The sequence below is a fragment of the Streptomyces sp. BL1 genome, from assembly GCF_057628045.1.
This window is the reverse complement of sequence record NZ_JBXYWZ010000002.1, coordinates 3,870,105-3,926,798: the sequence shown is the minus strand read 5'-3', so window position 1 is coordinate 3,926,798 and position 56,694 is coordinate 3,870,105. Positions and strand designations below refer to the sequence as shown.

47 protein-coding genes, 3 tRNA genes and 1 pseudogene (2 of these 51 running past the window's edge) are annotated in these 56,694 nt (G+C 72.6%); 29 read left to right on the top strand and 22 right to left on the bottom strand.

Translation table 11 applies throughout. The annotated features are described in order from the left end of the window. A protein-coding gene (cydD, locus tag AC3AGO_RS17335) for a thiol reductant ABC exporter subunit CydD (RefSeq protein WP_487821116.1) crosses the window boundary here: on the top strand, positions 1-1,724 show its final stretch. It extends 1,957 nt beyond the left edge of the window; 1,724 of the gene's 3,681 nt are visible here — the last part of the coding sequence; its start codon lies off the left edge, out of view; the stop codon is at positions 1,722-1,724. A 50-nt stretch (positions 1,725-1,774) separates the two neighbouring features. Beyond that, positions 1,775-3,559 (top strand): GAF domain-containing sensor histidine kinase, encoded by a 1,785-nt coding sequence (locus AC3AGO_RS17330; RefSeq protein ID WP_487821115.1) that lies wholly within the window; start codon positions 1,775-1,777, stop codon positions 3,557-3,559. Between the two features lie 46 nt (positions 3,560-3,605). Here the strand turns inward: AC3AGO_RS17330 and AC3AGO_RS17325 are convergent, their stop codons facing one another. Further along, entirely contained in the window at positions 3,606-4,484 is an 879-nt protein-coding gene (locus tag AC3AGO_RS17325; protein WP_487821114.1) for an HAD family hydrolase, read from the bottom strand. Positions 4,485-4,606: 122 nt separating this feature from the next. Between AC3AGO_RS17325 and AC3AGO_RS17320 the strand changes: the two genes are divergently transcribed. From AC3AGO_RS17320 to pspAB, 3 genes are all read left to right on the top strand, one after another. Continuing rightward, positions 4,607-5,506 (top strand): LLM class flavin-dependent oxidoreductase, encoded by a 900-nt coding sequence (locus AC3AGO_RS17320; RefSeq protein WP_487821113.1) that lies wholly within the window; start codon positions 4,607-4,609, stop codon positions 5,504-5,506. A gap of 121 nt (positions 5,507-5,627) precedes the next feature. Continuing rightward, positions 5,628-6,527 carry a zinc metalloprotease HtpX gene (htpX, locus tag AC3AGO_RS17315; protein WP_487821112.1) on the top strand — a complete coding sequence of 300 codons (900 nt, stop codon included), beginning with the start codon at positions 5,628-5,630 and terminating at the stop codon, positions 6,525-6,527. A gap of 4 nt (positions 6,528-6,531) precedes the next feature. Further along, the gene (pspAB, locus tag AC3AGO_RS17310; protein ID WP_487821111.1) at positions 6,532-7,131 is read left to right on the top strand and encodes a PspA-associated protein PspAB; all 600 of its coding nucleotides are present in this window, start codon (positions 6,532-6,534) and stop codon (positions 7,129-7,131) included. 34 nt (positions 7,132-7,165) lie between these two features. Here the strand turns inward: pspAB and AC3AGO_RS17305 are convergent, their stop codons facing one another. From AC3AGO_RS17305 to AC3AGO_RS17290, 4 genes are all read right to left on the bottom strand, one after another. Beyond that, entirely contained in the window at positions 7,166-8,200 is a 1,035-nt protein-coding gene (locus AC3AGO_RS17305; RefSeq protein ID WP_487821110.1) for a MerR family transcriptional regulator, read from the bottom strand. A 58-nt stretch (positions 8,201-8,258) separates the two neighbouring features. Beyond that, positions 8,259-9,185, bottom strand: coding sequence for a metal-dependent hydrolase (locus tag AC3AGO_RS17300; RefSeq protein ID WP_487821109.1), 927 nt, complete (start codon positions 9,183-9,185; stop codon positions 8,259-8,261). A gap of 107 nt (positions 9,186-9,292) precedes the next feature. Beyond that, a complete protein-coding gene (locus tag AC3AGO_RS17295) occupies positions 9,293-11,104 on the bottom strand; it encodes an SDR family oxidoreductase (RefSeq protein WP_487821108.1) in 1,812 nt (603 codons plus the stop codon). Next, positions 11,101-11,955 carry a M24 family metallopeptidase gene (locus AC3AGO_RS17290; RefSeq protein WP_487821107.1) on the bottom strand — a complete coding sequence of 285 codons (855 nt, stop codon included), beginning with the start codon at positions 11,953-11,955 and terminating at the stop codon, positions 11,101-11,103. The genes AC3AGO_RS17295 and AC3AGO_RS17290 overlap by 4 nt, the downstream gene beginning before the upstream one ends. A 261-nt stretch (positions 11,956-12,216) precedes the next feature. Between AC3AGO_RS17290 and AC3AGO_RS17285 the strand changes: the two genes are divergently transcribed. The 8 genes from AC3AGO_RS17285 (at position 12,217) to AC3AGO_RS17250 (ending at position 20,161) form a co-directional block, all read left to right on the top strand. Beyond that, complete coding sequence (locus AC3AGO_RS17285) at positions 12,217-13,224, top strand: ABC transporter ATP-binding protein (protein ID WP_487821106.1); 1,008 nt, start codon at positions 12,217-12,219, stop codon at positions 13,222-13,224. Further along, positions 13,214-14,140: an ABC transporter permease gene (locus AC3AGO_RS17280; RefSeq protein WP_487821105.1), complete on the top strand. Its 927-nt coding sequence runs from the start codon at positions 13,214-13,216 to the stop codon at positions 14,138-14,140. Before AC3AGO_RS17285 ends, AC3AGO_RS17280 begins: the two co-directional genes overlap by 11 nt. 5 nt (positions 14,141-14,145) lie before the next feature. After that, complete coding sequence (locus AC3AGO_RS17275) at positions 14,146-15,063, top strand: ABC transporter ATP-binding protein (protein ID WP_487821104.1); 918 nt, start codon at positions 14,146-14,148, stop codon at positions 15,061-15,063. A 12-nt stretch (positions 15,064-15,075) separates the two neighbouring features. Then, positions 15,076-15,798 carry an ABC transporter permease subunit gene (locus AC3AGO_RS17270; RefSeq protein WP_487821103.1) on the top strand — a complete coding sequence of 241 codons (723 nt, stop codon included), beginning with the start codon at positions 15,076-15,078 and terminating at the stop codon, positions 15,796-15,798. Between the two features lie 104 nt (positions 15,799-15,902). Next, on the top strand, positions 15,903-16,832 hold the full coding sequence (gene pheA, locus AC3AGO_RS17265; RefSeq protein WP_487821102.1) for a prephenate dehydratase: 930 nt from the start codon (positions 15,903-15,905) through the stop codon (positions 16,830-16,832). A gap of 650 nt (positions 16,833-17,482) precedes the next feature. Beyond that, complete coding sequence (serS, locus tag AC3AGO_RS17260) at positions 17,483-18,760, top strand: serine--tRNA ligase (protein WP_487821101.1); 1,278 nt, start codon at positions 17,483-17,485, stop codon at positions 18,758-18,760. Then, the gene (locus AC3AGO_RS17255; RefSeq protein WP_487821100.1) at positions 18,757-19,584 is read left to right on the top strand and encodes an HAD family hydrolase; all 828 of its coding nucleotides are present in this window, start codon (positions 18,757-18,759) and stop codon (positions 19,582-19,584) included. Before serS ends, AC3AGO_RS17255 begins: the two co-directional genes overlap by 4 nt. A 76-nt stretch (positions 19,585-19,660) precedes the next feature. Beyond that, positions 19,661-20,161 carry a MarR family winged helix-turn-helix transcriptional regulator gene (locus AC3AGO_RS17250; protein ID WP_487821099.1) on the top strand — a complete coding sequence of 167 codons (501 nt, stop codon included), beginning with the start codon at positions 19,661-19,663 and terminating at the stop codon, positions 20,159-20,161. A 76-nt stretch (positions 20,162-20,237) separates the two neighbouring features. Here the strand turns inward: AC3AGO_RS17250 and AC3AGO_RS17245 are convergent, their stop codons facing one another. Continuing rightward, positions 20,238-21,197 (bottom strand): helix-turn-helix transcriptional regulator, encoded by a 960-nt coding sequence (locus AC3AGO_RS17245; RefSeq protein ID WP_487821098.1) that lies wholly within the window; start codon positions 21,195-21,197, stop codon positions 20,238-20,240. A 134-nt stretch (positions 21,198-21,331) separates the two neighbouring features. On the opposite strand from AC3AGO_RS17245, the gene AC3AGO_RS17240 reads away from it, so the two are divergent. Next, the gene (locus tag AC3AGO_RS17240) at positions 21,332-21,934 is read left to right on the top strand and encodes a TIGR03086 family metal-binding protein (RefSeq protein ID WP_487821097.1); all 603 of its coding nucleotides are present in this window, start codon (positions 21,332-21,334) and stop codon (positions 21,932-21,934) included. Positions 21,935-21,973: 39 nt separating this feature from the next. Here the strand turns inward: AC3AGO_RS17240 and AC3AGO_RS17235 are convergent, their stop codons facing one another. From AC3AGO_RS17235 to AC3AGO_RS17205, 7 genes are all read right to left on the bottom strand, one after another. Beyond that, positions 21,974-22,249, bottom strand: a complete 276-nt coding sequence (locus AC3AGO_RS17235) for a YciI-like protein (RefSeq protein WP_487821096.1) — start codon at positions 22,247-22,249, stop codon at positions 21,974-21,976. Between the two features lie 42 nt (positions 22,250-22,291). Further along, a complete protein-coding gene (efeB, locus tag AC3AGO_RS17230) occupies positions 22,292-23,539 on the bottom strand; it encodes an iron uptake transporter deferrochelatase/peroxidase subunit (protein ID WP_487821095.1) in 1,248 nt (415 codons plus the stop codon). 141 nt (positions 23,540-23,680) lie between these two features. Then, complete coding sequence (locus AC3AGO_RS17225; protein ID WP_487821094.1) at positions 23,681-25,861, bottom strand: copper resistance protein CopC; 2,181 nt, start codon at positions 25,859-25,861, stop codon at positions 23,681-23,683. A gap of 10 nt (positions 25,862-25,871) precedes the next feature. Then, positions 25,872-26,357, bottom strand: a complete 486-nt coding sequence (locus AC3AGO_RS17220; RefSeq protein ID WP_487821093.1) for a copper chaperone PCu(A)C — start codon at positions 26,355-26,357, stop codon at positions 25,872-25,874. Next, positions 26,354-27,037 carry an SCO family protein gene (locus AC3AGO_RS17215; RefSeq protein ID WP_487821092.1) on the bottom strand — a complete coding sequence of 228 codons (684 nt, stop codon included), beginning with the start codon at positions 27,035-27,037 and terminating at the stop codon, positions 26,354-26,356. The genes AC3AGO_RS17220 and AC3AGO_RS17215 overlap by 4 nt, the downstream gene beginning before the upstream one ends. Positions 27,038-27,149: 112 nt before the next feature. Next, positions 27,150-27,887 (bottom strand): YcnI family copper-binding membrane protein, encoded by a 738-nt coding sequence (locus AC3AGO_RS17210; RefSeq protein WP_487821091.1) that lies wholly within the window; start codon positions 27,885-27,887, stop codon positions 27,150-27,152. Between the two features lie 146 nt (positions 27,888-28,033). Then, on the bottom strand, positions 28,034-28,933 hold the full coding sequence (locus AC3AGO_RS17205; protein WP_487821090.1) for a hypothetical protein: 900 nt from the start codon (positions 28,931-28,933) through the stop codon (positions 28,034-28,036). Between the two features lie 257 nt (positions 28,934-29,190). Between AC3AGO_RS17205 and AC3AGO_RS17200 the strand changes: the two genes are divergently transcribed. Next, positions 29,191-29,673, top strand: coding sequence for an ATP-binding protein (locus AC3AGO_RS17200; protein ID WP_487821089.1), 483 nt, complete (start codon positions 29,191-29,193; stop codon positions 29,671-29,673). An 84-nt stretch (positions 29,674-29,757) separates the two neighbouring features. Here AC3AGO_RS17200 and AC3AGO_RS17195 read toward each other — a convergent pair whose 3' ends face one another. The 3 genes from AC3AGO_RS17195 to AC3AGO_RS17185 form a co-directional block, all read right to left on the bottom strand. Beyond that, on the bottom strand, positions 29,758-30,762 hold the full coding sequence (locus AC3AGO_RS17195; RefSeq protein WP_487824689.1) for a PP2C family protein-serine/threonine phosphatase: 1,005 nt from the start codon (positions 30,760-30,762) through the stop codon (positions 29,758-29,760). Positions 30,763-30,878: 116 nt separating this feature from the next. Continuing rightward, entirely contained in the window at positions 30,879-32,366 is a 1,488-nt protein-coding gene (locus AC3AGO_RS17190) for an aminopeptidase P family protein (RefSeq protein ID WP_487821088.1), read from the bottom strand. 153 nt (positions 32,367-32,519) lie between these two features. Further along, positions 32,520-33,965 carry a PP2C family protein-serine/threonine phosphatase gene (locus AC3AGO_RS17185; protein WP_487821087.1) on the bottom strand — a complete coding sequence of 482 codons (1,446 nt, stop codon included), beginning with the start codon at positions 33,963-33,965 and terminating at the stop codon, positions 32,520-32,522. Positions 33,966-34,659: 694 nt separating this feature from the next. Between AC3AGO_RS17185 and AC3AGO_RS17180 the strand changes: the two genes are divergently transcribed. Continuing rightward, positions 34,660-35,433: a bifunctional DNA primase/polymerase gene (locus AC3AGO_RS17180; RefSeq protein WP_487821086.1), complete on the top strand. Its 774-nt coding sequence runs from the start codon at positions 34,660-34,662 to the stop codon at positions 35,431-35,433. A gap of 147 nt (positions 35,434-35,580) precedes the next feature. After that, positions 35,581-36,258: a hypothetical protein gene (locus AC3AGO_RS17175; RefSeq protein WP_487821085.1), complete on the top strand. Its 678-nt coding sequence runs from the start codon at positions 35,581-35,583 to the stop codon at positions 36,256-36,258. A 247-nt stretch (positions 36,259-36,505) separates the two neighbouring features. Here AC3AGO_RS17175 and AC3AGO_RS17170 read toward each other — a convergent pair whose 3' ends face one another. From AC3AGO_RS17170 to AC3AGO_RS17160, 3 genes are all read right to left on the bottom strand, one after another. Then, positions 36,506-37,474 carry a DUF5926 family protein gene (locus AC3AGO_RS17170; protein ID WP_487821084.1) on the bottom strand — a complete coding sequence of 323 codons (969 nt, stop codon included), beginning with the start codon at positions 37,472-37,474 and terminating at the stop codon, positions 36,506-36,508. 152 nt (positions 37,475-37,626) lie between these two features. Further along, on the bottom strand, positions 37,627-38,337 hold the full coding sequence (locus AC3AGO_RS17165; RefSeq protein ID WP_487821083.1) for an ATP-binding protein: 711 nt from the start codon (positions 38,335-38,337) through the stop codon (positions 37,627-37,629). Between the two features lie 172 nt (positions 38,338-38,509). Continuing rightward, positions 38,510-39,352 carry a glycerophosphodiester phosphodiesterase family protein gene (locus tag AC3AGO_RS17160; RefSeq protein ID WP_487821082.1) on the bottom strand — a complete coding sequence of 281 codons (843 nt, stop codon included), beginning with the start codon at positions 39,350-39,352 and terminating at the stop codon, positions 38,510-38,512. Positions 39,353-39,551: 199 nt separating this feature from the next. On the opposite strand from AC3AGO_RS17160, the gene AC3AGO_RS17155 reads away from it, so the two are divergent. Continuing rightward, positions 39,552-40,997 carry a S1C family serine protease gene (locus AC3AGO_RS17155; RefSeq protein ID WP_487821081.1) on the top strand — a complete coding sequence of 482 codons (1,446 nt, stop codon included), beginning with the start codon at positions 39,552-39,554 and terminating at the stop codon, positions 40,995-40,997. Positions 40,998-41,065: 68 nt separating this feature from the next. Beyond that, positions 41,066-41,152 (top strand) — tRNA-Ser (locus AC3AGO_RS17150). A gap of 241 nt (positions 41,153-41,393) precedes the next feature. Here AC3AGO_RS17150 and AC3AGO_RS17145 read toward each other — a convergent pair. Further along, positions 41,394-41,708, bottom strand: a complete 315-nt coding sequence (locus tag AC3AGO_RS17145) for a DUF6344 domain-containing protein (RefSeq protein ID WP_487821080.1) — start codon at positions 41,706-41,708, stop codon at positions 41,394-41,396. A gap of 187 nt (positions 41,709-41,895) precedes the next feature. Here AC3AGO_RS17145 and AC3AGO_RS17140 point away from each other — a divergent pair, with 187 nt between their 5' ends. Beyond that, positions 41,896-43,308, top strand: a complete 1,413-nt coding sequence (locus AC3AGO_RS17140) for a hypothetical protein (RefSeq protein ID WP_487821079.1) — start codon at positions 41,896-41,898, stop codon at positions 43,306-43,308. A gap of 157 nt (positions 43,309-43,465) precedes the next feature. Here AC3AGO_RS17140 and AC3AGO_RS17135 read toward each other — a convergent pair. Beyond that, positions 43,466-44,293: pseudogene (locus AC3AGO_RS17135) on the bottom strand (bifunctional DNA primase/polymerase); the annotation flags it as partial. A gap of 356 nt (positions 44,294-44,649) precedes the next feature. Between AC3AGO_RS17135 and AC3AGO_RS17130 the strand changes: the two are divergent. From AC3AGO_RS17130 to AC3AGO_RS17100, 7 genes are all read left to right on the top strand, one after another. Beyond that, positions 44,650-44,913: a hypothetical protein gene (locus AC3AGO_RS17130; protein ID WP_487821078.1), complete on the top strand. Its 264-nt coding sequence runs from the start codon at positions 44,650-44,652 to the stop codon at positions 44,911-44,913. 248 nt (positions 44,914-45,161) lie between these two features. Then, positions 45,162-46,193: a bifunctional MaoC family dehydratase N-terminal/OB-fold nucleic acid binding domain-containing protein gene (locus tag AC3AGO_RS17125; RefSeq protein ID WP_487821077.1), complete on the top strand. Its 1,032-nt coding sequence runs from the start codon at positions 45,162-45,164 to the stop codon at positions 46,191-46,193. Next, the gene (locus tag AC3AGO_RS17120) at positions 46,190-46,690 is read left to right on the top strand and encodes a MaoC/PaaZ C-terminal domain-containing protein (RefSeq protein WP_487821076.1); all 501 of its coding nucleotides are present in this window, start codon (positions 46,190-46,192) and stop codon (positions 46,688-46,690) included. The genes AC3AGO_RS17125 and AC3AGO_RS17120 overlap by 4 nt, the downstream gene beginning before the upstream one ends. After that, positions 46,687-47,850 (top strand): lipid-transfer protein, encoded by a 1,164-nt coding sequence (locus AC3AGO_RS17115; protein WP_487821075.1) that lies wholly within the window; start codon positions 46,687-46,689, stop codon positions 47,848-47,850. The genes AC3AGO_RS17120 and AC3AGO_RS17115 overlap by 4 nt, the downstream gene beginning before the upstream one ends. A 166-nt stretch (positions 47,851-48,016) precedes the next feature. After that, positions 48,017-48,895, top strand: coding sequence for a DUF1906 domain-containing protein (locus tag AC3AGO_RS17110; protein WP_487821074.1), 879 nt, complete (start codon positions 48,017-48,019; stop codon positions 48,893-48,895). A gap of 205 nt (positions 48,896-49,100) precedes the next feature. Continuing rightward, positions 49,101-49,682 (top strand): SigE family RNA polymerase sigma factor, encoded by a 582-nt coding sequence (locus tag AC3AGO_RS17105; protein ID WP_487821073.1) that lies wholly within the window; start codon positions 49,101-49,103, stop codon positions 49,680-49,682. Between the two features lie 117 nt (positions 49,683-49,799). Continuing rightward, a complete protein-coding gene (locus AC3AGO_RS17100; RefSeq protein ID WP_487821072.1) occupies positions 49,800-51,473 on the top strand; it encodes a long-chain fatty acid--CoA ligase in 1,674 nt (557 codons plus the stop codon). Positions 51,474-51,603: 130 nt separating this feature from the next. Here the strand turns inward: AC3AGO_RS17100 and AC3AGO_RS17095 are convergent, their stop codons facing one another. After that, the gene (locus AC3AGO_RS17095; RefSeq protein WP_487821071.1) at positions 51,604-55,719 is read right to left on the bottom strand and encodes a response regulator; all 4,116 of its coding nucleotides are present in this window, start codon (positions 55,717-55,719) and stop codon (positions 51,604-51,606) included. A gap of 646 nt (positions 55,720-56,365) precedes the next feature. On the opposite strand from AC3AGO_RS17095, the gene AC3AGO_RS17090 reads away from it, so the two are divergent. Continuing rightward, positions 56,366-56,455: transfer RNA gene (locus AC3AGO_RS17090), tRNA-Ser, on the top strand. 172 nt (positions 56,456-56,627) lie between these two features. Continuing rightward, positions 56,628-56,694, top strand: a tRNA-Arg gene (locus AC3AGO_RS17085); it runs 6 nt beyond the window's last position.

Below are 56,694 nucleotides of genomic sequence, written 5' to 3'. Positions count from 1 at the left end.
GGCGGCCCCTGTACGGGCGGTTCGCGCTCGCGCTGCTGCTGGGCGCGCTCGCGCTGGGCAGCGCGGTGGGGCTCATGGCGACGTCCGGCTGGCTCATCTCCCGCGCTTCCCAACAGCCGCCCGTGCTCTATCTGATGGTCGCCGTGACGGCGACCCGCGCCTTCGGCATCGGCCGTGCCGTCTTCCGCTACGCCGAGCGTCTCGTCTCGCACGACGCCGTGCTCCGCGTCCTCGCGGACCTCCGCGTGAGCGTGTACCGGCGGCTGGAGCGCCTCGCGCCCGCGGGGCTGCGCCGTACGCGCCGGGGCGATCTCCTCACCCGGCTCGTGACCGATGTGGACACCTTGCAGGACTACTTCCTGCGCTGGCTGCTGCCCGCCGCCGTCGCGGCCGTCGTGAGCCTCGGCGCGGTCGGTTTCACCGCGTGGCTGCTGCCCGCGGCGGGCGCGGTGCTGGCCGCGGGACTGCTCGTGGCCGGGGTCGGCGTGCCGCTGCTGACGGGCGCGCTGGCCCGGCGTACGGAACGTCAACTCGCGCCCTCGCGGGGCGTGCTGACCACCCGTGCCCTCGATCTGCTCACCGGTACGGGCGAGTTGACCGTCGCGGGCGCGCTGCCGGCCCGGCTGCGTGCGGTGCGTACGGCGGACGCCTCGCTGACCCGGATCGCCACCCGCTCCGCCGCGGCCACGGCGCTCGCGGCCGGGCTGACGGCGCTCGCCGCGGGTCTCACCGTTGCCGCCGCGGCCTGGGCCGGGGTGCGCGGAGTCTCGGACGGGCGGCTCGACGGGGTGGCGCTGGCCGTCGTCGTCCTGACGCCGCTGGCCGCCTTCGAGGCCGTGAACGGGCTGCCGCTGGCCGTACAGCACCGGCAGCGCGTACGCCGTTCCGCGGAGCGGGTGCACGAAGTGCTGGACGCCGAGGAGCCGGTGACGGAGCCTCAGGAGCCGCTGGCCGTACCGGAGTCGCCGTTCCCGCTGGCCGTACGGGACCTCACCGTGCGCCACCCCGGACAGCAGGGCCCGCCCGCGCTGGACGGGTTCGGTCTGGAGCTGACGCCGGGGCACAGGGTCGCCGTCGTGGGGGTGTCGGGGGCCGGGAAGTCGACGCTCGCGCAGGCGCTGCTGCGCTTCCTGGACCCGGAGTCGGGCACGTACACGCTGGGCGATCCGGCGGTGCCGGCCGCCTCGCTGCCCTCCGACGCGGTGCGCCGCGAGGTCGGCCTGTGCGCCCAGGACGCGCACATCTTCGACAGCTCGCTCCGCGAGAACCTGCGCCTCGCCCGTCCGGAGGCCGCCGACGAGGAGCTGTACGAGGCGCTCGGCCGGGCCCGGCTGGACGGCTGGGCCGCGTCCCTGCCGGAGGGTCTGGACACCCATGTCGGGGAGCTCGGGGCGCGGATGTCGGGCGGCCAGCGGCAGCGGCTGGCGCTGGCCCGCGCGCTGCTGGCCGGCTTCCCCGTACTCGTGCTGGACGAGCCGGCCGAGCATCTGGACCTGCCCACGGCGGACGCGCTCACCGCGGATCTGCTCGCGGCGACCGAGGGCCGCACCACCGTACTGATCACGCACCGGCTGAAGGGGCTGGAAGCGGTGGACGAGGTGATCGTGCTGGACGGCGGCCGGACGGTGGAGCGCGGCCCGTACGGGCGGCTGGCCGCGGCGGGCGGGCCGTTCAGCAGGATGCTGGAGCGGGAGGCGGCGGTCGGGGAGCCCGTACCCGCCTGACGCGGGATTCCCCGCTTTCTCCCGCAAAGCGGACTTATTACGCTCGCTGCATGTCTCCCAGCTCAGGGCGTACCGGGCAGCCGACCGCCGCCGACTCCGCGCGTGCCGCGAACCGGGCGGCGCTGACCGCGACCGCCGGCCTCCAGGCGCTGACCGAGGACTCCGCGCTCCGCCTCCCCCGGCTGCTGGAGGCCATGGTCAGCATCGGCACCGGGCCCGAACTGCACAGCACGCTCGGCCGGATCGTGGAGACGGCGGCGCGGGTCGCCGACTGCCGGTACGCCGCGCTCGGCGTGCTGGCCGACGACCCCGACGACGGGCTGACGGACTTCGTCACCTGCGGCATGACGGACGACGAGCGGACCCGGATCGGCCACTATCCGGACGGCAAGCACGGGCTGCTCGCGGTCGTCATCGAGAAGGAACAGCCGCTGCGGCTGCGGGATCTGACCACCGACCCGCGCTCCTGCGGCTTCCCCGAGGGGCATCCGCCGATGCACAGCTTCCTCGGGCTGCCCATCAAGGTCGGCGGGGAGGTCTTCGGCAACCTCTATCTGACCGAGAAGCGCGGCGGGGACTTCACCCGCAACGACGTCCTGCTGATCAGGATCCTGGCGACCCAGGCGGGCATCGCCATCGGCAACGCGCGCCAGCACGAGGCGGCCCGGCAGCGCGAGAGCTGGATCGACGGCAGCGCGGCGATCACCACCTCGCTGCTCGCGGGCGAGGGCGACAACGCGCTCGCCGTCGTCGCCGAGGAGGCCCGCCGGCTGGCGGACTCGGCCGCCGCGATCGTGCTGCTGCCCCCCGGCGGGGCCGACGGCGGGGAGCCGGCGGACGAGGGCGCGGGGCAGGACCGCGGCCTGGAGATCGTCGCCGTGTCCGCCGACGACTCGCAGGGGCTGATCGGCACTGTCGTCCCGCCGGGCAGCGCGGTGCTGGAGCAACTGCTCGCGGGAGAACCGGTGTACATCGACGACGCGGCCACCGACCCGCGCATGGTGACGCACGTGGCGCGGCGGTACGGGCCGAGCATGATGCTGCCGCTGCGGAGCGGCGGCCGGGTCATCGGGACGCTCGCGCTCACCAGGGAGCGCGGCGGAAAGGCGTTCACCGAGACGGAGAAGACGCTGGCCGCGCAGTTCGCCGCGCAGGCCGCGCTCGCCCTGCTGCTGCTCGACGCGCAGCGGGACCGCGAGCGGCTCGCGGTGTACGAGGACCGCGACCGGATCGCGCGGGATCTGCACGACCTGGTGATCCAGCGGCTGTTCGCGACGGGAATGAGGCTGGAGAGCGCGCAGCGGCAGACGAAGGTGCCGAAGGTCGCGGAGGACGTCGGCAGGGCGGTCGACGAACTGGACGCCACCATCGCGGAGATCCGTACCGCGATCTTCGCGCTGCGGCAGCACCCCGAGGAGGCCCCGTCCGGGGTGCGGACGCGGGTGCTGCGGGAAGTGGGGCTGGCCGCCGAGCCGCTCGGCTTCCGTCCGTCGACGGCGTTCACGGGCCCGGTGGACACGCTGGTCGGTGCGGCCGTCGCGGGTGATCTCCTGGCCGCGCTGCGGGAGGCACTGTCGAACGCGCACCGGCACGCGGACGCGTCCCGTATCGAGGTCGGCGTCGACGCGGACGCGCAACTGCCGGACGGGCGGCCCGCAGTACGGCTCACCGTCGCCGACGACGGCCGGGGCATCCCCGCGGAGGGGCGGCGCAGCGGGCTGCGCAACATCCGCCGGCGCGCCGAGAGCCTGGGCGGGTCGGCGTCCTGGGGGCCGGGCCTGGGGCCCGACGGGCGCGGTACGACCGTGACATGGACCGCGCCCCTGGACGGCTGACCCTCTTCCCGGCGGAGCCCGGCCGTCAGCGGGTGAGCTCCGGGCGTCAGCCGTTCAGCAGCAGCGTCTCGATGACGGCCGCGACACCGTCCTCCTCGTTGGAGGCCGTACGGTGCGTCGTCGCCGTCAGCACCTCGGGGTGCGCGTTGGCCATGGCGTACGAGGTGCCGGCCCAGTTGAGCATCTCCAGGTCGTTCGGCATGTCCCCGAAGGCTGCGACCTCGGACGGGGCGATGCCGCGCTCCTCGCAGCAGCGGGCCAGGGTGCTGGCCTTGCTGACGCCGCTGCCGCTGATCTCCAGCAGCGCGGAGGGGCTGGAGCGGGTGAACTCGGCGTGGGTGCCCGCCACTTCGCGGCCGAGCCGGAGGAAGTCGTCCGGGTCGAGCTCCGGGTGGTGCGCCAGCAGTTTCAGCACCGGCTGCTCGGCGAACACGGCGGTGGAGGCGGAGACGGAGGTGGAGAGCAGCTTCTCCGCGGGCGCGACGACGGCGCCCGGGTCGAGGTGGAACGGCGGATAGCCGGGCTCGTAGTGGATGCCGCCGGAGCGTTCCACGGCGAAGGTCACCCCGGGGGCCGCGGCGCGCAGCGCGCGGACGACGGTCAGCGCGTCCCGGCGGGCCAGTGGCCGTACGTCGACGACCTGGCGTCCGCGGTGCAGGTCGACGACGGCGGCGCCGTTGGCGCATATGGCGAGGCCGTGCCCGTGCACGTGGTCGCTGACCACCCCCATCCAGCGGGCGGGACGGCCGGTGACGAAGAAGACCTCGAGGCCGGCCACTTCGGCGGCGGCGAGCGCGGCGACGGTGCGGTCGGAGACCGTCTTGTCGCCCCGGAGGAGGGTTCCGTCGAGGTCCGTCGCGATCAGTCGCGGTCTGCGGGGGGCCGGGGGCTCTGGCGGCTGCGTCGTCACGGTCACGGGCACCATCTTCCCGCATATGCCGGAACAGGCGTGCGAAAGGGTGCGCGAATGAGCAGGCGGTAAGGGCCGAACCAGCCAGAGTGGGCAGTCCCGGGCAGTGGCCCGCCGGGCCGCATAGGCTCGGTGCCATGCGTCTGAGTACCGTCATCCTGCCGATCCACCGCTGGTCCGAGGGCGGCCGTGACCTGTGGCAGCGCGCCGAGGAGCTCGGTTTCCACACCGCGTACACCTACGACCACCTGTCCTGGCGGAATTTCCGCGACGGGCCGTGGTTCGGTGCGCTGCCGACGCTGACCGCGGCCGCGGCGGCGACCCGGCGGCTGCGTCTCGGCACGCTGGTGACGTCGCCGAACTTCCGGCATCCGGTCACCCTCGCCAAGGAGCTGATCTCCCTCGACGACATCTCGGAGGGGCGGGTCACGCTCGGCATCGGCGCGGGCGGCTCCGGCTTCGACGCCACGGCGCTGCTCGGCAGCGGGCAGCAGCCGTGGACCGTACGCGAACGGGCCGACCACTTTGGCGAATTCGTACCGCTGCTCGACCGTCTGCTGACCGAGGATGTCGTTTCTTCCGAGGGCGAGTTCTACGCCGCGCACGAGGTGCGCAACATCCCCGGCTGTGTGCAGCGCCCGCGGCTGCCGTTCGCGGTGGCCGCGACGGGACCGCGCGGACTGCGGCTCGCGGCACGGCACGGGCAGGCCTGGGTGACCACGGGAGACGCCGCCGCGAACGACGGCGGCACGCCGGAGCAGTCCCGGGCCGCGCTCTCCCGGCAGGCCGGGAAGCTGGCGGACGCCTGCGAGCGGGAGGGACGCGACCCGGCCGGCGTGGACAAGGTGCTGCTCACCGGCTTCACCCCGGACCGGCCGCTGGAGTCTGTGGACGCGTTCGTCGACTTCGCGGGGGCCCACGCCGAGCTCGGCTTCGACGAGCTGGTGCTGCACTGGCCCATTCCGGACTCGCAGTTCGCCGCGGACCTGTCCGTCTTCGAGAAGGCCGCCACGGAGGGCCTCGCCCAGCTGCGCTGACCGTCCTTACGCCGTACCTCTTTACGCCGTACACAGGGCGGAAGGGGCACAATCGGGAGGCGGAGGCGACGGTTCCGCCGCGACGCGAGGGGCGACGGCTGCGACACGAGGAGCAGAGCAGATGGCACGCACCAGATACGCTCCCGACCGCGGGCTGACCAGCCGCATGGTCGTCACGATGTTCCTGATCGGGCTGCTCTACGTGGTGCTCGTCGGCGTGCTGATCGTGGCGCTCGGCAAGGCCTGGCCGCTGATCGTGCTGATCGCGGGCGGGATGTTCGTCGCCCAGTTCTGGTTCAGCGACCGCATCGCGGCCTTCAGCATGGGCGCCCGCGAGGTCACCCCCGAGCAGGCGCCCGAACTGCACGGCGCCGTGGACCGGCTGTGCGCGCTCGCGGACATGCCGAAGCCCAAGGTCGCCATCGCGGAGACCGACGTGCCCAACGCCTTCGCCACCGGACGCAACCGGAAGAACTCGCTGGTCTGCGCGACCACCGGGCTGCTGCGCCGGCTGGAGCCCGAGGAGCTGGAGGGCGTCCTCGCGCACGAGCTGTCGCACGTCGCGCACCGCGACGTGGCCGTGATGACCATCGCCTCGTTCCTCGGAGTGCTGGCCGGCATGCTGACCCGCGTCGCCCTGTGGGGCGGCCTCGGGCGGGCCGGACGGCAGAACAACAACACCCAGCTGCTGCTGATCCTCGTGCCGTTGGTGAGCGCGCTGGTGTACGTCGTCAGCTTCCTCCTCACCCGGCTGCTGTCCCGCTACCGCGAGCTGTCCGCCGACCGCGCGGGCGCGCTGCTGACCGGCCGCCCCTCCGCGCTCGCCTCGGCACTCACCAAGATCAGCGGCGAGATGTCCCGGATCCCCACCCGCGACCTGCGCGACAAGCAGGCCTTCAACGCCTTCTACTTCGCGCCCGCGCTGAACGGCCAGAGCCTCTCCTCGCTGCTGTCCTCGCACCCGCCGCTGGAGCGGCGCCTCGAACAACTCGACCGGATCTCGCACCAGTTGGGAAGGTGAGCCCGTGGGCTTCCTCGACACGATCCTCGGGCGCAGCAAGCCCGTACGGCCCGACCTCGACCAGCTCTTCGCGCTGCCCTCGGCCGCGGTGACGCTGCAGGCCGGGGAGGGTTTCGTGCCGACGGGCACCGGCTCCGTGTGCTTCTCCTCCGTCGAGGGCGGCGCCTTCGCGCGGCTCCAGCGGGACGTACGGGAGCTGCTCGACGCGGACACCGGACGCGGGGGCGTGCCCGTCGAGTTCAGCCAGGACGAGTACGGCTACACCTGGCTGCTCGCACGGCAGCCCGCGGACGATCTGGCCGCGCTGGTCAACGACCTGCACGCGGTCAACACCCTGCTCCAGGACGGCGGGTTCGGGCCGCAGCTGCTGTGCTCCCTCGTCGGCTTCCGGGCCGGCGAGGACACGGCGGACGGTACGGGCGGGGGGCCGCTGGCGCTGGTGTACCTCTACAAGCGCGGCACCTTCTACCCCTTCGCGCCCGCCGGGGACGGCAAGCGGGACAACGCGCTGGAGCTGCGGGTACGGGGGCTGCTCTCCGGCGATCTGCCGGTCGAGCAGGACCTGTCGCGCTGGTTCCCGGTGTGGGGCGCGCCCGGGCTCTGAGCCACGCTGCGGCCCAACCAGGGGGCGGCGGCGGTCAGTTCGTACCGGCCCCGCCGTCCGCGGCCTCCCGGGCCAGCCGGTCCATGGTGCGGGCCCGTACCTCGCGTTCGGCCGCCGCGGCGATGAACTCCTCGGCCCGCTCCTCGCCGACCAGCCCCCGTACGGCGTCGAGCGTGCCGGACGGCAGCCGTACCGGCGTACCGGCGGCCCCGGTGAGCCCGGCGGGCGCGTCCGCCGACGAGCCGGGGGCGGCCGGGTGCGTGGCGTTGTCGCCGTGCAGCCGCAGATGGTCGCGGAGGTTGCGGGCGGCCAGCCGCCGCATGGCGCGGGCGAGTTCGGCATCGACGGTCTGCTGGGCGAGCGGCCGCAGCCGCCGTACGAGGTCCGCGGCCTCGGTGGCGTCGTCGTCGGAGGGGCGCTGGCCGAGATAGCGCACGAAGACGTGCTCGTTGGTGAACTCCATGAAGCGGGCCGCGATGTGCTCGACCTGCCCGCGCAGTTCCCGCAGATGCCCGGTGACGGCGAGCAACGGGACGCCCGCGCGGTGCAGTTCGGCGGCGACCTGGAGCTCCTGCGGGCTGGGGACGAGGTATTCGTCCTCCCGCCCCGGCAGCGGCACCAGCACCTCCAGCGCCAGCGCCTCGGCGACGGCCTCCGCGCTTCCGGCGGCATCCGCGTCCGCCCCGGCGCCCGCGTCCGACCCGGCCTCCGTGTCCCCCGTCGCGTCCGCTCCGGAGAAGAGCGCGGCGAGCTCCCCGCCCGTGATCCGGCCCGGTTCCTCGTCCGTCCACGGCCCGTCCACCTCGGCGACCAGGCCCAGCACCCCGCCCAGCCCGCGTCCCTCGTCCCACGCCCGCAGCAGCTCCTTGATGGAGACCAGGGTGAAGCCGCGGTCGAGGAGGTCGGCGATCTGGCGCAGCCGGGCCAGGTGGCTGTCGTCGTAGACGTTGGACCGGCCGCGCCGTTCGGGCTTGGGCAGCAGGCCCCGGTCCTGGTAGGCGCGGATCGTACGGACCGATGAGCCGCTGTGGTGGGCCAGGTCCTCGATCCGGTACTCGGACAGGGGCATGGACGGTTCTCCTTCGTACGGTGCCGCCGGCGGGCCGCGGCCTGCCGGCGGCCGCGGCTCAGAGCGCCTTGCGGGCGACCGCGCCCGCCGCGGCGCGTGCCGCGGGGGATGTCGCCAGATACTCCACGGCCTTCCGCAGCGAGCCCTCCTGCGAAGGATGGTACGAGCGCTTCAGGTAGCGGGGTATCGCGGTACCCAGCTCCTTCCAGGTGGGCAACAGGCCCTTGGCGACAGCCCTGTTGTGCTCCTTCAGCGAGTACCGCAGCCGCCCGGCGAGCTGCGGGTCGTGCCGGATCAGATAGGAGGCGCCCCACACCCACAGCCAGGTCAGCACCGGAGCGGTGACGGCCATCCCGGCGACGCGGCGGGCGTACCGGGGCAGGCCCTCGCCGCCGCAGTGCTGGTACATGTCGAAGGCCACGGCGCGGTGTTCGACCTCCTCGGCGCCGTGCCAGCGCAGCAGGTCGAGCATCACCTCGTCGGGGCCGGCCCGGTCCAGGCCCTCGGCGTGCAGCACCCAGTTGCCCAGCACCGCGGTGAACTGCTCGATCGCGGCGATCAACGACAGCCGGAAGCGCAGCCATTCGTCCTGCGGGATTGGGAGGTTCCACGGCGGGTGCTCGCCGAGCAGCTTCTCGAAGAGGAAGTCGACGTGCCGGGTGTACGGCTCGGTGTCCAGCCGCTGCGCCGCCAGGTGGTCGAGGACGTGGGCGTGCTGCACGCTGTGCGTGGCCTCCTGGCCCATGAACCCCTTGACCTGGCCGAGCAGTTCGCCCTCCCGTACGAGGGGCAGCGCCTCGCGGAAGACCTTCACGAACCACCGCTCACCCGCGGGCAGCAGCAGGTGCAGCACGTTGATGACGTGGGTGGCGGTGGGCTCGTCCGGTATCCAGTGCAGCGGGGTGTTCTCCCAGTCGAAGGAGACCCGGCGCGGCGTGATCGGGTACGGGTCGGGGAGGTGCTCCTGCTCCTGGTCCGTGCTCATTGCGGCTCCCGGAAGGGTCTGTCGGACAGTGCGGCATACGGGCGGAGGCGTACGGACGGAGCCGTACGGGCAGTGCGGCGTACGGGCGGGCGGGCGTACGGGGCGGGTCACATGGGCGGCTTGACGCGTGCCAGCGCGCGCAGGGCGTGCGGGGCGAAGCGGGACAGCAGACGGGCGCCGCGGGCCTCCGGCGTCACCGGCACCACCGCCTTGTTGCGCACGACGGCGCGCAGGACGGCGTCGGCGACCTTCTCCGGCGGGTAGTTGCGCATGCCGTACATCCGGGAGGTGCGCTCCTGGCGGCGGCTCTGCTCCCCCGCGTCGACGCCCGTGAACCGCGTCGTACGGGTGATGTTGGTGTTGACCAGACCCGGGCAGACGGCGGAGACGCCGATGCCGCTGCCGGCCAGCTCGGCACGGAGGCACTCGCTGAGCATCAGCACGCCGGCCTTCGAGGTGGCGTACGCGGGCAGCACCCGGGAGGGCTGATAGGCGGCGGCGGACGCGGTGTTGACGATGTGTCCGCCCTGGCCGCGCTCGGCCATCCGCTTGCCGAACTGCCGGCAGCCGTGGATGACGCCCCACAGATTGACGTCCAGCGTGCGCTTCCAGTCGTCGGTCCCGGTCTCCATGAACGACCCGGAGACGCCGATCCCGGCGTTGTTGACCAGCACGTCGACCGTGCCGTACTGCGTGGACACCTTGTCGGCGAGCTTCTCCATGGCCTGCTCGTCGCTCACGTCGACGGTCTCCGCCCAGGCCTCCGGAGCGCCGATGAGCCGCGCCATGTCGGCCGTGCGCGCGGCGGATTCGCCGTCCACGTCGACCGCGACGACGCGCGCCCCGGCCTCCGCGAAGGAGAACACGACGGCCCGGCCGATGCCGCTGCCCGCGCCGGTGACCAGCACCAGCTGTCCGGCGAACCGGTCGGCGTACGGGCCGGCGGGCGCCGAGTCGTCGTGCACCGGGACCCCTCCCTCGTGCGAGGACACGAACTCGGCTATCCAGGACGTCAGTTGGTCGGGGCGGGTGCGGGGCACCCAGTGCTTGGCGGGCACGGTGCGCCGGGTCAGCTGCGGGGCCCACAGCTCCAGTTCGTCGTACAGCCGCTCGCTGAGGAAGATGTCGCCGGTGGGCGTGATCAGCTGGACCGGGACGTGCGCGTAGCAGTCGGCGCGCGGCCGCCGCAGCCGGGAGCGGACGTTGTCGCGGTACAGCCAGGCGCCGTGCGCGGCGTCCGAACGCAGCGAGGACGTCGGGTACGCGGCGGACCCCGGGACCCCCTCGACCCGCTCCAGGATCTTCGGCCAGCGCTTGCCGAGCGGCCCCTTCCAGGCGAGCTCCGGCAGCACGGGGGTGTGCAGCGCGTAGACGTACCAGGAGCGGGCGCCCTGGCCCACGGCCTGCGCGATCCTGCGCGGAGTCGGCCGGGACACCCGCTTCTTGATCCAGTGCCCGAAGTGGTCGAGGGAGGGCCCGGACATCGAGGTGAACGAGGCGATGCGGCCCTCGGTCTCGCGGACCGTCGCGAACTCCCAGCCCTGTACGGAGCCCCAGTCGTGGCCGACCAGATGCACCGGCTCGTCGGGGGAGACGGCGTCGGCGACGGCGAGGAAGTCGCCGGTCAGCTTCTCCAGCGTGAACCCGCCGCGCAGCGGCTTCGGCGCGCTGGAGCGGCCGTGTCCGCGCACGTCGTACAGCACCACGTGGAAGCGGTCGGCCAGCCCTTCGGCGACCTTCGACCACACCTCCTTGCTGTCCGGGTAGCCGTGCAGCAGCACGACCGTGGGCCGGTCGGTCTCGCCCAGTTCGGCGACGCACAGTTCGACACCCTCGCGGGTGCGGACCCAGCGCTCGCGCGCGCCGGCGAGCTCCGTACGCGCGGTCTCCGTACGTACCGTGTGGTCCTTGTCGGTCATGCTGCTGTCGCCTCCTCGGCCCAGCGCCGCACGTGCGGCAGATCGTCGTCCAGCCAGAAGGCGCTCTCCTCGGGGTCCCCGGAGTCGGTGACGACGAGGATCTCCTCGAACTTCGCGCCCGTGCCGCGGAATCCCAGATGCGGCTCGACCGCCCACAGCCCCGGCTGCGGCGGATGGTCGGAGAACTTGTACGGGGACCAGAGCGGCGACCAGCCGTCCCGGTGGCCGTGCAGCGCGTCCTTCGCGAGCCCCTTCAGGGAGTTGGTGCCGAACCCGAACAGGGTGGGCGACCAGCGCCGTTCGGACACCCGGTCCACCTTGTGCGCGATGACGCCGAACGGATAGGCACGGTGCCGGTTCACGTACCCCTGCCGGATCATGAGCCGTTCGACGTCCTTGTAGATCTCGCGCAGCGGGCGCCGCTCGCGCACCTCGCGCAGCAGCAGCTCGCGGTGGGCCCGCAGATCGGCGAGCAGCCTGTCGTGCAGCCGGTGCGGGCCGAGGCAGCCGGAGTAGCCGATGTCCGCGGTGTAGCCCTTGTGGATGGGGGCCATGTCGAGGATGAACGGCATGCCCGGCTCCAGCTTCCGGTTCGTCGGGAAGAACTGCAGCGGCACCTTGAAGCCGGCGAAGGCCGTACGGTCCCCGAACCAGGCGAAGGGCAGATGGAACCAGTCGCGTACGCCGCGCTCCCGCAGCCACTCGCGCTGCATCCGGGCCGCGTCCCGCTCCGTCACCCCCGGCCGCAGCTGTGCGGCCACCGCCTCGGCGCACGCGTAACTGAGCTGCTGCACCTCTCTGAAGCCCCGCAGCTCCGCGGAGAGCCGCCGTCCGTCCAGTGCTGAGGTCATCGTCGACCTTCCCGTCCCCGAGCGTGCACACGTGCGGCGGCACACGAGCCGCGCACGCGGCGGCGCACGGTGAACGCGTGCCGCCTGGCGTTAAGTTGACACTGATGAATGTGACAACGCCGCATGGCTGCGTCAAGGGGTGTGCACGCATGGGGATACCAGCGGTAACCGACCCCTAGGGGTCCGTAGAACCTCCGGGGGAGAGGAATTCCCGCCCCCGGGTTGAGGTGATGCGCCCCACACGGCACTAGCGTCGAACCCGTGACAGTCATCGCCACCGAGAGCCTGACCAAGCGGTACCCCCGGGTGACCGCACTGGACCGGTTGTCCGTCGGCATCACACCGGGCGTGACCGGCCTGGTGGGCGCCAACGGGGCCGGGAAATCGACCCTGATCAAGATCCTGCTGGGGCTGGCCCCGGCGAGCGAGGGCGGCGCCACCGTCCTCGGCATGGACGTGTCCCGCGACGGCCTCGCCATCCGCGAACGCGTCGGCTACATGCCGGAACACGACTGCCTGCCGCCCGACGTGTCGGCCACCGAGTTCGTCGTCCACATGGCGCGGATGTCCGGGCTGCCGCCCACCGCGGCGCGCGAGCGCACCGCGGACACCCTGCGCCACGTCGGCCTGTACGAGGAGCGGTACCGCCCCATGGGCGGCTACTCGACCGGCATGAAGCAGCGGGTCAAGCTCGCCCAGGCCCTCGTGCACGACCCGCAGCTGGTGCTGCTCGACGAGCCGACCAACGGCCTCGACCCGGTCGGCCGCGACGAGATGCTCGGCCTGATCCGCCGTGTGCACACGGACTTCGGCATCTCCGTGCTCGTCACCTCCCATCTGCTGGGCGAGCTGGAGCGCACCTGCGACCACGTCGTCGTCATCGACGGCGGCAAACTGCTGCGCTCCTCCGCCACCGCCGACTACACCCAGAGCACCGCGCTGCTGGCCGTCGAGGTCACCGACACCGACGCGCACCCGGACGGCACCGCGGCCCTGCGCGAGGCGCTGGCCGGCACGGGCCTCGGCGTACAGCCCCCCGGCGCCGCGGGCGAGATCGCCCCCGGCGCGGGCCATGTGGTGCTGGTCGACGCGTCGGACGAGAAGGCCCTGGACACCGTCCGGGACACGGTGGCCCGCCTCGGCCTCGGCCTGGTCCGGATGGAACAGCGCCGGCACCGCATCGCCGAGGTCTTCCACGACCGGGAGCCCGCCGGCGCCGCCGCCGGGGAGCACGAGACCGCGAAGGAGGGGAGCAGCGATGCCGCCTGAGTCCCGTACGCCCGCCGCGCCGCAGCGGTCCGGCGCGGCCCCGGCCGAGAACGTCATCCACAACATCGGCTACCGCGGCTACGACGGCCCCCGCCTGGGCCGGAGTTACGCCCGCAGGTCGCTGTTCACGCAGTCCCTGCGCGCCGCCTACGGACTCGGCCGGTCGGCCAAGTCCAAGGTCCTGCCGATGATCCTCTTCGCGGTGGTCTGCGTCCCCGCGGCGATCGTCGTCGCGGTGGCCATCGCCACCAGCGCCGAGGACCTGCCCATCGGGTACAACGCGTACGTCATCCAACTGCAGCCCGTCATCGGCATCTTCATCGCCGCCGTCGCACCCCAGGCCGTCTCCCTCGACCTGCGGTTCAAGACCGTGCCGCTGTACTTCTCCCGCCCCATCGAGCGCGGCGACTACGTCAGCGCCAAGTACGCGGCGCTGTCCGGGGCGCTGTTCGTCTTCACCGCGGCGCCCGTCGTCATCCTGTACGTGGGGGCCCTGCTGGCGAAGCTCGACTTCGCCGACCAGACCCGGCACTTCGCACAAGCACTGCTGTTCTGCGCGGTGTTCGCGGTGCTGCACGCCGGCATCGGGCTCGCCGTCGCGGCGCTCACCCCGCGCCGCGGCTTCGGCGTCGCCGCCGTCATCGCCGTGCTGACCATCCCGTACATGCTGATCACCGCGCTGCAGGCGATCGCCAACGAGCAGGGCTCCACGGGTGCCGTCGGCTGGCTCGGACTCGGCTCGCCCGGGACGCTCATGGACGGGCTGCAGGGCAAACTGCTCGGCGGCGAGAACGGGTTCCCCGCCGGCGCCGACCTCACCGGCGCCCAGGTCCCGGTGTACGTCCTCGTCGTCGCCGTGCTCATCGCCGGAACGTACGCCCTGCTGTCCCGCCGCTACCGAAAGGCCGGGCTGTAACCGCCATGACCACGCTGCAAATCGACCACACTTCCCGCTGGTTCGGGAACGTCGTCGCCGTCAACGACATCACGATGACCATCGCCCCCGGCGTCACCGGGCTGCTCGGTCCGAACGGCGCGGGCAAGTCGACCCTCATCAACATGATGGCCGGTTTCCTCGCCCCCTCCACCGGGAGCGTCACCCTCGACGGCACCCGCATCTGGCGGAACGAGCAGACGTACCGGCACATCGGTCTCGTCCCCGAGCGCGAGGGGATGTACGACTTCCTCACCGGCGGCGAGTTCGTCGTCGCCAACGCCGAGCTGCACCGGCTGCCGGACCCGCGGGCGGCGGCTCAACGGGCCCTGGCCACCGTGGAGATGGAGGACTCCGCGGACCGGAAGATCTCCACGTACAGCAAGGGCATGCGGCAGCGCGTCAAGATGGCCTCGGCGCTGGTGCACGACCCGTCCGTGCTGCTGCTGGACGAGCCGTTCAACGGCATGGACCCGCGGCAGCGGATGCATCTGATGGAGCTGCTGCGGCGGATGGGCGACGAGGGCCGCACCGTGCTGTTCTCCTCGCACATCCTGGAGGAGGTCGAGCAACTCGCCTCGCACATCGAGGTGATCGTCGCCGGACGGCACGCCGCCAGCGGCGACTTCCGCAAGATCCGCCGGCTTATGACCGACCGTCCGCACCGCTATCTCGTCCGCTCCAGCGACGACCGGCGCCTCGCCTCGGCCCTCATCGCGGACGCCAGCACCGCCGGCATCCAGCTCGACTGGTCCGAACAGGCGCTCCGCATCGAGGCGATCGACTTCACGCGCTTCACCGAACTGCTCCCGCGGATCGCCAGTGAGCACGGCATCCGGCTCTACACGGTCTCGCCCTCGGACGAGTCCCTGGAGAGCGTCTTCTCCTACCTCGTCGCGGCCTGAAGGGAGTCCGAGATGTACGACAAGACTGTCGCCCGGCTCACCTACCGGGCCCTGCTGGGCAGGCGCCGCGCACTGCTGCTGGCCGTGCTGCCGGTGCTGCTGCTGGTCGTCGCCGTGGCCGTCCGCGCCATGACCGGCGCGGACGACGCGGTGACCACCCAACTCCTCGGCGGCTTCGCGCTGGCCACGATGGTGCCGCTGATCGGCGTGATCGCCGGAACGGGCGCGATCAGCCCGGAGATCGACGACGGTTCGGTGGTGTATCTGCTCGCCAAGCCGCTGAAGCGGCCGACGATCATCGTCACCAAACTGCTCGTCGCCATCGGTGTCACCGTCGCCTTCTCGGCGGTGCCCACCCTGCTCGCCGGCTTCGTGCTGAACGGCAACAGCCAGCAGATCGCCGTCGCGTACGCGGTCGCAGCCGCCGTGTCCTCCGTCGCCTACAGCGCGCTGTTCCTGCTGCTGGGCACCGTCTCGCGGCACGCCGTGGTGATCGGCCTGGTGTACGCGCTGATCTGGGAGGCCCTGTTCGGCAGCCTCGTACCGGGCGCGCGCACCCTGTCCGTACAGCAGTGGTCGCTGGCGCTGGCCGAGAAGGTCGCGGGCAGCGGCGCCGACGTCACCTCCGAGGTGGGGCTGCCGGTGGCGCTCGTCCTGCTGGTCGTCGTCACGGTGGGCGGCACCTGGTACGCGGGCCAGAAGCTGCGCACGCTGACGCTGGCCGGTGAGGAGTGACCGCCACCGCGACGCCCTGACAGGGCCCGACGACGGGGCACACCGGGCCGCCCGCTGTATGAGACGGCGGGCGGCCCGGTGTGCCGCGCGACTACCGTGGCGGTATGTCATCTGCGAGCCGCTACACCTATCTCGGCCCCGAGGGGACCTTCACCGAGGCCGCCATCCGTACGCTTCCGGAGGCCGCCACGCGCGAGCTGGCGCCCATGGTGTCGGTGCCCGCCGCGCTGGACGCCGTGCGCAACGGGGAGGCGGCAGCGGCCCTCGTACCGATCGAGAACTCGGTGGAGGGCGGCGTCACCGCGACGCTCGACGAACTCGCCCGCGGCGAGCAGTTGATGATCTACCGCGAGGTGCTGCTGCCCATCGCGTTCGCGCTGCTGGCCCGCCCCGGCACCGCGATCGGCGACGTGAAGACCGTGACGGGGCACCCCGTCGCGCAGCCGCAGGTGCGGCGCTGGCTGTCGGCCAACCTGCCGGACGCCCTGTGGGAGTCGGCGGCCTCCAACGCGGACGGGGCGCGGCTCGTGCAGGAGGGCCGCTTCGACGCGGCGTTCGCCGGTGAGTTCGCGGCCGCGACGTACGGGCTGGAGCCGCTGGTCACCGACATCCACGACGCGCAGAACGCGGCCACCCGGTTCGTGCTCGCCGGCCGCCCGGCACGGCCCGCCTCGCCGACCGGAGCGGACAAGACCTCCGTCGTCTTCTGGCTGCGCGACGACCATCCGGGCGCCCTCCTGGAGGTGCTGCACGAGTACGCGTCGCGCGGGGTCAACATGATGCGGATCGAGTCGCGTCCGACGGGCGAGGGCATCGGCCGCTACTGCTTCTCCGTGGACTGCGAGGGCCACGTCTCGGACCGGCGGGTCGGCGATGTGCTGATGGGGCTGAAACGCGCGTGCCGGAAGGTGCGCTTCCTCGGCTCGTACCCGCGGGCCGACGAGGTCCGTCCGACGCTGCGTTCCGGGACCTCCGACGAGGACTTCCTGGAGGCCGCGGACTGGCTGACGCGCTGTCTGGACGGCCGCGGCTGAGCACTCCGGATGGGGTGCGGTCCCGGAGCGGGCCCGGCGGGCGTGGCCGAAAAGTGACGCCGGGCTCCCCGGGAAAAGTTATCCACAGGTGGGGGTGCGGGGCTGTGCACAGTGGTGGGGTCGAACCGGTCAGTGTCGACAAAACCCTATGAAGACCTCCGAGTCGTCCACAGCGGTCCACGTCCCCTCTCGTCACTCCAATTCCCTTGATCAACTCTTTGGTGTGAAGCAAACCCCCTCGAATGAGTGGGTATTACCGGTTTGGTCCGGGAATTCTGGCGCGGGGGCAATTCCGTTCGGGCTCCTCCCCAAGGTCTTCCACAGGCGCCACGAGACTCCTGTGGAAAACTCTGTGGACTGTGGATAAGTCCTGGGGGTGGAGCTCTCAACTCCCGCCGCTCAGCGGCCTGATCGGTCCATCGCCTGGCCAACGGGGCACTCTTGCGGGGGGTCGCCGAATTCCTCTTGACGCAATTGACAATACGCAGCATTGATCGCCAAACCGGACATAAGGGTTTGGGAATCCGCGTGCGACAGGTCACCCTTCCCCGGACCCTCTCTTGATCATTTCCGGGGCCTTCCGGAGGCCCGCCGCGGCGGACCGGCTTACTGAGTCGAGGGGCGCGCCGCCTCACCGGTACCCTTGCCGCGTGATTGACCTTCGCCTGCTCCGTGAGGACCCCGACCGTGTGCGCGCGTCCCAGCGCGCCCGTGGAGAGGACGTCGACGTCGTCGACGCGCTCCTCTCCGCCGATGAGCGGCGCAGGTCGTCCAGTGTCCGCTTCGACGAACTCCGCTCCGAGCAGAAGCAGCTCGGCAAGCTGATCCCGAAGGCCGAGGGCGACGAGAAGGCCGCCCTGCTGCAGAAGGCCGGCGAGCTGTCCGCCGCGGTGAAGGCCGCCGACGCCGAGCAGGACGAGGCCGCCGCGGAGACCGAGCGGCTGCTCCAGCAGCTCGGCAACCTCGTGCACCCCGAGGTCCCGGTGGGCGGCGAGGAGGACTTCACCGTCCGCGAGACCATCGGCGAGAAGCGCGACTTCGCCGCGGAGGGCTTCGAGCCGAAGGACCACCTGGAGCTCGGCCAGCTGCTCGGCGCCATCGACACCGAGCGCGCCGCCAAGGTCTCCGGATCCCGCTTCTACTACCTCACCGGCGTCGGCGCGCTGCTCGAACTCGCCCTGGTGAACGCCGCGATCGCGCAGGCCACCGAGGCCGGCTTCACGCCGATGCTCACCCCCGCGCTGGTGAAGCCGCAGGCCATGGCCGGCACCGGCTTCCTCGGCCAGGCCGCGCAGGACGTGTACCACCTGGAGAAGGACGACTTCTATCTGGTCGGCACCTCCGAAGTCCCCCTCGCCGGCTACCACATGGACGAGATCCTCGACGCGGACCAGCTGCCCCTGCGGTACGCGGCGTTCTCGCCCTGCTTCCGCCGCGAGGCCGGTTCGTACGGCAAGGACACCCGGGGCATCTTCCGGGTCCATCAGTTCGACAAGGTCGAGATGTTCTCGTACGTCGCGCCGGAGGACTCCGAGGCGGAGCACCAGCGCCTCCTGGAGTGGGAGAAGCAGTGGCTGCGCGGCCTGGAGCTGCCGTTCCAGGTGATCGACGTGGCCACCGGCGACCTGGGTTCGTCCGCGGCGCGCAAGTTCGACTGTGAGGCGTGGATCCCCACCCAGGGCAAGTACCGCGAGCTGACGTCGACTTCGGACTGCACGGAGTTCCAGTCGCGGCGGCTGTCGATCCGGATGCGGGAGGGCAAGAAGGTGCGCCCGCTCGCCACCCTGAACGGCACGCTGTGCGCCGTACCGCGCACCATCGTCGCGCTGCTGGAGAACCACCAGCAGGCGGACGGTTCGGTGCGGGTGCCGGAGATGCTCCGTCCGTACCTGGGCGGCCGCGAGGTTCTGGAGCCGGTCGCCAAGTGAGCACTTCCGTCACGCCGCCCGCGCCCTTCCCGTACAAGCTGGTCGCCACCGACCTCGACGGGACGCTGCTGCGCAGCGACGACACGATCTCCGTCCGTACGCGCGATGCGCTGCGGGCGGCCACCGCGCGCGGCGCCGCGCACATCGTCGTGACCGGCCGTGCCGTGCCGTGGACGCGGCACGTGCTGCAGGACCTCGGGTACGAGGGCCTGGCCGTCTGCGGCCAGGGCTCGCAGGTGTACGACGCGGGCTCGGGACGGCTGCTGACGTCGCTGACGCTGGACCGCCGGGTGGCCCAACACGCGCTGGCGGCCCTGGAGTCGGAGACGGGCCCGCTGGCGCTGGCCGTGTCCCGCGACGGGGTGGACGGCGATGTGCTGGTCGGGCCGGGGTACCGGACCGGGGAGGTCGGGCTGCCCGCGATTCCGGCGCAGGACCGGGCCGAGATGTGGGCGGAGCCGGTCAACAAGGTGTACGTCCAGCACCCCGAGCTCGGCGACGACGAACTGGCCAAGGTGGCGCGGGCCGTCGTCGGTGACGCGGTGGGCGTGGTGATGGCCGGTGAGGGTGTCGTCGAGCTGCTGCCGCTGGGGCTGAGCAAGGCCAAGGGCCTGGCGCTGGCGGCGCGCAGGCTGAAGGTGTCCTCGGCGGACACCATCGCCTTCGGTGACATGCCGAACGACATACCGCTGTTCGGCTGGGCCGCGCACGGCGTCGCCATGGCGAACGCGCACCCCGAACTCCTCGCGGTGGCCGACGAGGTGACGGACTCCAACGACGAGGACGGCATCGCGACGGTCCTGGAGCGCCTGCTCGTCAAGTGACCCGGGGCGGCTGCTGGGGGAAGTGGCCTGGAGCGCCTGTTCCGGCAGGGCCCCTGCCTGCTCGTACGCTGGCCGCATGGGCGTGACGGGCGGTACGGGCACGGGAGCCACGACGCGGTGGCTGGACGAGACGGAGCAGGCGACGTGGCGGGCGTTCCTCGGCGCCTCGCAGCGCGTACGGGAGGCGCTGGACCGGCAGTTGCAGCGGGACGCGGGGATGCCGCACGCGTACTACCTGATCCTGGCGATGCTGTCCGAGGCGGAGCGGCGGACGCTCACGATGACGGAGCTGGCGCGCCGTACGCGGTCCTCGCCGAGCCGGCTGTCGCACGCGGTGGCGAAGCTGGAGGCCAAGGGCTGGGTGCGGCGCGGCCGGCACTCGGGTGACCACCGCACGACGCTGGCGACGCTGACCGACGCGGGCCTGGCCGAGCTGGAGGGCACCGCGCCGGGGCATGTGGAGCAGGCGCGGAAGGCGCTCTTCGACCATCTCTCGCGCGAGCAGGTGGAGCAGCTGCACGCCATCTGCCGTGCGGTGCTGGACGGTTCGGAGGACGGGCCGCTGCCGCCGGGGTGAGGGACATCTGCCCGGGTCCCTTACGGGTCGGGTCCCGTACGGGTGTCCCGTACAGGGCAGGGGTGTCCCGTACGGGTCAGGTTCCGTACAGGGCCGTCGCTTCCTCCGCCGCGCGGGCCAGTTCCTCGCGGGCCTCCCGCGGGGCGACGACCTCGGCGTCGGAGCCGAACGGGAGGAGCTGCCGCACCGCGCGCAGAGCGGGCAGGTTCAGGGTGACCGTCACCCGCCCCTCGTCGTCCTCCGCCGAGGGTTCGCCGGCCGCCGCCCACGTCGTGAGGCGCAGGAACATGTCCAGCCGCTCCCGGCGGACCCGGACCGTGACCGCGACGCCGCCGGGCCGGTTCTCCACCCCCTGCCTCAACTGCTCCCACGCGTCGGCCAGTTCGACGCCGGGGCGGCGCTGTACGGGCGCGTCGGTGACCGTCGCGCGGGCGATGCGGTCGGCGCGGAAGAGCTGCGGGGCACCGCGGCGGTCGGCGACGAGATACCAGACGCCCGCCTTGGAGACGAGCCCGTAGGGGTCGACGGTGTACTGGCGCTTCCGGGTCTCCCCGCTGTGCCGGTAGCGGAGGCGCAGCCTGCGGTCGGCGAACACGGCGGTGTGCAGCACGTCGAGGTCGACGGCGGCGCGCGGGCCGGTCAGCCAGCGGTCGGGGTCGACGAGGATGCGGCGGCTGGTGAGTTCGGCGGCCGGGCGGTGGGCGGCGGGCAGCGCCGCCATGACCTTGCGCAGCGCGGAGCTGAACGCCTGGTCCAGGCCGAGCGCGGAGTGCGCGCCCTGTGCCGCGAGGACGAAGAGGGCGCGGGCCTCGTGCGAGGTCAGGCCTGTGACGTCGGTGCGGAAGCCGGGGAGCAGGGAGATGCCGCCGTGCCGGCCGCGCTCGGCGTAGACCGGGACGCCGGAGGTGGAGAGCGCCTCGATGTCCCGGTAGACGGTGCGGACGGAGACTTCCAGGCGGCGGGCCAGTTCCTCGGCGGGCACGCGGCCGCGGGTCTGGAGCAGCAGCAGGATCGAGAGCAGACGGTCGGATTTCACGTGTACAGACTGCCCGGAAAACCTGACGGCGGGTGTCAGGTTATCCGGGGAGTCTCTCCCTTACGGGGTCCGGTAAGGGATCCCGTACGGCGCCCCGGAGGGGTTGCCGGCTGCCCGGCGAAGGAGAGCACACCATGAACGCGCAGACTTCCGTTCCGGACCCCCGCCCCCAACTGACCGGTGCGGGCGAGCAGTTGGCGGAGCTGATCGCCTCCGTACGGAAGGAGGACCTGGACAGGCCGACGCCGTGTACGGAGTACGACGTACGGGCGCTGCTCGCGCACATCGTGGACGGCACGCACCGGATGGCGGAGATCGGGGAGAGCGGCAGCGAGCTGACGCCCCAGCCGGACCCCGACCCGAAGGGCGGCTGGACGGCGGCGTGGGCGGAGGCCCGTGAGCGTCTCGCGGCGGCGTGGGCGGACGACGCCAGGCTGGCCGCGCCCGTGACGGTCCCCTGGGGCACCATGCCGGGCGGCGTCGCGCTGTGCGGCACGGTCATGGAGCAGGTGACCCACACCTGGGACCTGGCCCGCGCGGTGGGCTCCGCCACCGGTGAACTCGACCAGGACGTAGCGGAGTTCGCCCTCGGCGCCGCCCGGCAGGCGCTGCCGCCGGAGCGGCGCGGTGAGGGTGTGCCCTTCGGGCCCGTACGGGAGGCCCCGGAGGGGGCGGACACGTACGGGAAGCTGGCGGCGTGGCTGGGCCGCGATCCCGAATGGGCGGCCGCCCGGTGACCCGGCGCGGGCCCCTCGGGGCCCGCGCACCGGAACCCCTCAGGGGGTGACGACCGTCCAGGGCCGGACGGTCCACTCCCGTACGAGGCCGTTCATCACGTAGGGGTCCTGCTCCGCGAAGCGTTCCACCGTGGAGCGGTCCTCGGTGTTCCAGACGAGCAGGCCGCGGTCGGCGGGCTCGGCGAGGGCGCCCGCGAGGACGAGGTCGCCGCTCGCGTGGGCCTCGCGGATGAGCTTCAGATGCTCCTCGCGGTAGGGCGGGCGGCGCTCCAAGTAGTCGTCACCGAAGGTGTATTCGAGGATGTAGTACGCCACGTCCGCCTCCCGGGGCTTCGAGATGCTGCCTGTGCGGGGAGATTAACCCTCCAGCAGCCGCTGTCCCACATACTCGCCCTTCGCCGGCCCGCCCGGCACCGCGAACAGGGCGCTGGCCTCGTGCCGGATGAACGTCGACAGCGCGTCGCCCAGGTCGAGTTTGCGCTGTACGGGCACGAAGCCGCGCAGCGGATCGGCCTGCCAGGCGATGAACAGCAGCCCGGCGTCCGGCGCGCCGTCGTCGCGGAACCCGTCGTGGTACGAGAAGGGCCTGCGCAGCATCGCGGCCCCGCCGTTGGTGTCGGGGGAGGTGACCCGTACGTGCGCGTCGGCCGCGATCACCGGGGTGGTGCCGTCCTTCTCGGTCTTCTCCAGGTCGGGGTCGGTCTGTTCGGTGCCGCCGGTGAGCGGGGCGCCGTCGGACTTGCGGCGGCCGATGACCTTCTCCTGCTTCTCCAGGGACTGCTTGTCCCAGTCGTCGAGCAGCATCCGGATACGGCGTACGACGGCGTACGAGCCGTTCGCCATCCACTCCGGGCTGCTGCCGGACGGCACGAAGATCCGTTTGTCGAAGTCCTTCTCGGAGGGCTTGGGGTTGTTGCTGCCGTCCACCTGGCCCATCAGATTCCGCACCGTCATGGGGTGCGAGGTGGCGCCGGGCGAGCGGTTGAAGCCGGTCATCTGCCAGCGCAGCCGGGCGGCTTCGCCGGCTTCGCGCTGGAGGGCGCGCAGCGCGTGGAAGGCGACGAGCGCGTCGTCGGAGCCGATCTGGATCCACAGGTCGCCGTTCGAGCGTTTCTTGTCGAGGTGGTCGGAGGAGAACTCCGGCAACGGGTCGAGCTGCACCGGCAGTTGGTCCTTCAGCCCGGTGCGGGAGAAGAAGCCGCGCCCGAAGCCGAAGGTGACGGTCAGCGATGACGGGCCCGCGTCGAGGGCGATGCCCGTGTCGTCGTGCGGCGTCCGGCCCTCCATCAGCTCCCGTGCCGTGGCCGACCAGCGGCGCATGAGCGCGGCGGCCTCCTTGCGGCCGGCGCCCGGCGCGAGGTCGAACGCGAGGAGGTGGCCGTGCGCCTGCTGCCGGTCGGTGATGCCCGCCTGGTGGGTGCCGTGGAAGGGCACCCGGTCCGAACCGAGGGTGGTGAGTGCGGTGGGCGGGTCGTCCTGAGCCACGGCGTATCCGGCCGCGCCGCCCGCCGCGCCCAGGGCGAGTCCGCCCGCGCCCGCGGCGCCGACCGTACCGAGCAGGCGGCGGCGGGTGACGGTGTGGGGTTCGTGGTCGTGCTGCGTCATGGTGGGACTTCCGGTCCTGTTCGGTGCGGGGCTGCGCTGTGGTGCTGAACGGCGCTGCGGTGCTGAACTGCGGTGCGGTGCTGTGCAGTTGTGGCTGTGGGGGCGGTGTCCGGGCGTGGGGCGGTGCGCTCGCGGCGCCCGTCAGCCGATCCGGACGGTCTTGTCGACGGTCACCTGGTCGATGTCGGACGTACGGATGGTGAAGGCGACCCGCCAGCTGCCCGGCATGGGGAGCTGCACCCCGGTGGCCTGCCACTGTCCCGGACTGCCGTCCCCGGCACCCTTCTTGCCCCCTCCCACCGGGTCGGGGGTGACGGCGAGCGGGCCGATGTCCTTGGCGGGCAGGGTGAAGGAGACCTTCACCTCGGGGGCGGAAACGGGCTTCCCCTGGGGGTTCCGTGCCGTGACCCGGAGCGTGTTGTCGCCCGCGCTGCCCGGGGAGAGCCGCAGCCGTGCGGTGCCCTTGCCGCCGGTGCCCCCGGTGTCGAACGGGATCGTCACCTCGGCCGGACCCTTACGGGCGGGGGCCGACGCCGCGCCGCCGTCCGCGCGGGAGGCCGCCTCCGTACGGGCCGGTTCGGTGCCGGTGAGCACCGTCGTGACGGCGAGCAGTACGACGGCGATCCCGGCCTCGGCGAGGACGGAGCGGCGCAGACCGCTGCGGTCGGGGTCGGCGTCACGGTCCCGCTTGCGGCGGGCCGTGTCCATGGCGGCGCGCTGCCGGGCCAGTTGGGCCGCACGCTCGGACCCGCCCGCCCCGCCGGCCGTACCGGAGCCGCCGGCCGTACCGGATGCGTCCGCCGTACCGCTGCCGCCCGCCGCGCTGTCGGCGGGATCCGCGGCGGAGTCGGCGGACCTGTCGGAGTCGGCGGGCCCGTCGGAGGACCCGGTGGCCCGTACGGTGGCGAACTCCCGCTCGGCGCCGCCCTGTTCGGCGGACGGTGCCCCGGGGGCGGGGACCGTCGTACCGGAGGACGCGGCGGCCGGTACCTCGGCGAGCCGTGCGGTCCAGCGGCGGGAGATCCAGGCGACGCCGGTCAGCAGGGCGACCAGGCCCACCTTGACCATCAGCAGCTGCCCGTACGAGGTGTCCAGGAGGGCGTTCCACGAGCCGACTTGGCGCCACGACTGGTAGACGCCGGTCACGGCGAGCACCAGCACGCTGCCGAACGCCACCCGGGAGAACCGGCGTACGGCCGACCGCGGCACGGTGCACCGGTACAGCGACGTCAGCAGCGCGGCGAGGCCGCCGAGCCAGGTGGCGACGGCCAGCAGGTGCAGCACGTCGACGGGCATGGCCAGCGCGGTCTGGATGCCGGTGGAGGCGTGTTCCGCCATGGCCCAGGTGGCGGCGAGCCCGGCGGCGACCACCGTCCCGCCGAGGCTCAGCCCGATCAGCAGATCCCGCCGCTCGGACGGATCCCTCCCGTCCGAGCCCTGCCCCTCCTCGCCGGCCGGAACAGCCTCGTCGTCCTGCCCGCGCGCGTACGTGCCGAACAGCACGGACACGAACAGCGCCCCGGCGCCGAGCAGCAGCAGTCTGGACACCAGCGCCGCACCCGGCTTCGTCCCGACGGCGTCCTTCAGCCCGCCGAGGTCGAGTACGCCGGCCAGTTGCCCCGAGCCCGTGTAGGGGGCGCGGAGCAGCAGCATGACGAGGGTCGCCGCGGTGAGCGTCACCCAGCCGGTCACCACGAGCCGCTGTACGGCCCGTTCGCGGGCGCCGCGCCGCCAGCAGGCCAGCACGAACGCGGCGCCGCCGACGAGCAGGACGAAACCGGCGTACGCGGCGTACCGTCCGGCCCCGTACAGCCACCCGACGAGGCCGCCGCCCGCGTCCTTGTCCTGCTGCGGCACCTGCGCGGTGGTCTTGGAGGGTGCGCCGATGGAGAACGTGAAGGCACCGGAGACGGGGTGGCTGTCGGCGGAGACGCCCTGCCACGCGACGGTGTAAGTCCCCTTGCCCAGGCCGGAGTCGAGCGCGACGGTGCGTTTGACCGAGCCGTCCTCGCGTACCGCGCCGTGGTCGGCGCGCTTGCCGTGCGGGTCGAGGACCCGTACGGAGCCCTCGGACATGGCGATGCCCTCGGAGAAGGTGAGGGTGACCTCGCGGGGCGCGCTGTCCACCACGGCGCCCTGGGCCGGACTGCTGCCGGTCAGTGCGGCGTGTGCCGCGGCGGGCGTGGCGGTGCCGAGCGCGCCGGCCAGCCCGCCGAGCGCCCCGAGCAGCAGGGCGAGCAGCGCGCCCGCGGTACGGGTGCGCAGCGCGCGGTCCCGGCGGGCCGCCGGGAGCGGCTGGGCGGAAGCCGTGGTGGTGGGCACGTTCAGTCCCTCACTTCCCCTGTCCCGGCGCGAAGTTGGCGGCCTCGACGGGCACCGACACCTTGACCGGATCGGACTTCTCGAAGTGCAGCGTCAGGGACACCTTGTCGCCCTTGGCGGGCTTGCGCTTCAGATCGTGGAACATCAGATGGCTGCCGCCCCGGCCGAGCTTCAGCTCGCCGTTCGCGGGGACGGTCAGGGAGTCGACCCGTTCCATCTGCTGGCCCTTGGTGCGGTGGATCTCTACATGGGAGGCGAGGCTGCTGCTGACGGAGGTCAGCTTGTCGGCCTCGTCGCCGCCGTTCTTGACGGTGAGGAAGCCGCCGGCCATGTCGGCCATGGCGGGCTGCGGTACGTAGCCGTCGCTGACCTTCAACTCCGGCCCCCCGCCGGCGCATCCGGTCACTCCGAGGGCCAGCGCCCCGGCGATGGCCGCGGTCGCGGCGGCCGTACGGCGGCGTGCGGTGTGCAGGGGGTGGCGTGCGGGGCGGTTCACGGGGTCTCTCCCTTGACGAGCTTCGGGAGGTCCTTCTGCAGGACGTCGGCGGTGGCGGACTTGTCGTCGGTGTAGAGGTAGTGCGCCTTGTCGTCCTTCGGCGAGAAGGCCAGCAGCTGCTTGCCGTGCGAGGAGACGACGTCGCCGTTCTTCTTCTTGTACGAGGGCTCCACGCCGATGCCGACGCTGCGGGCCGCGGCCTGGATGGTGTCGAAGTCGCCGGTCAGCCCGGTGAATCCGTCGCCCTGGCCGTTCAGCCACTTCTCCAGGTGCTTGGGGGTGTCCCGCTTCGGGTCGGTGGTGACGAAGACGACCTGGAGGTCCTTCTGCTCCTTCTTCGGCAGCTGCCGCTTGGCGAGCTCGATGTTGCTCATGATCAGTGGGCAGGCGTCGGGGCAGTGCGTGTAGCCGAAGTACAGCAGGGTCGGCTTGCCCTTCGTCTCCTTCAGCAGGTCGTACTTCTCGCCGTCGGTGCCGGTGAGGGTCAGGTCCGGCTTCTGGAACGGCTGTTGCAGCGCGACGCCGCCCTGCTGCTGCGGTTCCTCGGACGCCTTGGGCGCGTCGACGACGGCCGCGTCGTCGTTCCCGCCGGAGGAGCCGCACGCGCTCAGGGTGAGCGCGGCGGCCGCGGCGAGAGCCGCGCCGGCGTACAGGGACTTCTTCCTGACGGGGGTGTGCATGGAGGCTGGCTTTCCCAACGGTGCGGGCGGCGCGGCCCCCGTCGGACGGACGGGGACCGCACCGCGGTTCACGGAACGGAGCAGAGCGTTTCGGTCGGGCGGAGTGGGCCGGTCAGGCGGAGCGCCGGCGGCCGGCGAGGACGCCGAAGGCGACACCGGCCACGCCGACGACGATGCCGACGACGCCGAGGACGCGTGCGGTGTTGTCGGTGCTGTGGGCCGAGCCGCCGGAGGCGCTGTCGGAGGCATTCTGCGCCGTCGCGCCGCCGCCGTGGCTGTGGTCCCCGCTCTTCGCGGCGGCCGGTGTCAGCTTGAGGACGGGCGCCGGGCTCTCGGGCTCCGGCTGTCCCTTCTGCGGCTCCTCGATCCAGCGCACGACCTCGTCGTTGTCGTACGTCTGGAGGGCCTTGAAGACGAGCTGGTCCTTGCCCTTCGGCAGTTCGCCCATGGAGACGGGGAACTGCTGGAACTCACCGGGGCCGATCTTGCCGCCGGACCAAGTGATCTTGCTGACGGCCTCGTTGATCTTCTCGCCGTGCATCTCGACCGGCTTGTCGAGCTTGGTCTTGGTGACCTTGACCTTCCAGCCGGGCACGGGCTGCGGCATCACGGACGCGAGCGGCGTGTCCTTGGGGAAGTTGACCTCGACCTTCTCGGTGGAGGCGTTGTCCCGCTCGTTCGGGACCTTGAAGTCGACGGTGCTGAAGTCGCCCTGCGGCGCCTGCTCCGGGTCGACGGTGACATGCGCGAAGGCCGGACCCGCGCACAGGACGACGGCGCCGGCACCGAGGGCTCCGACGGTCGCGACGCGGCGGATTCTGGCCGGGGACTGCTTCTGACGACTGTTCATGCTGAGGGTGCTCCCGACAGGCAGCACGGACCGCCGTGGTCCGTGCGACGGATGACGAAGGAACGACAGGGGCATGTACGGGCAAGCCGGACATGACCGTCCACGCGGCGCGCACGCCGGTCCCTTCTGCCGGGAGCCGGGGTACGTCAGGCCGCGAGTGCGAGCTGGTGCGGTGCGGCGGGTGGGCCGCGCCGTTGCAGGGAGTGGTGCAGCAGCACGGAGGGAGGGTGCGCGGAGTCCTCGTGCGCCCCCGCCCGGGAGACCTGCGGAGGAGTGCCCGGCAGCAGGCCCGTACGCAGGGCCCGTTCGTACGCCAGCGCCGCGCGCAGCGCCCGCGCGGGACGCAGCAGCCGGAGCAGCAGCGGCAGTCCGGGCAGATCCGACAGCTCCGCGGGCTCCGAGAAGCCGGACAGCCGCACCAGCCGCCACAGCGCGGCCTCGCCGCGGCGCAGCAGCCAGCCGAGGACGAGCGCGGCGAGCAGGTGCCCGCACAGCATCGGCGCGTCGAGCAGCGACAGCGCGGCGCGGGCCGCCTGGCGCAGGCACTCCTCGACGGGCGTGCCCGCCGCCGCGCCGTGTCCCGCGTGCGCCGCCGAACCGGCGGACTCCGCCGCGCCGTTGCCGGTCATCGCGGCCGCCTGGTGCGGCGAGATCCCGGCGTCGGACACGATGCGGTGCGCGCGGGCCTCGGTGAGCGGGCCCGTCGCGTGCTGACTGCACAGCATCCGCGAGGCGAGTTCGAGTACGGCGCTCCGGTGCCCGCCGCCGTGTGCGGACCGCGGTACGGCGGGCGGCCGCTGACCCGCGGAGAACAGGGCGTGCAGCCCGAGCTGGCCCACCGTCAGCAGCGCGGCGATCCCCGGCAGGGACCGCTCCCGCCCTGCGAGCGGCACGGCCACGGCGAACACGAGGGCGAAGCCCGCGCCGAGCGCCCAGAAGCGGATGCCGCAGCCGCCGCCGAGCGCGTGCCCGGCGGCGGACAGCGTGACGCAGGCCGCGGTGAACACCGTGGCCCGCAGCAGTCTCAGGTCCGCCCCGGCAGTCATAGCGGCGCCATCATCTCACCGGCCCGGAAGCGCCCGGGCGGCAGGGTGACGGCGGACTGTCCCGGTTCCTGCCGCCCCGCGGAGTTCCCCTCCCTGGTCCGAATGAGCGTCATCACGCACGCGACGCGCGTAGTACGTGCTCCGCGTGGCAATACCTCTCGGTAGCGCGGGCGGCTTCCGCCGCGGAACTCCGGTGCCGGGGTTCCGCGCCGGAAGCCGGGCCGCGAGCCGACGCCGAGACCCGTGGAGGTCGGAGCATGAGCGTGTGGTGGTCCCTCCAGCTGCGTCGCGAGGCTGCCAGCGTCCCGCTGGCCCGCAAGCTGCTGCTCGGCGCCCTGGAGTCGGCGGGGGTGGACGAAGAGGTCGCGTACGAACTGTCCGTCGCGCTCACCGAGGCCTGCGCCAACGCCGTCGAGCACGGGGTGCGCAGCAGCGGCGAGCCGCAGGACGTGTACCGCGTGACCGCGTATCTCGACGGCGACCGCTGCCGGATCGAGGTCGCCGACTCGGGCCCCGGCTTCCGCGGCAGATACTCGCGGCTGGCCCGCCGGGCCAGAGCCGTGCTCCCGGTGGACCGCACCGCGGAGGCGGAGTGCGGCAGGGGGCTCTGCATGATCGAGTCGCTGGCCGACCACGTACGGCTGCACGACCGGCCGGGTCGCGGCGGCGCGGTCGTCAGCTTCGACAAAGTGCTCAAGTGGCAACAGGGCAGCACCCGTCCACTGCTCAAAGCGGGCTGAGCGCCCTGTAAGGGGCGCGGGGAACTGCGTGGACAGGGGCGCGGGGAACTGCGCAAAAAGCGACCACGCACAGAACCGCAGCGCTCATCCGTCCCGATAGCGGAGCAAAAGCATCGCCGCGTCGTCGTGCAGCCGCTCGCCGCCGACGTACTGCCGCAGGTCCTCCCGTACGGCGTCCAGCGCCAGTTCCGGGTCGGGGTCCTTCATCAGGTGGCCGCGGGTCTCCAGGGGGTAGAACTCGCCGCCGTGGTCCCGGGCCTCGCTGACCCCGTCGGTGTAGAAGAGCAGCTGGTCGCCGGGGATGAACGGCACCCGGTGCGGCTGCGGGGCGGGTGCCCCGTGCAGGCCGAGGCCCAGCGGCAGGGCACGCTCCGGGGGTTCGGCGTAGTCCACGCTGCCGTCGGGGCGGATCACCAGCGGCGCCGGATGGCCGTAGTTGAGCAGGACGGCACGGTCCCGTTCGCGGACCTCGGCCAGTACCGCCGTCACGAACTTCTCGCCCAGCAGATGCCGGTCCAGGGCGCGTTCGAGCCGCTCGCCGACGGCCGGCAGGTCCGGTTCGTCGTACGCGGCCTCCCGGAACGTGCCCAGCACGACGGCCGCGGTCTCCACGGCCTCCAGCCCCTTGCCCTGCACGTCGCCGACCAGCACCCGTACGCCCGCGGGCGAGACGACGACCTCGTACAGATCGCCGCCGATGCGGGCGTCCGCGACGGCGGAGGTGTACGAGACGGCGGCCCGCAGATGTCCCGCGCTGCGCGGCACCGGGCGCAGCAGCACCCGCTGCGCGGCCTCCGCGATGGAGCGGACGCTGGCGAGTTCGGCCTCGCGCCGCTGCCGCATGACCGTCGCGACGAGCGAGACGACGGCGACGCCGAAGACGGAGATCACCGTGGCGTAGCCGCGCCGTTCGCCGTACTGGCCGTTGTAGAGGATCAGCGCGTACGACAGGACCAGCGCGAGGATGCCGATCAGCGCGGTGCGCCGCAGGTCGGCGACGAGGCCGGCGAAGGCGGGGCCGAGCGCCAGCATCGGGGTGAGGCCCATGCCCGCACCGGCGAGCACGTCGGCCAGCACGATGGCGGCCATGGCGAGGAAAGGGAACACGGACAGCAGCCCGGGCCGGAACAACCGCGTGACCAACGTGTGCTCTTTCCTCTTCCTCGGCGGGGTGCCGGGCGCCAGGGTGGCGCCCGGCCTCCAGCTCAGCCCTTCAGCTCCGCCATCCACGCCTCGACGTCCGAGCTCGAACGCGGCAGCGCGGCCGACAGATTGCGGTTGCCGTCCTCCGTCACGAGGATGTCGTCCTCGATGCGCACACCGATGCCGCGGTACTCCTCCGGCACGGTCAGATCGTCCGCCTGGAAGTACAGACCGGGCTCGACGGTGAGGCACATGCCGGGCTCCAGCGTGCCCTCGGCGTACGTGTCGCGGCGCGCGGTGGCGCAGTCGTGCACGTCCATGCCGAGCATGTGGCCGGTGCCGTGCAGGGTCCAGCGGCGCTGCAGGCCGAGCTCCAGGACCTTCTCCACGTCGTAGTCGAGCAGGCCCCACGCGACGAGCTTCTCCGCGAGGACGCGCTGCGCGGCGTGGTGGAAGTCGAGGTAGTCGGCGCCGGGCTGCACCGCCGCGATGCCGGCCTCCTGCGCCTCGTACACCGCGTCGTAGATCTTCCGCTGGAAGTCGGTGAACCGGCCGTTGATCGGCAGGGTGCGGGTGACGTCCGCGGTGTAGAGCGTGTGGGTCTCCACGCCGGCGTCCAGCAGCAGCAGTTCGCCGGAGCGTACGGCGCCGTCGTTGCGCACCCAGTGCAGGGTCGTGGCGTGCGGGCCCGCCGCGCAGATCGAGCCGTAGCCGACGTCGTTGCCCTCGACGCGGGCGCGCAGGAAGAAGGTGCCCTCGATGTACCGCTCGGAGGTGGCCTCGGCCTTGTCCAGGACCTTCACGACGTCCGCGAAGCCGCGGGCGGTGGAGTCCACCGCCTTCTGCAGCTCGCCGATCTCGAACTCGTCCTTCACCAGCCGCATTTCGGAGAGGACGCTCTGCAACTCCGTGTCCCGCTCGGCGGTGACCTTGTCGGTCAGCGCCTTCTCCACGCCGGCGTCGTAGCCGCGGACGACGCGGACAGGACCGGCGGCCGCGCGCAGCACGTCGCCGACCGTACGGACGTCCGCGCAGGGCACGCCGTACACCTGCTCGCCCTCGGTGAGGCTGTGCCGCCGGCCGACCCAGAGCTCGCCCTGGCTGTCCAGCCAGAATTCGCCGTTCTCGCGGTCGGAGCGGGGGAGGAGGTAGAGGGTGGCGTCGTGGCCGCCGTCCGCCGGCTCCATGACGAGGACGCCGTCCTCGGTCTGATTGCCCGTCAGGTAGGCGTACTCGACGGAGCTGCGGAACGCGTACTCGGTGTCGTTGGAGCGGGTCTTGAGATTGCCCGCGGGGATCACCAGGCGCTCGCCGGGGAACCGCTCGGAGAGCCGCTTGCGGCGCGCGGCGGTCTGCTCCGCCTGCGGAACCGGCTCAAGATCGTGCAGCTCGGTGTCGGCCCAGCCCGTCTTCATGTTCTCGGCGAGCTCGTCGGAGACGCCGGCGTACAGGCCGTTCTTGCGCTGCTTGATCGGCTGTTCCTCAGCGGCGTCCGCCACGTCTGCCTCCTGTGTGCGATGTCCGGCTCTCTGGCTGAGACCGCCTTCCATCGTATGGCCGCGCCGAACCCGTTAGACAGTCACACAGCTGTGACATTTCCGGCGCCCGGAACAGGAGACATCCGGCATACGGCCCCGCACACCGGCCGCCCGGCGCACGGCACCTCCGGCGTCCGCCGGAACCGGCCCCGGGCCGCCCGTCCGTCAGAAGCGGGCGGCCAGCAGGACGACGTCCTCGGGGTGGTCGCGCTGGGTGTCGCGGCCGTCCGGCAGCAGGGTGCGCAGGACGTGGTCGACCAGGGCTTCCGGATCGGTACGGGTGGCGGGCGGGGCGCTCGCGACGGCGGAGTGCAAACGGGAGAAGGCCCGGTCGAGCTCGGCGCCGGTGCGGTGCAGCAGACCGTCGCTGTACAGCAGCAACGTTTCACCTTCACCCAGCGTCAGTTCGACGCTGGGCGCCTCCCAGCAGGCCAGCATGCCGAGCGGCGCGGACAGCGTCGTCTCGACGAACTCCGTTCTGTCCGGCCCCGTCACCAGCGGCGGGCAGTGCCCGGCACCGGCGATGGTGATCTTCCGCTGGGCCGGTTCCGCGTAGCCGAACAGCGCCGTCGCCGAACGGGCCGGCTCCGTCAGCCGCAGCAGCAGCTCCAGGTCCGACAGCACGGCGACCGGGTCCTCGCCCTCCATCACCGCGTACGCGCGCAGCGAGGCGCGCAGCCGCCCCATCGCCGCGGCCGCGCTGGGACCGCTGCCGGTCACGCCGCCGACGGAGAGGCCGAGCGCCGCCTCGGGGAGCGGCAGTACGTCGTACCAGTCGCCGCCGCCGTGCGGGCCCGTGCTGTGCCGCACCGCCAGCTGCACCCCGGGCACCCGGGGCAGCCTGGCCGGCAGCAGGTCCTCGCGCATGGCCGCCATGTCCTCGCGGGCGCGGGTGAGTTCGAGCTGGCGCGCGATGTGCTCGGTGGCGTAGCGGACGTACATGCCCAGAAGCCGGCGCTGCCGCTCGGTCGGCTCGGCGGGCTCGTCGTACAGCCAGACCGCCGCGGCGATACGGCCCACAGTGGGGGTGCTCAGCGGCACCGCGTAACTCGCGGCGTAGCCGAGCCGGGCCGCGACCTCGCGGTGCCGGGGGTCGAGGGAGTCGTCGGTGGCGATGTCGGGATAGACGATCTCCGGCGGGCCGTGCTCCTGCGCCCCGTCCGCGTCCTCCGCGGTGTCCGCGCCGGCGCTCTCCTCGTGTCCCGAGTGTCCCGGGCGTCCGGAGGGCCCGGCGGATTCCGCGCCGGCGTACGCGTCGGACGGCTCGTACCGCTCGTCCTGTCCGTCCTGTGCGGGAGCCGCGTCCTGGGCACCGGGGGCGTGGTCCGGGCCGGGAGCGTCGGGCAGCCCGTCGAGCAGCCGGGTGTACGCGGCGGAACCGCGCGGGACCGTCTCGATGTGCCCGATGTCCGCGCGGCCGAGACCGAGTCCCACGGTGCGCTCCGGGCCGAGCCCGTCCGCCGGTTCGAGCGCGACGAGACCGCGCTGCGCGCCGACCAGCGTGGCGCCCGCGCGCAGCAGTTCGTGCAGCGCGTCGTCCAGCGTGGAGGTACGGGCCAGCCGCTCGGTGAGCTCCTGCACCGAGCTGAGATCTGTGATCCACTCGGCCATCCGGTCCTGCGTACCGGCCGGGCGTTCCGTGCGGGGCTCGGGGGAAGCGGGCGCAGTCTGTGGCGGAGGGGAAATGGCAGGTTTGATTCCGGCCACTTTCTGTGGCCTACGGGAGCTCATGGGCGCGGGCCTTCGTTGCGGTTCATAACCCTCAATAGCATCGCAAACCCCCATGTCATGCTGCTCCGCTACCAGTGCTTCCAGATGTACACGCCCTGATGACGCGATGTCCAGCATCGTTCTTGCGCGACAAATGGTGTCGACGATGCAGCCGTGACTACACGCGGCCAGGCCGGGGTAACGGAAACTTGGCGCAAAATGTTCCCCGGGCGGCCGGAGTTGCTGTCGACTGGGGCCATTCCGCAAACCCGCGTGCAACAGCATGCCCGAGGTGGCGGCCGAGGCGTTGGCGCGGCTGTCGCGGGTACGGAACCTGGTGGGATGCCTCAGCGTCCATTCATGAGGCGGACTCGCCCCACCCCGTAACTGCGGAACGCACCAAGCAAGCACACGGGTGGCAGCACCATCAAGAGCAAGCGCCATGCGCGCGCCACCCTTCGCCATGTTCCACGCTCGGCCTGCGGCATGATGCGCTGATCTGCACGCGCAGTGATGAATGATCCACGTGGTGTGATGGGCCAGACGATCTCTGACGAGACGATCCCTTGGCGTTTACGGAAAGGAACGAGCGCATATGCGCGAGATCCTCGGAAGGCAACGCGCCCTCTGGGCCCGCCGGTCCAAGAGGTCCCCCCGCCGATCCCCGTTGTGCGAAGCGGCGCTCACCTGTGCCACACAGTGGCACTGGCCCGTCGTCCCCGGTGCGGCCCTGTCGGTCACCCCCGACGCGCCGGCCGGCCGCGCACCCTCCAAACGCCAGGCCCGGAAGGTCAACAGGGACGGTCAGGGTTCGGCCGATCCACGTCCGGTCGAGGCGTCGTGTTCCTGTCCGGATCCCGACTGCGTGGTGCCCGGCGCGCACCCCTTCGAGCCGGTGCTGCTCGCCGCCACCACCGACGCGCGGATGGTGGGCTGGTGGTGGACCAACAGGCCGTCGGCCCCGCTGATTCTGGCCACGGGCGGCAGCGCGCCGTGCGCGCTCAGCCTGCCCGCCATCGCCGGCGCCCGCGCGCTGGCCGAGTTCGACAGGCTCGGTGTCCGTACGGGCCCGGTCGCCGCGACGCCCACGCGTTTCTCGCTCCTGGTCGAGCCGTACGAGCTCGAGGAGCTCGGCGATCTTCTCTACACCTATGACTGGGTGCCCAGTTCGCTGCGCTTCCACGGCGACGGCGGGTACATCGCCCTGCCGCCCTCGCAGACGGGCGCCGGGCAGGTGCGCTGGGAGCGCCGGCCGGAGACGGGGCGCGGCACGGACGGCACGCCGTGGCTGCCGCGGATGGACACCGTGCTGGACATCCTCGTCGAGGCCAGCGCGACGGCTCCCGACCCGGGAAGCCTGACGTACTGACCGCATCACTCGTACGGGTAGAGGCTGCCGGAGTTGTCCGGGAAACGGGCGGTGGGTGCGGGGTAACGGGGCGGTGAGCCCGATAGGTTCGCCGCACGAGGCACCGTCCTCCCCCTCCGTCCCAGCGAGTTGCAGGTGGGTCCCGTCATGCACCAGCCGCAGCAGCCCACGTCCGCTTCCGCACCCGGGTCGCGCCTCCGGCCGATCGCCCTCGCGAGCACTGTCGCGCTCGCCGTGGCCCTGCCGCTCGCCGTCGCGGTGGCGGGGCCCTCTCCCTCGTCGGGCGGCTCCGTCGGCCGCTCCGCGCTGCCCTCTCCCTCGCCGTCGACGTCCGAACCCGTCATCGCGGCCCCCGCGCCCTCCCAAGAGCGCGTGGAGCAGCGGGAGGCGGGTGCGCGGAAGGAGCGCGAGGACGGCCGGCAGGAGTCGCTGCTGTCCCAGTTCGACGTCTCCGGGCTGCCCGGCGAGGACGCGGGCGACGGCCGCCCCGTGACGTCCTGCGGTCCCGAACTCGCCGCCCCGGACGGGGTGCAGGCGCAGACCTGCGTCCTCAGCGGCAACGGCAGGACCTGGGCCCGCTCGTACTACCGGAACGCCGCCAACGCGCCGCTGCACGGGGCACTCACGCTGATGCGGCCCGACGGCCGTACGCTCCAGACGCACTGTGAACTGCCCGCTGTCGACGAGCCGGCCACCTGTGAGACACCGCGGCAGCGGACCGTCGGCGGGCACGCGCGTTATTCGGCGGTGCTGGAGATCGCGGACGCGGAGCGGGAGCGGATGCTGCTGCGCTCCGGGAGCATCCCCAAGCCGCGTACGCAGTGAGGGAGTTGGGCTCCGGAGGGGGCGTGCCGTCCGCGTCCGGGCAAAAGAAGAGCCCGGTCGCTGGCGACGGGGGATGCACCAGCGACCGGGCACTTAGAAAGGTAACAAGAGATCGGCGGTTCGCAAATTCGATCGCCCAGATCCGGACGCCGATTCACCTGTGAATACGCCCAGTTGAGGGCTCCGTGTGACGCGAGTCACGGGCACGGAATCCCCTTGCGGACGTTGCGGAATCCGCCGTTCCCTGTCAGCTGAGTGTCACCTGTCGATTGGTGAGGCCACTGCGGGCCCTGCGCTCGTCGGCAGTGAGCGGCGCACTGGCCGAAAGGGCCTCGGTGAGCCGTTCCGCGAACCCGGTAGCGGGCTTTTCGCACTGCTCGGCGCCCATGTCAGTGGGCAGGTCCCACACCGGTACGGTCAGTCCGTGCGCGCGGAACGAGCCGACCAGCCGGGTCCCTTCGCCCAACGACGAGCCCCCGGACGCATGCAGCCGCGCGAGGGCATCGAGCAGCTTCTCCTCGGGGTGGTCCATCACCCAGCGCAGATGGTTCTTCTCCGGTGTCTCGCACCAGTACGCACCCGGTACGCCTGTGAGCCGCGCTGTCGGAATCGCGGCTGAATTCGCTCGCTCCAGCGAGGCCGCGACCTCTCCCGCGGCCTGCTCCGCGTCCTCCAGCCAGAACTCGAAGCCGCTGTGCACCTCCGGCTCCAGCGGCGCCGCCGGGTCCAGCACGTCCTGCAGCCGCGGCCCGTCGGGGTCGGGCCGGCCGGCGTCCACCGGGTTGCCCGGCTCGGTCTCCAGGGCGCGCAGCAGCGTGTGCGCGAGGTCCCGGCTGATGTCACCGGAAGGAGTGTCGTTCTGCAGGCCCAGCAGCACCTCGCCGGTGTCCCTGCGCAGCGCGGGCCAGGCCATCGGCAGCACGGTCGCGAGCGTCACCGACGGCACGCCCTCGGGCAGTCCGTCCTTGAGGGTGAGCCGCGCGGTCGCGGCGGGCACCAGCTCGCGCAGGGCGATCCAGTCGGCCTCGCCGGCCAGGCCCTCGAAGGGGCGGTGCACCAGCTCGGTGACGGCCTGCGCGGCGGCACGGCCGTGACAGGCCTTGTAGCGGCGGCCCGACCCGCACGGGCAGGGCTCACGCGCGCCGACGACGGGCACCTCGCCGTCGGCGGTCGGTGCTGCGGCGGCCTTGGTCTGGGGACGGCGCTTCTTGGCCATGGCGTGCGGTACTCCAGGTGTGCGTGGCGAGTTGCCCTCTGCGGTTACGGACGTGTCGCCGCGAGCGTAGCCGTTGCGGGGTCCCGTACCGGTGCCGAACGCACCATGAGCCGCGCGCCGTCGAACACCCGTGTCCGCGCCGGGGATACGCCCTACCGGAGGTCCAGGTCCTCGACCGTCGCCATGTCGAAGGACAGCCCCGCGCCGGCCGCCCCGGCCGTACGGCTGCCGTTGACCCGGCCGTTGACGCGGCCGTTGGACCGGCCCGCGCCGTTGACCCGGACGTCGCCCTCGGAGTGCCCCTCCGCGGGGGCGAGGACCGCCCACACGGTGACGCCCTTGGACTCCTCACCGGCGTCCGGACCGTTGCCGGCCCCTCCGGCGAACTCGCGCACCTCTTCGTCGACTCCCCAGTCGCGGGCCAGCGCCGTGATGATGGCGAGGCCTCTGCCGCCGCGCGCCGAGACCGAGGGCGTGGCCGGAAGCGGCCGGGTCGGACCACCGCCGTCGGTGACCGAGATGGTCAGCTCACCGCGGGAGTTGCGCCGCCACGCGGCTCGTATGCACCGGTCCGCGCTCAACGGCCGGGCATGCCTGCACGAGTTGCTGAGAAGTTCGGAAAGGATCAGAACCGCGTCGTCGACCACTGTCTCCGCCGCGCCCGCCGCGCGCAGTTCCTCGCGGACCCTGCGCCGTGCCGCCCCCACACCTGCCGGACCATGAGGCACGGCCATGGCAGACGAAGAAGGCACCTCCTGTGCCACCACCCACGCCACCCCCGAGACCTCCTTTGCCCCACGCCAGGGGATGAATGCCCCAGGGGCGAGAGAGGGAAACCGGCCGTCCACGGTCTCTTGACGCATTCGCAACGTTCGGCTGCGCGGCGAATGCGCCGGTGCACCCCAGGTATGTGGCGTACGCAAGGGCAGCATCCGGCCCCGCGAAATGCCCGTGAAAACGGGTGAATTCGGGCAGCGTTGTCAAGTGGCCCGTATTCCGTACGGCGTCGGCTGCACGCGGCGTCGCGCAGGCCGCTCAGCCGAGCTGGTCCCGGACCCACTGCGGCCGGTTCGTGATGACCGCGTCCACCCCGAGCCGCAGGCACATGTCGAGGTCGCGCTGCTTGTCCACGGTCCACACGTGCACTTCGTGCCCGTTGCGGTGCGCGTGTGCGACGTACTCGGGGTGGGCGCGCAGCAGCCGGACGCTCGGCCCGGCGACGCGCACGCCGGGCGGCAGCCGCCCCTCCCGGTGCCGGGGCAGCAGGAGTTGCATGAGAAAGACGGTCGGCAGGTCGGGTGCCGCCATCTGCACCCGGCGCAGCGACCGTGCGGAGAAACTCATGATCTGCACGGGCGTACGGGCCGACGGCAGCTCGTACTTGTGCAGCAGTTCCAGCAGCCGGTATTCGACCTGCCCCGCCCAGCGCGTCGGATGCTTGGTCTCGATGGCGAGCCCGACGGGGCGCGGCGCCTCGGACACGAGCCGCAGCAGCCGCTCCAGCGTGAGCACGGAGGTCCGTTCGGGATCGCCGGGGCCGGCCGCGTCGTGTTCCAGGTCGGGCGACTCGTACGGGTCGGCGTCGGGCCACTCCTTCCACGAGCCGAAGTCCAGCGCCGCCAACTCGGCGAGCTCCAGCGCCGATACGGCCCCGTGCCCGTTGGATGTCCGGTCGACCCTGCGGTCGTGGACGCAGACGAGATGGCCGTCCGCGGTGAGCCGCACATCGCATTCGAGGGTGTCGGCTCCGTCCTCGATCGCCTTCCGGTAGGCGCTGAGGGTGTGTTCGGGCGCGTCCTGCGAGGCCCCGCGGTGCGCGATGACGGACACCCTGCGGGCGGGAGTCGTGCGTGACCCGGCGCGGATCTCATAGCTCACCGGGTTATCGTGCCACCGGGACCCGGATGGATGCTCTGTGGGCCGCTGCGGGTGCGGCTGTTCTGTGCGGCATAAAGGATGGCGGTCCATGGGCGCGCGGCGGTTTACGCCCGTCTGACAGGTCATGGGGAAGGCTGTGTACGCAAACCCGAATACGTAACGTCGGTCCCTGCCGTGTCGTGTACCTGAGGAGAGAGTTGTGAGCACCGAGAACGAGGGCGCTGCCGCCACACCGGCGACACAGGAGGCACCCACGTCCCCTGCGGTGCCGGACGCCGGTGCGACGGACGAGAAGACGACGAGCCCACAGCCGGACATGCGCAAGGAGCCGGGCCCGGACGCTCCTCCCCCGCCGCCGTACCAGCCCGCACAGCCGGGGCCGTCCGGTCAGCCGGGCGACACCGCGCAGTGGGGCGCGTTCGGATCCGGCCCCGCAGGCCCGGGAGAGCCGGGCGAGCCGGGCGGACCCGGTGGTCCGTACAACCCGTGGGCGGCGCCGCCCGTCGGCCCGCCCCCGCCGCCGAACGGCGGCCGCCGGCGCGGCGGGCTGATCGCCGGCGCGGTCGCGGTGGCCCTGATCGCGGGCATCGTCGGCGGCGGCATCGGCTTCTTCGCCGCCGAGCGCGGCGACTCCGGCACCACGACGGTGTCCTCCAGCGCCGACCCCAAGGAGCTCAACCGCTCCCCCAAGTCCGTTTCGGGCATAGCGTCCAAGGCGCTGCCCAGCGTGGTCACGATCAAGAGCGGCGGCAGCAGCGAGGAGGGGACGGGCACCGGCTTCGTCTACGACAAGCAGGGCCACATCCTCACCAACAACCACGTCGTCGCCGGCGCCGCGGACGGCGGCAAGCTGACGGCCACCTTCTCGGACGGCAAGAAGTACGAGGCCGAGGTGCTGGGCAAGGCCCAGGGCTACGACATCGCCGTCGTGAAGCTGAAGAACGCCGACGACCGGAAGCTCGAACCGCTGCCGCTCGGCAGCTCCGACAGCGTCCAGGTCGGCGACTCCACCATCGCGATCGGCGCGCCGTACGGCCTGTCCGGCACGGTCACGACCGGGATCGTCAGCGCGAAGAACCGCCCCGTGGCCTCCAGCGACGGACAGGGCGCCAGCGCCTCGTACATGAACGCGCTGCAGACGGACGCCTCGATCAACCCGGGCAACTCCGGCGGCCCCCTGCTGAACTCGCAGGGCGCGGTCATCGGCGTCAACTCCGCGATCCAGTCGGCCGGCGGCGACACCCTCGGCCAGTCCCAGCAGTCCGGCAGCATCGGCCTCGGCTTCGCCATCCCGGTCAGCCAGGCCCAGCGGGTGGCGACGGAGCTCATCAAGACCGGTACGCCGGTCTACCCGATGATCGGCGCCACGGTCACCATGGACGAGAAGGGCGGCGGCGCCACCATCTCGCAGACCGGCCAGGGCGGCAGCGAGCCGGTCACCTCGGGCGGCCCCGCGGACAAGGCGGGCCTCAAGCCGGGCGACGTCATCACGAAGCTCGACGACACCGGCATCGACAGCGGCCCGACCCTGATCGGCACGATCTGGACCCACAAGCCGGGCGACAAGGTAAAGATCACGTACGAGCGTGACGGCAAGCAGCACACGACCGACGTCACCCTCGGCGCGCGCAAGGGCGACCAGTAGCGGGACCCGTGACGAACACTCCGTCACAACAGCTAGGCTGTCCCCGCGTCACCCCCAGGGTGACGCGGGGAGGTGTGCCCGAGCGGCCGAAGGGAACGGTCTTGAAAACCGTCGAGGCAGCGATGTCTCCGTGGGTTCAAATCCCACCGCCTCCGCCGCGGCCGTAGGCCCGCACTTGTGAAGGGCGCCCCCGGGACCCGGGAGGCGCCCTTCGGTGTTTTCCGGCTCAAAGGTGGTACGGGTGGCGCCTGGTGACGGGGCGTCAGGCGGGACGGCGTTGCGCGCGGTGTCGTACGTGCGGTGCGGCGCGTCATGCGCGTGGGGTGCCGGATACACGAGAAGGGCGCCCGGTGGGGGCGCCCTTCTCGTGTGTGCGGTGGCTGTGTGGCAGCCGGGTCAGGGTGGTGTGAGGGGGTCCGCTTCCGTTGCGTCCCGGGTGAGGGAGCGGGTGGCCGGGGAGGAACCGTGGGCCTCGGCGCCGATGCGCTGCTTCATCGTCGGGGGAAGCGCGGAGCCGGCGGGCAGGCGTGGTGACCACGCGGCCGCCGGGGCGGTGGCCGGCGCCTCCTGTTCCGCGGCCTTGGCCTGCGTCGTGTGCGGCACCTGCGCCTGCGTGGCCGAGGCCTGGCCGGCGAAGCCGAGCGCGGCGAAGAGCGCGACGAGTGCGCTGAGAAGCGCGGTCCACATGTTCCTGACCCGGGTGGCTGCCATGGCCGTTCCCTCACTTTTCGGTCGGAGCGATCTGATTACCTTTCACATGGTGTGGGTGGATACGAGAGATTCGTGAACCGACACTCCGATTCGCAGTTCTTCAGATCAATGCCACTCGGATGGAGCACACGGGCCCGCGGAACGGGACGCGGCGCCCGTACCGCGGGGGAGCGGTTACGGTGCTGGCATGGGGAGTGAAGGGGTGGACGAGGCGCGGGAGCAGGGGTATGCGCTGCTGGTGGCGGCGACTCCGGCGGGGGCGCATCCCGTCATGGCCGCGACCGAGGCGTTGCCGGGGCTCGCCGCGACACCGCCGGCGGTGCTGCTGGGTACGGCGCACGGCTCCGTCGTACAGCTCGCGGATCCGGGCGATCCGCACGTCGTACTCGCGCAGTTGAGGACCGCGGCGGCGCACCGCGGGCCGCTTCTGCTCTATGTCGCGGGGCATCTGATGCTCGACTCGCGGCAGCGGCTTCCGCATCTGGCGCTGGCCAAGTCGACACCGCGGTCGGTGCGGTACACCGGGCTGCCGTGGCACTGGCTGGAGGCCGAGCTCGCCGGCCGGCCGCCCGGGTCGACGACGCTGGTGGCCGACCTCGTCGCGGACGAGGGGGTGCACCGGCACCGGCTCGTCGGGAGTGTCGAGGCGTACGGATGCTTGACACCTCCTCCCGCGAAGCGCCAGACGCGTGCTCCCCTCTACAGCCGTTCCCTCGCCGCGCTGCTGCGTGCCGCGCCGGAGCGGCCGCCGCTGCGGGAGCTCCACCAACAGGCGGCGCGGGACGCGGGAGTGACGGGGCGCGAGGTGTACCTCGGCGGCGGCCCCGTTCCGGGGCCTCCCCTACGGGACGCGGCCGCGCCCTCGGCCGGGCGTGAAGAAACGTCTGGCCAGACCCACGGGGGGTACGGGGTCGGCTTCGGGCCGGCGCCCGTGCCGGGGCAGGGCCCCGCGTACGGGCAGGTCCCCACGTACGGGCAGGGCGCGCCGTCGGGAGAAGCGCGCGTGTCCGGGCAGGAAGAGGCGTACGCGCGGACCGGGACGGAGGGTGCGGCGCTGCCCGGCGGGGGCGTCGTGCCGCCGATGCCCGACGCGCCTCCGGGACCGCCGCCCGGGTGGGCACCGCACGCGCCGCCGTCCGGCACGTACGCGGAGCCGGATCCGCACCAGGCCATCGGCGAGGCGGCACAGGCGGGCCGGCACGGGGAGGCGATGGCCGTGGCCATCGCGTGGGAGACGGCGGCGTTGCGGGCCGGCGGGCCCGGGTCGGCCGACGCGATCCACTGGACGGAGGTGCGGGCCGACCTCGCGCACCGTGCCGGGGACGACGGGCGGGCCTGCGAACTGTGGCTGCACGCGGCCGGCACCCGGCTGCAGACGGGCCAGGACCCGGGCGCCGACGAGGTGTTCGGGGCCGTCGACCGGGCCCATCACTGCTGGCAGCGGCTGGAGGACCCGCAGGAGACGGTGCGGTTCGGGCAGCGGCTGGCCGAGCTGCGGGAGTGGGCGCCCGGGCGGCAGCAGGGCGCGCTGGAGGACGTACGCACGCGGCTCGCGCAGGCCGAGCAGTCCGTCAACGCCACACCTCCCGTGGGTCGTTGACGCGCCCACCCGCGGGCCTTCGGGACGGTCCGCCGTTCGTCCCCGGATCCCGTCCGCCGCCCGGGTCCTGATCCGGGCTCCCGTACGGGCCCTGGCCCGGTCTCCCGTCCGGACCGTCGTCCGGTGTGCCGCGCGGCCCGTCCGGGGGCGGGCCGGTGTGGGCGGTGCGCCGGGCCGCGGAGGTGAGGGTGGCGCGGGCCTCCCGTTCGGAGAGGCCGGTGCCGACGGCGGCCTCGGTGAGCGCGTCCGCGAGCGACTCGCCGTGCCCCGTCTCGTACGCGCGGCAGGCCGCCCAGAACAGCCGGACGTTGCGCTGCCCCGGCCCCGCCCGTCGTACGAACTGCACCAGCGCGGTGCCGTCCCCGTCGGTGCGGAGCGCGGAGTGCGCCGGACGGGGCGGGGGTGTCAGCAGCCGCAACAGCTCCGGCGGTACGGGCGCGGGCCCGCGGTCGGCGGTGCCCGGGGCCAGCCGGTACACGCCGTACACACTGGCCGAGCCGGGCCCGACCAGGTAGCCGCCGGAGCCGCGTACGTCGATGCCGGGGGCCAGTCGTCCCGCGGAGTTGGGGATGTGCGGCTGCCGCGGGCCGCTCAGCCACAGGTGCCGTCCGCCGCTCGGGGTGAGCACGGTGACGGTGTCTGGGACGGCGAACCCGTGCGCCTCGGCGAGGTGTTCCAGCGCGGCGGGCGCGTCGGTGCCGTGCTTGACGTCCAGGTCGAGGCCGATCAGATGGAGCGGCGGGAAGCCGCAGGCGATGCCGTAGCCGGTGGCCCAGGGCGCGGCGGCGAACAGCGCGCGCACGGTGGCCGGATCGGTGCCGGCGTCGTGCACGCCGTGTCCGGGCAGTCCGCATTCGCCCTGGCAGGGGCTGTCGCCCGGGCGGTGCGGCGAGCGGATCGCCGGGTGCTTGGCACGGGTCAGGGGAAAGACGGCGAGGCCACGCGCGGCGGCGGCGAGGGCGTGGTCCAGTACGCGAATGCCCATCTCCCCATAGTCGTACGGAAGTTCGACCACCGGAAGCGGTCGGGGGTGGTGCGGGGTGGCGCGCTGGTGGCTCATACGGCGTGTCGCGGATCGCCGGAAAAGCGGGCGTAACGATTCCTCCCTTGGGGCGCCCGGGTTGTGCCGGTATCGGCCCGGTCCTGCCGCGCTGAACTGGGACTCCGTGGTGGTGAAGGGGGTTTATCGACACATCGTCACGCGTGCGAGCGAAACAGCACGTTCCCCCTGGTTCGCAGGGGATTCGATGGGCAACTCTGATTCCGCGACGTCGTCAGCAGGTGAGGCGGTTGGCCAACTGCCTTGCACCACACAGGAGTTACCGTTCCGGAGGAATGAACATGGCACGCATCCGCACCGCCCGCGTCATGGCCGCCGCAGCTTCCGTCCCGCTGGCCTTCGCGCTGATGAGCGGCGTGGCCCACGCGGACAACGGGTCCTTCGCGGGCAACGGATCGAACTCGACCGTCAGTGAACAGGGGGCGGCAGGCGACGGGGCCAACACCAATCAGGCGAACAACGCCAATGTGAACGGCGACGGCAACGTCATCGACCAGTCGAACGAGAGCGTCAACAACACCGTCAGCTTCACTCAGCTCTGGTGAGGCACCGGGGCTGAACTGCGGCTCGAAGAGCCGGGCGCGTTCAGGGGCAGGGTCACGGCCGCGCGTCCGCTCCGGGTGGGTACCTCGTACCTCCCGGAAGCGGGCGCGCGGCCGCCTGCGTGTGGGGCGGCCTGCGGGGCGACCTGTGTGCCGGGCGGTCGTGTACGGCGCCGGCCAAGCGGCCCCGGCGGCAGGCGTCTTGACACCGTGCGGATATCTGACGGACAGTCAGATCACTCTGGTCCGGGATGCGGAGGGGCGGCGTGGACGACCGGCTGTACGAGCGACTGCGCGGATACGAGGGGCGGCCGGCCGCGGTCGCCTGCGAGGGCAAGGACCCCGTCAACGAGCCGATGATCCGGCACTGGTGCGAGGCGCTGGGGCATCCCGTGCCGCCCGACGGATCGGCTCCGGAGACGATGCTCCAGGTGTGGACGATGGGCGGACTCGAAGGGCATCCCGACGGGTCCGGGCGGTCCGCCGCGTACGACGAACTCCTCGGCGCGCTCGACGAGTCGGGCTGTACCGCGGTGGTGGCGACCGACTGCGAGCAGGAGTATCTGCGTCCGCTGCGGCCGGGCGACCGCGTCACCTTCGACGCGGTGATCGAGTCGGTGTCGCCGCGCAAGACGACGCAGCTCGGTACGGGCCACTTCGTGACGACCCGGATGGACGTCCGGGCCGGCGGCGAACTCGCGGGCACGCACCGCTTCCGGATTCTCAAGTACGCCCCGGCGGCCCGCGCAAAGCCCGCCGGGGAGACGCCCGGCAAGGCGGCGGCGTCGGGGAAAGCAGCGCCCGGCAAGGCGGCGGCGCCCGGTAAGTCAGCGGATGCCGGGAAGCCGCGCAGGCCGCGGCCCGTGGTGAACCGGGACAACGCCGGTTTCTGGGAGGGCGTCGCGGCGCGCGAGCTGCTGATCCAGTGCTGCGACTCGTGCGCGTCGCTGCGTTTCCCCTGGCTGCCGGGCTGCAACGCGTGCGGTTCGGCGGAGTGGTCGACCGTACGGGCCTCGGGGCGGGGCACGGTCTATTCGTACGTGGTGATGCACCATCCGCCCTTCCCGGCCTTCGACCCGCCGTACGCCGTGGCGCTCGTCGAGCTGACGGAGGGGGTGCGGATGATCTCCGACATCACCGGGGTGCCGCACGACAAGGTGCGCATCGGCATGCCGGTCGAGCTCGAATTCCTGGATGTGGACGAGGAGTTGGTGCTGCCCGTGTTCCGCGGTGACGTGTCCGCCGGGACAGTGTCCGCCGAGACGGAGGAGGCCGGCCGGTGACGCAGCACAGCGTGCCCACGCGGCACGGCGAGGACAGGGCCGGGGTGGGCGACGAACTGCCGCCGCTGCGCATCCCCGTGACCCGAACTCTCGTCGTCTCGGGCGCCGTTGCCTCGCGCGACTTCCAGGATGTGCACCACGACGCGGAGGCCGCCAGGGAGAAGGGGTCTCCGGACGTCTTCATGAACATTCTGACCACGAACGGCCTGGTCGGCCGCTACGTGCTCGGCTGGGCCGGACCCGGCGCGCGCCTGGTGAAGGTGGCCATCCGGCTGGGCGCCCCCAACTACCCGGGCGACGAGCTCGCGTTGACGGGCACCGTCACAGCGGTCACGCCCCAAGCAACGAGCACGCCGGAAGCAGCGGCCATCCCGGACACGGCAGACCCGGACACGGCAGACCAGGAGACCGGCGGCACCGTCCGTACGGAGGTCGCGGTCGTCGGCAGGAACGGCCTCGGTACGCATGTGAGCGGCACGGTGGTGGTCGAGCGATGAGTCTGCACGCACCCGACGCGCTGGGCGGCAGCGCCGCGATCGCGGGGATCGGCGCCACGGAGTTCTCCAAGGACTCCGGGCGCAGCGAACTGAAGCTCGCCGTCGAGGCGGTGCGCGCCGCGCTGGACGACGCGGGGCTCGCGCCGGGCGACGTCGACGGCATGGTCAGTTTCACCATGGACACCAGCCCGGAGATCACCGTCGCGCAGGCGGCCGGCATCGGCGAGCTGACGTTCTTCTCGCGGGTGCACTACGGCGGCGGCGCGGCCTGCGCCACCGTGCAGCAGGCGGCGCTGGCGGTGGCGTCCGGGGTGGCCGAAGTGGTCGTCTGCTACCGCGCGTTCAACGAGCGCTCGGGCCGCAGGTTCGGCTCCGGCGTACAGCAGCGGGAGCCGTCGGCGGAGGGTGCCGCGCTCGGCTGGGCGCTGCCGTTCGGGCTGCTGACCCCCGCGTCGTGGGTGGCGATGGCGGCGCAGCGCTATCTGCACACGTACGGGCTGACCCCGGACGCCTTCGGGCACGCGGCGGTGACGGCCCGGCGGCACGCGGCGGCGAACCCGTACGCGTACTTCCACGGCAAGCCGATCACGCTCGCCGAGCACGCGGCGTCCCACTGGATCGTGGAGCCGCTGCGGCTGCTCGACTGCTGTCAGGAGACCGACGGCGGGCAGGCGATCGTCGTCACCTCGGCGGAACGGGCCCGCGACCTGCGGCATCCGCCGGCGGTCGTGGCCGCCGCGGCGCAGGGCGCCGGGCGCGGCCAGGAGCAGATGACCAGCTTCTACCGGGACGGACTGACCGGGCTCCCGGAGATGGCGGTGGTGGCGCGCCAGCTGTGGGCGGGCAGCGGGCTCGGCCCGGAGGACATCGATGTGGGCATCCTGTACGACCACTTCACTCCGTTCGTGCTGATGCAGCTGGAGGAGTTCGGGTTCTGCGGGCGGGGCGAGGCCGCGGACTTCACGGCGGCGGACGCGCTGCCGCTGAACACGCACGGCGGGCAGCTCGGCGAGGCCTATCTGCACGGCATGAACGGCATCGCGGAGGGCGTACGGCAGGTGCGCGGCACCTCGGTCAACCAGCGGCCCGACGCGGCGAACGTGCTGGTCACCGCCGGTACGGGGGTGCCGACTTCGGGGCTGGTCCTCACCCGGGACTGACCGGCGCGGCGGCGCGCGGCCCCGGCGTACGGGCGCGGCCGGGGCGGGTACGGGTGCGGGGGCCGCTCTGCCATACGGCTGAATCCGCGGGGGACACGGGGCGTGGTGCGGACACCTTGCGGCGCGGATCTTCTTCACTCGCCCCATGCGCCTGAAAAGTCACATCATGCGAGGGATTGTCGCCCTGTTGGCGGCCCTCGCCACCCTGTGCACCGGAGTCCTCCCGGCCGCCTCGGCGGCCCCCGACCGGCCCACCCACCCCACGCAGCAGGCCCGGCACGCCGCCGGCGGCGTGACCGAGACCAGCGGCGATCCGCGCACCATCGGGGCGAAGATCTACCGCGGTTCGGCCTTCGACGCCTGCAAGGCCCCGTCGCTGTCCGCCATGCGCGCCTGGAAGAAGGCCTCCCCGTTCGGCGCCGTCGGCGTCTACTTCGGCGGCCGCGGCAGAGCCTGCTCGCAGAAGAACCTCAGCGGCGACTGGATGCGCAGCGTCCACAGGATGGGCTGGCGTGTGCTGCCCGTGTACGTCGGCTCGCAGTCCCCCTGCGTCGGCGCGAAGAACAAGCGCGACGTACGGATGAGCAAGAAGCACCCCGTCGCCCAGGGTGCCCGCGAGGGCCGGGACGCGGTACGCCGGGCCAAGGCGCTCGGGATGCGCGCGAACAGCGCGCTGTACCTCGATATGGAGGCGTACAAGTGGAAGAAGGCGGGCTGCGCGAAGACGACGCTCCGCTTCGTCCAGGGCTGGAACCGTACGGTCCGCAAGCTCGGCTATCTGCCCACGTTCTACAGCAGCGCCGACTCCGGCGTCCGGCACATGGAACAGGCCCGCAAGCAGGGGCGCCCCAACCTCCCCCGGGCGATCTGGTTCGCGCGCTGGCACACCAAGCCGTCGCTGCACAACGAGCGGGCACTGCACGCCTCCGGATGGCAGCCGCACCGCCGCATCCACCAGTACCAGGGCAACGTCCAGAAGTCGTACGGCGGCCACAAGCTGCAGATCGACCGCAACAAGGTGGACGCGCCGGTCGCCATCATGTGACCGCCACGCGCCGGGCGAAGGGCTCGGGGTGACGCTGTTCCGGGCGGGTCCCTCTCGGGGGACTCCCTGAGTCACCCTGAGTCCGGCGGCGTACGCCCTACACCTTCAGGAGGTGTAGCGGGCACCACCTCTCCGCCCTCAGACGGAGGCGGCTTCGGGACTTGTGGGCGATCCCCGCGGGGGCTGCCGCTTCTAGCTTTGAACCATGACCACGCCTGGGACTGTTCGGACCGGCCGGACCATCTCTTCGACGCTCGACGTCACACCGCTGACGTTCACGTCGTACGTGCGGGCGCGCGGGCCGGTGCTGCTGCGTACCGCCCGCTCGCTCACCGCCAATCCGAGCGACGCGGAGGACCTGCTCCAGACCGCGCTCGCCAAGACCTACCTGGCGTGGGAGCGCATCGCCGACCACCGTGCGCTGGACGGCTATGTGCGCAGGGCGCTGCTGAACACCCGTACCTCGCAGTGGCGCAAGCGCCGGCTGGACGAGTTCGCCGTCGACGAACTCCCGGAGCCCGCGCCGGTTCCGGGGCCCGACCCGGCCGAACAGCAGGCGGTGCGCGACGCGATGTGGCGTGCCGTGTGCAAACTGCCCGCGCGGCAGCGGGCGATGGTCGTCCTGCGGTACTACGAGGACCTCAGCGAGGTGCAGACGGCCGAGTTGCTCGGCGTCTCCGTGGGTACGGTGAAGAGCGCCGTGTCGCGGGCGCTGGTGAAACTCCGGGACGACCCCGATCTGGTCTCGGGGGTCCGCGGCGAGGAGGAGCAGGCCGTGGCGGCCTGATCCGGCCCGGCCGGAACCCGTGACATACCGAGCGGTCGGTGGCAGGCTTCCGGGGGATGACCTCGTTACTCCTGCGTAACGAGGGTTCCGCATCCGGATACTTCGGGAGGCCCCCCGGTGCTCAGCACGATGCAGGACGTTCCGCTCACCGTCTCGCGCGCCCTGGTGCACGGCTCCACGGTCCACGGCCGGTCGGTGATCACCACATGGACGGGTGAGGGCGAACCGCACCGCAGGACGTTCGCCGAGGTCGGCGCCCGCGCCGCGCAGCTCGCGCACGCGCTGCGCGACCGGCTCGGCGTCTCCGCCGACGACCGCATCGGCACGCTGATGTGGAACAACGCCGAGCATGTCGAGGCGTATTTCGGCGTACCGGCCATGGGCGCCATCCTGCACACGCTCAACCTGCGGCTGCCCGCCGAGCAGTTGGTGTGGATCGTCAACCACGCGGCGGACCGCGTGATCCTGGTCAACGGCTCGCTGCTGCCGCTGCTCGCCCCGCTGCTGCCGCGCCTGGATCCGGTCGAGCACATCGTGGTGGTCGGCCCCGGTGACACGTCGCTGCTGGAGGGCTGCCGCCCCGCGGTGCACGAGTACGAGTCGCTGATCGCCGACCGTCCCGTCTCGTACGACTGGCCCGAGCTGGACGAGCGCAGCGCCGCCGCCATGTGCTACACGTCGGGCACCACCGGCGACCCCAAGGGCGTGCTCTTCTCGCACCGTTCGATCTATCTGCACGCCATGCAGGTCAACATGTCGGAGTCGATGGGTCTCACGGACGCGGACACCACGCTGCCGATCGTGCCGATGTTCCACGTCAACGCGTGGGGCCTGCCGCACGCCACGTTCATGACCGGCATCAACATGCTGATGCCGGACCGCTTTCTGCAGCCGGCGCCGATCGCCGAGATGATCGAGGCGGAACGGCCCACCCACGCCGCGGCCGTGCCGACCATCTGGCAGGGCCTGCTCACCGAACTCCACGACAAGCCGCGGGACATCTCCAGTCTGCAGACGGTCACCATCGGCGGTTCCGCGTGTCCGCCCGCGATGATGCGGGACTTCGAGGACCAGTTCGGAGTCCGGGTGTGCCACGCCTGGGGCATGACCGAGACCTCGCCGCTCGGCACCCTCGCGCACCCGCCGGGCGGGCTGACGCAGGAGGAGGAGTGGCCGTACCGGGTCACCCAGGGCCGCTTCCCCGCCTCCGTCGAGGCGCGGCTGGCCGCTCCCGGCGGCGGGTTCGCGCCGTGGGACGGCGAGTCGCCCGGCGAACTGGAGGTGCGCGGACCGTGGATCGCCGCCGCCTACTACGGCGGGGCGGGCGAGGCGCCGGTGCGGCCCGAGGACAAGTTCAGCCCGGACGGCTGGCTGCGCACCGGCGACGTCGGCGTCATCAGCCCGGACGGCTATCTGACGCTGACCGACCGGGCGAAGGACGTCATCAAGTCCGGCGGTGAGTGGATCTCCTCGGTGGAGCTGGAGAACGCGCTCATGGAGCACGAGGCGGTGGCCGAGGCCGCCGTGGTCGCCGTACCGGACGAGAAGTGGGGCGAACGGCCGCTCGCCACCGTGGTGTTGAAGGAAGGATCCGGCAACATCACGTACGAGGACCTGCGCGCCTTCCTCGGCGAGCGGATCGCCCGCTGGCAACTGCCCGAACGCTGGGCGCTGGTGGAGGCCGTGCCGAAGACGAGCGTCGGCAAGTTCGACAAGAAGGTCCTGCGCAGCCGGTACGCCTCGGGCGACCTGGAGGTCAGCAGCGTGACAGCGCCCGGCGGCGGCGCATAACACCGCGAAACCCCGCGCCCCGACAAGGGGCGCGGGGAACTGCGCACAGATAAGGGGCGCGGGGAACTGCGCATCCCGCACGGGAACCGCAGCGCCCCACTCACGCTCCGGGCACGAAGCCGCGAGGCGACTACGTTCCGATCTTCGTCAGCAGATCGACGATCCGAGACTGCACATCCCCACTCGTGGACCGTTCCGCAAGGAACAGAACCGTCTCCCCCGAGGCCAGCCGAGGAAGCTCGGCCGGGTCCAGGTCGGCGGACGTGTAGACCACGAACGGGGTGCGGTTCAGCAGCCCGTTGACGCGCAGCCAGTCGATGATCCCGGCCCGGCGCTTCCGCACCTGCATCAGATCCATCACGACCAGATTCGGCCGGCTCTGCTCCGCGACCGTCGCCGCGTCCGAGTCCGACGGCGCGTGCGCGACGTGCATGCCGCGCCGCTCCAGCGAGGCCGTCAGCGCGGTCGCGATCGGCTCGCGCTCCTCGACCAACAGCACCCGGGGCGGGTGCTGTTCACTGTCGCGCGGCGCGAGGGCCTTCAGCAGCACGGCGGGGTCGGCGCCGTACGCCGCCTCCCGCGTCGCCTGCCCGAGCCCGGCCGTCACCAGCACCGGAACCTCCGCGGCGACCGCCGCCGTACGCAGCGACTGCAGCGCCGTCCGCGTGATCGGGCCGGTCAGCGGGTCCACGAACAGCGCGGCCGGGTACGCCGCGATCTGCGCGTCGACCTCCTCGCGCGAGTGCACGATGACGGGGCGGTAGCCGCGGTCGGACAGCGCCTGCTGTGTGGAGCCGTCCGGCTCGGGCCACACCAGCAGCCGGCGCGGGTTGTCCAGCGGCTCGGGCGGCAGCTCGTCGTCGGCGTCCTGCTGCGGCAGGTGCAGACCCCGGCCGTCCGTCACCTCGACGGGACTGTCCGGGCCGTCCAGCGGCTCCGGCCCCTCGGCCGCGCCCGCGTCCGGCGCGCCTATCGCGAACTCCCGTGCGGGCGCGCCCTGTTGACCCGACCGGCCGCCGTTCTGCTGCGGCTGCGGCATCGGGCCCGCACCGGCGTGCGGCTGCCGCGGCGCCACCGTGCCGGGTGCGCTGTCCTGCTGCTCCGCCTCCTGCTCGTCCTCCGGGGGCGTCGCCAGCTTGCGGCGCCGCCCGGAACCCGGCGGGGGCGTGGGCGTCGACGGAGTGGACGGTATGGCGGCCGCGGGTGCCGGCGCGGGCAGCGCGTTCGCCGCCTGGCCGCCCTGCTGCGGCTGACCGGCCTGCGCCGACTGGCCCGACTGGCCCGGCTGTTCGGCGATCCGCTGCGCGAAGGGCACACCCTGGCCGAGCGTACGGACGCGGGAGCCGGGGTTCGGCGCCTCGACCGGCGCGGGCAGGTTCCGCTGCTGCCTGGGCCCCTCGGGGGCCCCGCCGCCGCCCAGAATCGGGCTGCCCGCGACCCTCGACGGCTCGGCCGGGCGCGACGGCGCTTCCTCCTGCTCCTCGGGCTGCTGCTCACCGCCCGCCTGCGGTTCCTGCTGGGGGCCCTGCTGCGGCTCCGGCCACGCCTCCGGCTGCGGGGAGGGCTGCGGCTGCGGCTGGGCCGACTGCTGTGCGGGCTGGGGATGTTGACCCGGCTGGCTCTGCTGTCCCTGCTGGCCCTGTTGTCCCTGAGCGCCGACGGCGGGTGCCGCGGCGGTCGCCGGTTCGAGCTCGCGGCCCGCACCGGGGGCGTCCTCCGGCGCGGGCATGGCCTGCCGTGCCTCGTACGGCATCGGCTGCGGCACCGCCTGCGCCTGCGGCTGCATCTGCTGCGCGGCCCCGCCGCCCGGCGGCAGCGCGAACGGCCCGTGCTGCGGCTGCTCCTGGGCCGCGGCCTGCGCCTGTGCTTGTGCCTGTGCTTGTGCCTGTTCCGGGGCCGGCTGCGGCTGCGCCGGTACGGGCTGCATGTGGCCCGGCACCGCGAACTCCGGCCCCTGCACGCCCTGCTGGGACTGCTCCGGTACGTCGGCCTGGCTGCGTTCCCGGGCCAGCCTGCGTGCCCTGCGGCCTCCCGCGGTGGTGCCGCTCTGGTCGTCGCCGGGGACTTCCTGCCCCGGCCCCTGCTGCCGCTCCTCGCCCGGCGCCGCGAGCGCCCGGCGTGCCCTGCGGCCCGAACCCTGCTCCGGATCCGGCGCGTTGGCCTGTTCCACGGCGCCCTCGGCGGCGGGCAGCGCGAGGGCGCTGCCGCGCGCCCCCGTGTCGCCGGCCGGCGGGGCCTGGTCGTGCTGTTCGTCAGCGGGGCTGGGACGGCCACGCCTGCGGCCGGTCGGCCGGGCTGACCCGCCCTCGAACCCCGCGCCGTCCGTACCGTCCACGGGGCCCGCGCCCTCCGGACCGCCGGGCAGCTCCGTGCCGTCCGGGCCCGCGCTCCAGGCGCCGTCGACACCGGACGTCTCGCTGCCCATCCCCGCGCCGGTCTGGCCCTCCATGCCCCGAACGGGCCTGCCGGGAACGGGCATCACGGTCGTCTCGCCGTCCCGCTGCCGCGGCACGTCACCGCCGGCCTCGCCCGTACCGCCGTCGTCCTGCGCGCTCTGCGGCCCGTCGGCTGCCGGGGCACCGTCCACTCCCGGGACACCGTCCACCCCAGGGACACCGTCCACCGCCGGGACACCGTCGGCCGGCACGGCACCGGCGGGCTGCGCCGTACCGTCGGCCGCTCCGTCCGTACCGCCCGCGCTCTGTCCCGCGGCCGAACCCGCGCTCTTGCCACCGGAGTCCGAGGAGACCGGCACCTCCAGCACGTACGCGCTGCCGCCCGCCGCGCCCGGTACGTCATGGGTCTGCAGCACGCCGCCGTGCTGCCGGATGATGCCCCGCACGATCGGCTCGTGCACCGGATTGCCGCCCCCGTACGGACCGCGCACCTCGATGCGTACGACATCGCCGCGGTTCGCGGCCGCAACCACGATCGTCGGGTCGACACCCGCGGGCGCCGCGACCGGCGAGTTGCCCGTCGCGTCGACACCGGCCACGTCGGCGATGAGATGCGCCAGCGCCGTCGCCAGCCGCTCCGGGTCGACCTCCGCCTCTATCGGCGGCGCGTGCACGGCGAACTGCGCCCGCCCGGGGCCGATCAGCTCGACCGCGCCCTCGACGCCGTTGGCCACGACCGCGTCCAGCGCCACCCTCTCGCGGCGCAGCTTGTCCCGGCCCGCGTCCAGCCGCTGATAGCCGAGCACGTTGTCGACGAGCGTCGTCATGCGCGCGTAGCCGGCGGCGAGATGGTGCAGGATCTGGTTCGCCTCGGGCCACAGCTGGCCCGCCGGGTCGGCCGCCAGCCCCGCGAGCTCCGTACGCAGCTGGTCCAGCGGACCGCGCAGCGCGTTGTCCAGCACGGCGAGCAGCTGCTCGTGCCGTGCCGAAAGCGCCTCGTACGGACGGCGGTCGGCGAACGTCATGACGGCGCCCACCAGCTGTTCGCCGTCCCGCACCGGAGCGGTCGTCATGTCGACGGGCACCGCGCGGCCGTTCTTCGCCCACAGCACCTGGCCGACCTTGACCCGGTGCTTCCGCCCGGACCTGAGCGTGTCGGCGAGCGGCGTCTCCTCGTACGGCAGCGCCGCGCCGTCCGGACGCGAGTGGTGCACCAGCGGGGCCAGCTCCTGGCCGCCCAGGTCGCCGGCGCGGTAGCCCAGTATCTGCGCGGCCGCCGGGTTGACCAGGACGATCCGGCCCTCGGTGTCCACACCGACGACGCCCTCGGAAGCGGCGCGCAGGATCATCTCCGTCTGGCGCTGCTGGCGGGCGAGTTCGGCCTCGGTGTCGAGCGTGCCGGTCAGGTCGCGGACGACCAGCATCAGCAGCTCATCACCCGTGTAGGTGTTGCCGGTGCCGTGTCCGGGCCCGTGATCGGAGAACGCCGCCTCGAAGGCGGAGGCGTACGGGGTGCGCCCGTCCTCCAGGTTCGCGCTGGTGACCTCGACGGGGAAGTCCGTTCCGTCGGTGCGCCGCGCGACCATCCTGGTCGGCTTCTGGCGCGCCTGGGTCTGCTCGTCCTCGTCCGGCCTGCGCATCGAGCCCGGTATCCGCTTCGAGTCGAACTCGGGCAGCAGATCCAGCAGCCCGCGTCCGACGAGCGCGGTGCCCGGAGTCTCGAAAGCCTCCAACGCGATGGTGTTCGCGTTCACCACCGTGCCGTTGCAATTCACCAAGAGCAACGCATCGGGCAGCGCGTCGAGTATGGCGGCGAGGCGAGCAGCGCCTCGGGATGGCCTGCTGCTCACGACGACGTTTCCTCCCTGATAACCCCACGGTGCCGGTGACTCGCGCCCGGCCCGGCGGACCGGTCACGGCTGCCAGTCTGCCGCTGATCCCGGGCGTGTCACTAGGGGGAGTCTACGGGCAGTGGTTGTCCGCGCGGCGACGGATGTGCGGGAGGAAGGTGTGAACACTCTCCCCGGAGACCAACCTGCGGGCGTGCCACGCGCGTTGGCCCGCGGCACTTTTCCGGGCCCGCACCGGCGCCCATCGGTCTATCGGAGCCCAACTCACCCCAACTCGTACGAGGGGCCCCTTCGATCGCTTTGTCGCTTTTCGCGTACCCCGGTTCGGACATCTGTTCCGGGTGGCTCCCGAGTGCCTCCGAACCGGGTCCGGGTCGCCGTCCCCGGCGCGGGTGCAAACGCGGCCGGCGCCGTCGGCGGAGAGCCGGTCGCGCGCGGGCAGTGGGCCGGGTCGTGGCGTGGCGGCGTGGGCCGCGCCGCGCGCCGGGCCGTGGCAGGCGCGGATGACGGGCCACTGGTCAAACGGGGTGAACGCTTTGCCCGGCGGTACGGGGACCGAGTACTGTAGGGGCCGATTGGAGACGGCCCCCGCGGCTGTGCCATCATCATCGACGCACCGGCCCGTTCTCGGGCGCGGTCTGTGTCTGGAGGCGTCGCCTAGTCTGGTCTATGGCGCCGCACTGCTAATGCGGTTTGGGGCAACCCCCCATCGAGGGTTCAAATCCCTCCGCCTCCGCTCTTGATCCACGCGATCACCGGAACCCCGGCCCCCAGGGCCGGGGTTCTTGCGTTTCTCCGGCGTTTTCGCAGGTCAAGCCGGGTGCGCCGAACGGATTTCGCCTCCGGGGCGAGGTCATGTAATGTTGTTCCCGCAACGCCGACGGGGCGGAAAAAACCCCGGAAGCCAAGCGCTCGTAGCTTAACGGATAGAGCATCTGACTACGGATCAGAAGGTTGCAGGTTCGAATCCTGCCG

What these genes read in the sequence shown, in the direction of transcription:
- AC3AGO_RS17330 (WP_487821115.1), top strand. Translation starts at nt 1,775, where the DNA reads ATGTCTCCCAGCTCAGGGCGTACCGGGCAGCCGACCGCCGCCGACTCC.
- AC3AGO_RS17325 (WP_487821114.1), bottom strand. Translation starts at nt 4,484, where the DNA reads ATGGTGCCCGTGACCGTGACGACGCAGCCGCCAGAGCCCCCGGCCCCC.
- AC3AGO_RS17320 (WP_487821113.1), top strand. Translation starts at nt 4,607, where the DNA reads ATGCGTCTGAGTACCGTCATCCTGCCGATCCACCGCTGGTCCGAGGGC.
- htpX (WP_487821112.1), top strand. Translation starts at nt 5,628, where the DNA reads ATGGCACGCACCAGATACGCTCCCGACCGCGGGCTGACCAGCCGCATG.
- AC3AGO_RS17305 (WP_487821110.1), bottom strand. Translation starts at nt 8,200, where the DNA reads ATGCCCCTGTCCGAGTACCGGATCGAGGACCTGGCCCACCACAGCGGC.
- AC3AGO_RS17300 (WP_487821109.1), bottom strand. Translation starts at nt 9,185, where the DNA reads ATGAGCACGGACCAGGAGCAGGAGCACCTCCCCGACCCGTACCCGATC.
- AC3AGO_RS17295 (WP_487821108.1), bottom strand. Translation starts at nt 11,104, where the DNA reads ATGACCGACAAGGACCACACGGTACGTACGGAGACCGCGCGTACGGAG.
- AC3AGO_RS17290 (WP_487821107.1), bottom strand. Translation starts at nt 11,955, where the DNA reads ATGACCTCAGCACTGGACGGACGGCGGCTCTCCGCGGAGCTGCGGGGC.
- AC3AGO_RS17280 (WP_487821105.1), top strand. Translation starts at nt 13,214, where the DNA reads ATGCCGCCTGAGTCCCGTACGCCCGCCGCGCCGCAGCGGTCCGGCGCG.
- AC3AGO_RS17275 (WP_487821104.1), top strand. Translation starts at nt 14,146, where the DNA reads ATGACCACGCTGCAAATCGACCACACTTCCCGCTGGTTCGGGAACGTC.
- AC3AGO_RS17270 (WP_487821103.1), top strand. Translation starts at nt 15,076, where the DNA reads ATGTACGACAAGACTGTCGCCCGGCTCACCTACCGGGCCCTGCTGGGC.
- pheA (WP_487821102.1), top strand. Translation starts at nt 15,903, where the DNA reads ATGTCATCTGCGAGCCGCTACACCTATCTCGGCCCCGAGGGGACCTTC.
- AC3AGO_RS17250 (WP_487821099.1), top strand. Translation starts at nt 19,661, where the DNA reads ATGGGCGTGACGGGCGGTACGGGCACGGGAGCCACGACGCGGTGGCTG.
- AC3AGO_RS17240 (WP_487821097.1), top strand. Translation starts at nt 21,332, where the DNA reads ATGAACGCGCAGACTTCCGTTCCGGACCCCCGCCCCCAACTGACCGGT.
- efeB (WP_487821095.1), bottom strand. Translation starts at nt 23,539, where the DNA reads ATGACGCAGCACGACCACGAACCCCACACCGTCACCCGCCGCCGCCTG.
- AC3AGO_RS17215 (WP_487821092.1), bottom strand. Translation starts at nt 27,037, where the DNA reads ATGCACACCCCCGTCAGGAAGAAGTCCCTGTACGCCGGCGCGGCTCTC.
- AC3AGO_RS17210 (WP_487821091.1), bottom strand. Translation starts at nt 27,887, where the DNA reads ATGAACAGTCGTCAGAAGCAGTCCCCGGCCAGAATCCGCCGCGTCGCG.
- AC3AGO_RS17205 (WP_487821090.1), bottom strand. Translation starts at nt 28,933, where the DNA reads ATGACTGCCGGGGCGGACCTGAGACTGCTGCGGGCCACGGTGTTCACC.
- AC3AGO_RS17200 (WP_487821089.1), top strand. Translation starts at nt 29,191, where the DNA reads ATGAGCGTGTGGTGGTCCCTCCAGCTGCGTCGCGAGGCTGCCAGCGTC.
- AC3AGO_RS17195 (WP_487824689.1), bottom strand. Translation starts at nt 30,762, where the DNA reads ATGGCCGCCATCGTGCTGGCCGACGTGCTCGCCGGTGCGGGCATGGGC.
- AC3AGO_RS17190 (WP_487821088.1), bottom strand. Translation starts at nt 32,366, where the DNA reads ATGGAAGGCGGTCTCAGCCAGAGAGCCGGACATCGCACACAGGAGGCA.
- AC3AGO_RS17185 (WP_487821087.1), bottom strand. Translation starts at nt 33,965, where the DNA reads ATGGCCGAGTGGATCACAGATCTCAGCTCGGTGCAGGAGCTCACCGAG.
- AC3AGO_RS17180 (WP_487821086.1), top strand. Translation starts at nt 34,660, where the DNA reads ATGCGCGAGATCCTCGGAAGGCAACGCGCCCTCTGGGCCCGCCGGTCC.
- AC3AGO_RS17175 (WP_487821085.1), top strand. Translation starts at nt 35,581, where the DNA reads ATGCACCAGCCGCAGCAGCCCACGTCCGCTTCCGCACCCGGGTCGCGC.
- AC3AGO_RS17170 (WP_487821084.1), bottom strand. Translation starts at nt 37,474, where the DNA reads ATGGCCAAGAAGCGCCGTCCCCAGACCAAGGCCGCCGCAGCACCGACC.
- AC3AGO_RS17165 (WP_487821083.1), bottom strand. Translation starts at nt 38,337, where the DNA reads ATGCGTCAAGAGACCGTGGACGGCCGGTTTCCCTCTCTCGCCCCTGGG.
- AC3AGO_RS17145 (WP_487821080.1), bottom strand. Translation starts at nt 41,708, where the DNA reads ATGGCAGCCACCCGGGTCAGGAACATGTGGACCGCGCTTCTCAGCGCA.
- AC3AGO_RS17140 (WP_487821079.1), top strand. Translation starts at nt 41,896, where the DNA reads ATGGGGAGTGAAGGGGTGGACGAGGCGCGGGAGCAGGGGTATGCGCTG.
- AC3AGO_RS17130 (WP_487821078.1), top strand. Translation starts at nt 44,650, where the DNA reads ATGGCACGCATCCGCACCGCCCGCGTCATGGCCGCCGCAGCTTCCGTC.
- AC3AGO_RS17125 (WP_487821077.1), top strand. Translation starts at nt 45,162, where the DNA reads ATGCGGAGGGGCGGCGTGGACGACCGGCTGTACGAGCGACTGCGCGGA.
- AC3AGO_RS17115 (WP_487821075.1), top strand. Translation starts at nt 46,687, where the DNA reads ATGAGTCTGCACGCACCCGACGCGCTGGGCGGCAGCGCCGCGATCGCG.
- AC3AGO_RS17110 (WP_487821074.1), top strand. Translation starts at nt 48,017, where the DNA reads ATGCGAGGGATTGTCGCCCTGTTGGCGGCCCTCGCCACCCTGTGCACC.
- AC3AGO_RS17105 (WP_487821073.1), top strand. Translation starts at nt 49,101, where the DNA reads ATGACCACGCCTGGGACTGTTCGGACCGGCCGGACCATCTCTTCGACG.